The sequence below is a fragment of the Barnesiella sp. An22 genome (genome assembly GCF_002159975.1).
GTDB lineage: Bacteria > Bacteroidota > Bacteroidia > Bacteroidales > Barnesiellaceae > Barnesiella > Barnesiella merdigallinarum.
In genome coordinates, this window is sequence record NZ_NFJR01000004.1 from 114,427 (window position 1) to 171,953 (window position 57,527).

Here is a 57,527-nt window from a genome sequence, read left to right on the forward strand (position 1 = left end):
CCCTCGTGCAGTTTCCCCTCGAAGGCGATGCTGGGGTAGCCGTGGAAGGCCTGCAGGATATTCTCGGGCGGGGTGCCGAACTTGCCGGGTATCAGTTTCTGCGAGATAGTGATTTCGCTGCCGACAGCCACACCGGGCAGGGCATCGCGTTTCGTGTTGCGCAGGAAGAGCACGAAATCGCTCTCGGAGGTTTGCAGCGGCGAGTCCGATACCTCGAGCACCTCGCACGCGGTAGGCTCACCGTTGATAATCCAGTCGCCGAGCGGGCGCAGCTTGATATACCGCCCCTCGGCATCGAGCGTGAGGGCGTTGAGGTTGGTAAAGAGCACGCAGTCGCCGTTGGTGTAGCCGATACCCCAGTTGAACTGGTCGATGGCTACCGACTCGCCGGTAGGCAGCGAGGCCGAGCACTGAGGCACGGGGAAGAATACCGAGGCCGTTTTGTCTTGTGTGATAGCAAAGGTAGAGCGACCGCTGCCCGACGACCAGGAGATGAGGCCGTTGCTGGCGTTGAGCCCGATGCAGATGCCGGCATCATAGCTGAAGAAGTCGTGGTTGAAGGCGGCACACACCTTATGTCCCGGCCGGGTGAGCCGTTTCGACATGTCTTGCACCAGTTCGCGCGAGAGGTCGGGCACGGCGTTGTTCGACTGCACCTGCTCGATGGCATTGTAGGGGTTGGTCATGTCGATGGTGGTAGCCCACAGCGTGAGGGGTACCGATTCGTACCGTATCTTGATGTATTGGATGCCGGGGCCTATTTCGTAGTGTTCCAAGGTATCGGCCACTCCCCAGTCGGGAGCGGCAGCCTGTCCGGCCAGAATACCCATGGCTATCGAGGCAAGGAGAGTAAATCTTTTTCTCATGTGTTTTTATATATTAGTAAGACTTCTGTCGTTGGTCAAGTGTCCGCACAAGGCATGTTATGGGATTGTGCGGCCTGGTACGTCAGCGACTACTGCCTTGTGAGGCAGAACTCTGCACGTATTGACACTAACAAAGATAAAGTGCTTTTTTGGAAATCACTAAATAAATTACCCTAAAATATTGTATCTAAATATTATTTATTGTGATTCATGGGGTAGCTGTATTTGATATGAGAATATAAGTGGAGATGGAGTCGGCTCGGGATAGACAAATTTTTGTTTCGTCGTATGGGTATTTCTGGATACCGCATCGGGGTGTGGTATGACGGGGTGTCACCCCGCGCTGCGACGCGGGGTCGAGGAGGAGGGGTGTAGAATAGGAGTCGGTTCGGCATAGCCAAATATCGAAAACTGCGTTTCCGTTTGTCCCTGCCCTCACCTTTCACATTATCTTTGTTACACGAAGATAGGATGCGTCTCAGTATAAAAATCAAGCAAGTTTGTTTTTCTACCTTCGACTTTCACTATTTTTGTCATTGGATTGAGGATTACGATAGTAATGATAAACAATAATACAACAGATTATGAAGAAACTCATTCTTACATTAGGGATATGTTTAGGTTCATTTTCATTTGGATACAGTCAAAGTTCAGATGAAAAAATAGCTGATGCAATGAATAATTCAGACTGGTTTGCATTGGACTCTTTATATCAAACAGAGCCCAGAGATTCAATCAGCGATTTTTTTGAAATATTTTCTCGTTGCCTTATTGGAAATAGGTTGAATCGTCCAGATGTTTCTATTCCTGCCTTTACGGAATTATTCAACACTCAGTCAGACAATCTTGATTTGGGTAATATGCTCAGTTCGTCCATGATGTTTGCCATGGACTTAAGCAGGACTGGAGATAATGAGGCTGCTGCAAACATGTTATCTTCAACTCTTGGTTCAATACGCTCGTATCTTGATAGTACAACCATTGCAGGGATTCAGCAATTTATCGATCAATACGAAGCCCTATCTAAATACAATCCATATAAAATCACATTTGAAAATTCGGCAGGGACTATTCCGTTTGAGATTGTACCGGTTGGTCCGGAAAAGAACAATTCGGTATTGATGCATCTAAGAGACAGTTATATAAATGGCGTTGAAGCCGATATTACTTTTGACACAGGCGCAGGAGTAAATATTATTACCGAATCATTGGCCCTTAAATATAATTTAATTCCACTCGAAGCATCAAGTACTGTTGGGGGAGTAGGCATACAAAATGGGAACTACGCAATAGCCAAGGAATTGAAAATTGGAGATATGATTGTTACGGATGTTCCTTTTTATGTCATAAACATAACAACTCATAACGAAGAGGCAGACCAATATATTGACTGTTTCGATATTGTGGTCGGTAGCGAACTGATGTTACAACTCAAAGACCTAACCCTTGATTTTGTCAATCATAAAATTACAGTTCCATCAGCCGCTCCCAAACGAAGCCAAGTGTCTCCAAACATGTGTTTTTCATCCAGTATGAATTTATTGGGCAAGGGTATCGTACACGGTAATAAAATGTTGATGAATATTGATACCGGTGATGCTTCATATGGTTCGTTAGACGAAAGATTCTTTGCGAATAACAAAGAATACATCACTACTCATTGTAAATTGGATACTGTCAGAGGTGCAGGAATTGGAGGTGTGCACATATCGGAGTGTTATCGAATGCAAAACATAGCACTCGAATTGGGAAATAGTCAAGTGTCTGTACCTGAAATGGTTGTTTTGTTGGAAAAGAATACAGACGGTGTATTGTATTCTTATCAATGTAATTTAGGGCTCAGATCGTTGATGCTTTTTGACAAAGTACGATTCAATATGGTCGATTTTGTATTGACGACATTTGAATAGAAACGATAATAATCTATTATGCAGACGAAAGAAAATTATTGTTATCTTCTTTTCGTCTGCATTTCTTTTTGTACTTTTGTATAAACAAGATAGTGATATGAGCGTAATAATTTCTCCGTCGTTGCTGTCGGCCGATTTCGGAAATCTGAACAGCGAGATAGACATGATTAACGAGAGTGCGGCCGATTGGCTGCATATCGACGTGATGGATGGCGTATTTGTGCCGAACATCTCGTTCGGGTTTCCTGTACTGGAGTTTGTGAACCGTCGGTGCAAAAAGCCGCTCGACGTGCATTTGATGATTGTCGAGCCGCAGAAGTTTATCGCCGAGGTCAAGCAGATAGGGGGCGCCATCATGACGGTGCACTACGAGGCTTGCACGCATCTGCACCGGGTGGTGCAACAGATTCATGCGGCGGGCATGAAGGCGGGGGTTTCGCTGAACCCGCACACGCCGGTGTCGCTGCTCGAGGATATTATCGAGGATGTCGACGTGGTGCTGCTCATGTCGGTCAATCCCGGTTTCGGCGGGCAGAAGTTTATCCCCCGCATTCTCGACAAGGTGCGCGACCTGAAGGCGATGATTGCCCGGCGCAATTCGCACGCCCTCATCGAAATAGACGGCGGCGTGAACCTCGAGACGGGGCGGCAGTTGGCCGAGGCCGGTGCCGATGCGTTGGTGGCCGGCAGCTTCGTGTTCCACTCCGAGGCTCCGCTCGATACCATAGCCCGGCTGAAACAGTTGTAACGAAAAAGAGAACTTGAAAGAGGATAAAGCAGAAGCCCTCGCTTGCACATCGGTTGGCAGGCGAGGGCTTCTCTTTATGCGGATGGTATCGTTATTCCATATAGGCTGTGACGGTCACGGGGTCGGCTCCGACGGTTGCCTCGACGGTAGCGCGTTCGCCCCGGGCGTTTTCATAGACAAAGGTGTAGGTCTGGTCCTTCTTCAACAGGAACTTGAGGGCATCGTTCATGTCCTGCAAGGGACCGGCGGTGCGGCCGCCACCCAGTTGCACGCCGTTGCAGAAGACATCGACGTTGGCCTCGACCCGGTCTTCCGATTGGGTGCTATGCTGTTTGTCCTTGTACATGACGAAGGTCACCACGGTGTGGGTATTCTCCCGGGCAATGGTTTGGGTCTGCTGGCCGTAGAGGTCGATATAGCGTTGCGACACGTCGACAGCATGCACGTCGCGCGACTCCTGATTCCAGACCATCGGGAACCAGTCGCCCGTGGGGCGGAACGATACGGCATAGATGGCATGGATGCGGTCGCCCGGAGTCGACTGTCCGGCATCGGCCATGAACCAGGCGCCGTCGAGGGCAGGGGGGTAGTAGTATTCGGTCGAGTACCAGGCCCCGTCGAGCCATACCTCGGTCCAGCTGTGGTTGCCCCGGTTGTCGTGCCAGGCAGCCGTGCCCACGAAGCGGGCCGGGATACCTACCGAGCGCAAGGCATCGACCAGCAGGATGGAGAGCCCCGTACACGAGGCCATGCCCTGGCGCATCGATTCCGACGGGCTCTGGTTGGTCTTTTCGCGCAGGGTATTATATTCAACTCCCACTACTTGCGGAATGATGCGGTTGATGGTGTCGAAGGCCGCACGCATATCTTTACAGTCTTTCACCCGAGGGGCAAAGCGCTCGTAGAAATCTTTCCGCCAGGCATCGCGCACCTCGTCGACCGAGGCGTAGGGCAACACTTCGTTGAGGAAAATCGAGTCGGGCAGCGCCTTGGTCCAGGGAAATTCGGCACGGGCGCGGCAGGCGTAGGTCACGTTTTCGCGCAGCAGTGCCAGGTCCATGGTGTCGCGGTCGCCTTGAGGCATCCAGGCCAGCAGATAGGCCATGGCTTCCTGTTCGTCGCGGGGTGTCTCCTTGAGTAGAGTGCGCAGGCTGTCGGCTCGGGGCGAATCGTCGAGCACGGTTTCGAGTTGTCGCTGACTGTCGGCCGAGATTCCCGACGAGGTACAGCCTGCAACCGTGCAGGCCAACCCGGCGCACAGCAGCAGGAGGGCATGAGTTTTTTTCATATCGGATGGTTTTTATTGAGTTAATTGATTGAGAATTTCGCGTATCTTGCGTTCGTCGGCGCCCACCGAAGCATATTCGGGGATACCCTCCACACCCCCCATCGAGACGGTGGGGTTGCGGTAGGTCATGCGGCTCTCGATGAGGCAGCGGGCACTGAAGTGCACGGCGTCGACTCCCGCTTGAGCCAGAGTCCGCACGTTCGACGGACTCACGCCGCTGCCGGCCATGATGGCTATGCGGCCGTCGGCCTGACGTACCAGCGAGCGCAGGGTGTCGATACCCTCGCTGACGGTGTTGCGTCCGCCCGAGGTGAGTACCCGGTAGCAGCCGGCGCGCACGAGAGCTTCGAGGGCCTCGGAGGTGTCTCGCACCATGTCGAAGGCCCGGTGGAAGGTAAACTGCATCGAGCCGCAACGCTCTACGAGTCGGGCGGTGCGGGCTTCGTCCACACGGCCGTCGGGGGTGAGGATACCCGCCACGGCACAGTCGGCGCCGCATTCGCGCACGAAATCTATCTCGTCGAGCATCAGGTCGAACTCGTCGTCGGTATAGAAGAAGTCGCCCCCGCGGGGACGAATCATCACACTCAGTTGCAGGTGGGGTATCTGGCGGGCCCTTCGTATGAGGGCCGCCGAGGGGGTGGTGCCCCCTTCGTAGGGCGAGGCGCACAGTTCTACCCGTGTCACGCCGGCGCGGGCTGCCGCCCGGCAGGCTTCGAGGGAGAAGGCGCAAAGTTCGGTTTCGATCATGGCGATGGTTTTTGTGTGTTTGCTACAAAGATAGCGAAAGGTGAGCGACAAGCAAAGATGCTTGCATTATTTGCTTGGCCGAACCGCCTCTTTTCTTCTGAAAAGATAGTGAAAGGCGAAGGCAGTGACAAACCGAAAACGCAGTTTTCAGTATTTGGCTATGCCGGGCCGACTCCTGTCTTCTAAATTTTGTTGCCGTGTCGGAGAGGTACGACAAAAGCCGCAGCTACGGGTGTTGTCCCGCCAGTCTACGGCTTTTGTACCGGATGGCAAAAGTATCTTTTTTATTTGGTCTTTTTCGTGCCTTTGTAGATGAGGAAGCCCACGATGAATACACAGATGGCGATGAGTATGTAGAGTATCTCGTGGCTGTAGGTCTGTACCTTCAGGATGAGCTCATCCTCGGGAATGACGGCGTGGAATCCGTATCCGATGGCGGCCAGCACGATGTTCCAGCACATGGCACCCAGCGTGGTGAAGAGGATAAACTTCGAGAACTTCATGCGGGCCAGACCGGCGGGTATGGAGATGAGCTGACGCACGGCCGGGATGAGTCGGCCGATAAGGGTCGATATGCTGCCGTGCTTGTCGAAGTAGCGTTCGGCCGTCTCTACCTTGCCTTGGTCGAGCAGGCACATGTGGCCCACGCGGCTGTTGGCAAACTTGTAGACGAGCGGACGGCCTATCCAGAGGGCCAGGTAGTAGTTTATGATGGCACCTATATCGGCACCGAGGGTACCGAAGAGGATAACCAGATACATATTCAGTTCGCCATAGGCAGCTTTGTAGGCGGCGGGTATAATCACGACTTCGGAGGGGAAGGGGATAAACGAACTCTCGATCACCATAAGGAAAGTGATGGTCCAATAATTGATATTATCGAGACACCACTGTATGAAAGATAACGATTCCATATAAAAAGAGTGTATAGAATTAAAATTTTTGAGACTGCAAAAGTAATATAATTCTGCTTAGAAATGAAAATGTTTGTAAAAATGTAACATAAATGTAATATGGTAATATTACTCTATTGCCGGGGCTTGAAAGATGGTGCGATAGATGGCCGCCTTCTCGGGCAAGGGTTTGGGATAGGCTCGCGAGGAGGAGGGCATGCGGTAGATTCTGAGTGTTCGGTCGTGGTAGACGATTTGGTTGTAGCTACCTATCGGGGGCGGAGTGGCTCCGGTGATGGCACAGAGGGTATCGGTGGCCTTCTGTCCGGTGGTGACGATGGTGTGGCAGCGGGGTATCTGGTCGAGCAGACGGGCCAGGTCAAGCGGCTCGACCACCTCGAGCGTGAGGTCCGAGGCGTTGCCGTTCAGTCTGCGGGCCACGGCCACGGTGTCGCTGATGGCGATGCCCTGTTCGCGCAGAAACGATTCGATGGCCTCGCGGCGGAAGCACTTGTGGGCCGTGTCGACAAAGTGGTCCTTGTCGTCGAAGAAGATAAGGCCGAAGATGCGCCACATGTCGTTGGTATAGTTGGGGTAGAAAAACTCCATCGACCAGCGTTTGCGGGGTGGCGGGAAACTGCCCAGCATCAGGATGCGAGCCTGCGGCGGCAGAAACGGGGCGAGTGGGTGGATTTCGACAGATGCGGTGTCCATAACGGTAAGTTGGGTTTATAGAAACGAGTCGTCCGAATCCATGTCGGTTTTCCAGAAGGCATCTTCGGCTGCATCGTATCGGTAGTTGCCGCTCGGCAGTGAGTCGGCGATGAAATTCTCCTTCTCGAGCAGGTCTGCTTCGTCTTCGAGCAGATAGAATTCGTTGTCGGGGTCGTCGCCCTCGAGGGTGGCTCGATAACCCTCGGGAACCTCGAAGGTCTCGCCGTCGGCTACCTCGATGAGCTGGCGGTCGTATCCCTGTTGAAACATGATGTCATAGGCATCGAAATCTTCATACTCGTCGTATCCCAATTCATCTCTCAACATCTCGAATTCGGGAGTGAGTGCTAACAAGATTGTATCCATGGGTATAGTCTCTTTTCGTCGGGGGCAAAGTTACTTATTTTTACGATTGCTTCAACAATTTGACCCGCCTGTTGTTTTAATTGAAAATAAAACTTATAAATCCTGAGTGTATATGAAAAAATTGTTCTTTTCTTGTGCCTGCGCCCTGTGCCTCGTGGGGGCTCCGGTATATGCTGCCGATGCTGCCGACACGCAGGCGACCGAGGCGGTCGAGCAGAGAGGTCGTCAAGTGCCCTCCGAAGTTTCGGATCGTATCGTCTTCCTGTGGGGTGGAAATGCAGCCAACAGTGAGCTGATAGGCATGTTTTACGACACGCGCCAACTCCACTTCCAAGACCCGCGTGCCCCCCGGTTCCTCTTTGTCGACCGCAAGGGCAAGGTGGCTTTCGGTGTGGGTGGTTATGTGAAGGTGACCGCGTCATATGACTTCGACGGAGCCGTGCCCAATCGCGACTTCCTCACCTACGATATTCCCGTGCCCGGCAATCCGGCCGAACGCAACCAGTTCCAGATGGATGCCACCACGTCGCACCTCTTCTTCAAGTTGGTGGGCGACAACTCGGTGTTGGGCAAGTATACGGTCTTTATCGACGGTGACTTCCGGGCGGGACAAAACTACGGCTTCCGGCTCGACCAGGCCTATGTGCAGGCTCGTGGTTTCCTGATAGGTCAGACATGGAGCACCTTTGTCGATGCTGCTGCGGCGCCTCCTACCATCGACTATGAGGGGCCTACCGGCATGACCAGCGTGCGCAACGTGATGATGCGTTACACGTTCAATATGGGCAAACACTGGCAGATGGCCCTGGCGGCCGAGGCTCCGTCGGTCACCTGCACGCTCGACGGCGACTACAACGCCGCCATCAACCAGCGCATGCCCGATATACCCTTCTATATCCAGTATGGCTGGAACGGCGGTCACGACCACATACGGGCCTCGGGTCTGTTGCGCGGCCTCTCTTACCGCGACCTGGTGGCCCAGCGCAACCGCTCGGTGCTGGGGTGGGCGGTACAGCTCTCGGGCGTCACCCACATTACCCGCAAACTCTCGCTCTACTACCAGGGAGTCTATGGCTATGGCTACGGTGAGTATCTGAACGGATTGAACGATGAGGGCTTCGACCTGATTCCCGACCCCGATACGCAGGGCAAACTCTATGCCCCCGAAACCCTGGGCTATGTGGCCGGTTTGCAATATGCCTTCTCGCCCAAGTTCTTCATCTCGGCCTCGTACAGCCAGAGCCGGGTGTACAGCAAGCAGGGGGCACTCTCGCCCGACTCGTATCGCTATGCCCAGTATATCGTGGGCAATGCCTTCTACAACCTCACGAGTGATTGCAGCATAGGCATCGAGTATCTCTATGGCCGACGTTCCAACCTCAATCGCGAGGATGGTCAGGCCAACCGCATCAACACCATGATACGTTATAATTTCTAAGCCAGTACGATAGCTTTTTTTAGCGAAGCCCGTTCTCTCGTTGTTTGCGATAGTTGCGAGAGGGCGGGCTTTTGCTGTCTCCTTTTGAGGCCGATTGGAAATAGGTTTTTCTTGTAAAAAATGTTGCAGGCCGTATAAAAAGTGCTATTTTTGCAAATTGGTTATAATAGACCTTTACTTAAATTAAAAGGAGAAGATGAAGTTTTTGTATCGGGTGTTTATTGCACTTCTTGTTTGGGGAATCACGTCGTGCTCTTCCTCGAAGAATGTACCCTATATGATTGATGTGGAAAATATTCCGTCCGAGGTACTGAATGCCGCTACGCCGCAACCGTCGCCTATTTTGGCGCCGGGCGATATTCTCGACATTTCGGTGATGGCCAAGAACCACGAGGTGGTAATCCCGTTCAACAAGCGGTTGAACCAGGGCGAGGCTTATGTACGAGGCAATACGTCGAAGGCTGTGGAGTATTATCTGGTCGACCAGAACGGCGATATTGAGTTCCCGGTAATCGGTCGCATCCACGTAGCCGGCAAGACCAAGAGCGAGCTGGAACTGATGATTCAAGAGATGCTCTATCCCAAGTATCTGAGCGAGTTGCCCCAGGTGTCGGTGTGGATACAAAACTTCAACATCTCGGTGTTGGGCGATGTAAACCGTCCGGGCATGTTTACCATCGAAAACGAGCGGGTGAGCATTCTCGATGCGATAGCTCTGGCCGGCGACCTGGCCATTACCGGCCGGCGCGACAATGTGCTGCTGGTGAGAGTCAATGCCGACGGAACCAAGTCTATTGCCCGTATCAATCTGAATGACAAAAATCTGATCTCTTCGCCCTATTTCTATTTGCAACAAAACGATGTGCTGTATGTGGAGCCCAACAAGTCGAAAGCCAATTCGGCCGTAGTGGTACCGCCTACGACTACGCTCATATTCAGTGCCACATCTATTTTGCTGACGATTGCTAACTTGATTATTACGGCCTGGAGTATTTCGAAATAACAACTATGGAAGAAGATAAGCAAAAGAATACAGAGGAGAAAAACTCGGAGGAGTCGTTCGACGTCACGGGTTTTCTGCTGGAGTGCCTTGCGCACTGGAAATGGTTTGTCGCCTGTGTGGTGGTGCTGGCTGCGGTAGCGCTCTTCTACTGCTTCAGGCAGACCCCGCTCTACGAGGTGACCTCGGCCGTCTATATTCAAGACAACAAGAGCGACAACGGCAACGTGCTGTTGGAGAGTCTGGGTTTGTCGCCCTACAAAAACAATATCGACAACGAAATCGAGGTATTCCGCTCGAAAAATCAGATAACGGCCGTAGTCGAAGCGCTGGGGTTGTACAAGTCGTATGCGTGGAAATCGTTCATGCGCACCACGCCGCTTTATGGCAATTCGCCGGTCGAGTTTGCGCTCGATTCGATTGACCTGCGAGCAATACAGTCGCCGCTTCAGGTCGAGCTCAAACCGTTGCATGGGGGTAAGTTTCACCTCGAAGCCAAGACTCACACCCTCGATGGTGATAAGGTGATGCTTTGCGACCAGGTTATCGACGGGTTGCCCTATGAGCTGCCGTTTGCCGGCGGTACGGTGCAGTTGCGCTACACGGGCGATACGATTCCCGTGCTGGAGAAGACGCTGTCGATGACCCTCTCCAACCCGCGAAGCGTGAGCAAGGCGATTACCTTGAACCTGACGGTAGCCTTTGCCTCGAAAGATGCAACCATCCTCACCGTGATTTACCGCACCCCGGTCGTTCAGGAGGGTAAGGACTTTGTCAGTACGCTGGTCGACTTCTACAACATCGACGCAGCCAACCTGAAAAATATGGGAAATGAGAAGACTCAGGAGTTTATCGATTCGCGCCTTTCGTCCATCTCGGAAGAGCTGGCCGTTGTCGAGGCGCAAGTCGAGGCTTATCGCAGCCACAACAACCTGATAGACATTTCGACCGAGGCCCAGCTCTACCTCGAGCAGACCGGCTATGCCGATGGTCAACTGGCCGAGTTGGAGTTGCAAAAGAGTCTGGTCGACTATGTCGAAGAGTTCCTGGCCGTCCCCGAAAACGAGTATATGCCTATCCCCGTGCTGGGTATCGACAACGAAGATTTTGCCGCATTGATAAACGAATACAACAAGAGCCTGCAGCAGCGCGAACGGCTGTTGCTCTCCTCGTCGGAGTCGAACCCCGTAGTGGCCGAACTGACTCGCAGTGTCAAAACCCAGCGGGCTCTGTTGCTCAAGGGCATCGAGAGTATCCGCAAGGGGGTCGAAATCAAGAAACGGGATATTTCGAAACAGGACAGACGCCTCGAAGACAAGATTAAGAATGTGCCGGTTTACGAGCGGGAGCTCTCCGACATCATTCGTCAGCAACGTATCAAGGAGAACCTCTATATCTTCCTGCTGGAGAAACGTGAGGAGAACTCCCTGGCCAAGAGCATGGTGGTGCCGGTAGCCCGCATCATCGACGACCCCGACTCGACCAACGAGCCGGTATCGCCCAAGAAGGTGCTGATTCTGTGCGCGGCCGTCCTGTTGGGCTTGCTGATACCGGGCTTTGTCATCTACCTGCGCATGGTCTTCTACCCCGTATTGAAAGACAAGAAGACTCTCGAGCGCCTTACCTCCATACCCATTCTGGCCGAGATTTCGCGCAAGCCCGAGGGCAAGTTCTTCGTGGTCGAGAAGAAGAGTGTGGAGCCCATTGCCGAGCTCTTCCGCTTGGTGCGCAACAACTTGCAGTTTGTACTCACCAGTTCCGACAAGAAGGTGCTGGCCGTCACCTCGTCGGTTATGCACGAAGGTAAGACCTTTATCGCTTCGAACATGGCCCTGAGCTTTGCCCTCACCGGCAAACGGGTGCTGCTCATGGGGGTGGATATTCGCCGGCCCCGCCTCTCCGAGAAATTCCACATTCCCAATCGCGAGGGGGTTACCACCTATCTGTCGGGCGTTAATACCGACCTGGCTTCGCTCATTCACCCCTCGGGTGTCGACCCCAATCTCGACGTGCTCATGGCCGGTCCCATACCGCCCAACCCCAACGAGCTGTTGATGAGCAAGCGTTTCGACCAGATGATTGACTATGCCCGTGCCCACTACGATTATGTGATACTCGACACGGCACCGCTGGGCATGGTTTCCGATACCTTCCTGCTGACGCGTGCCGTCGATATCGTGGTGTATGTGGCTCGTGCCAACTATACCAACAAGGCGGCTATCGAAATGCTGAACGGCTGGATTCGCTCCAAACGCATCGCCGTGCCTACCTATCTCATCTTGAACGATGTGAACATGAAGTCGAAAGCCTACTCTTACCGGCAGTATGGCGGTGGCCGATATGGTTACGGATATGGTTACGCCAACCAGTCGCGCGAGATGTTGCCGTGGTACAAGCGGTTGTTCAAGAAGAAAGATTAAAGGCCGGTAAGGCTGTAAGATAAAGCGGCGGGGGCGGCTCTTGGCAAAGGGACCGCCCTCGTTGTTGTTGGTCGGGGAGGAGAAGAATCACACATTTTCTCCGACAATCACACACTTCTTTTTTCTCCCCCCCCCCTTTTGATAAAACGAGAAACCCTCGAGAGTACCGCAATAACGGTTCTCGAGGGTTTCTTGTTAGGGGTATGTCGGCCCGATGCCGGAGCGTCGAGCAGTAGTGTGTCAGGCTTTGTTGATGCGAGCGGCCATTTCGCGCCCCAGAGCCCGGCAGAGCTCTTTGATTTCGGGGGTGAGACCCTGTTTCATCTCCACGCAGCAAGGCAGAGTCTCCCACTTCATCGACTCGCCGAAGGCGGCCAGATGCTTCACGGCGGCACCGGCCCACGAGAAGGAGCCGAAGTAGCCGAATACCCGGTTTTTGATGTCGCGGGTGGCAATCATGCTGGTGAGCATCTCGACCTCGGGGTAGAGACGATTGGAGTAGGTAGGGCTGCCGATGATGAGACCCTGGTAGCGGAATATGCTTTGGAGAATGAACGAGGGGTCGTCGTGCGATACGTGGTGCATCACGATGTTCTTGACGCCGTTTTCGGCCAGTTCGCGGGCAATCACCTCGGCCATCTGTTCGGTGTGGCCATACATGCTGCCATAGGCAATCACTACACCCGGCTCGGCCTCGTAGCGGCTCAGACGGTCGTAGATGTCGATAACCCTATTCACCTCGTTTTCCCACACGGGACCGTGAGTCGAGCAGATGGTTTTGATTTGGAGGCAGGCCAACTTCTTCAAGGCTGTTTGTACGGCCGAGCCGTATTTGCCCACGATGTTGGAGTAGTAGCGCACCATCTCGTCCCAATATTTGGCGGTATTCAGTTGGGTGTCCTTGATGCCGCCGTCGAGAGTCCCGAAGCAGCCGAAGGCGTCGCCCGAGAAGAGCGTTTGGGTTTCGTTGCAATAGGTCATCATGGTCTCAGGCCAGTGTACCATGGGCGTGAGGTAGAAGGTGAGCGAGTGTTTGCCCACGGTGAGGGTATCGCCGTTCTTCACACACAGCGTGTTGTCGTCGATGCCGTAGTAACCCTTCACCATTTCGAGGGTTTTGGCGTTGCCCACGATAGTCATGTGGGGATATTTCTGGCGGATAAACTGGATCGAGGCCGAGTGGTCGGGCTCCATGTGGTTGATGACCAGATAGTCGATTGTGCGGTCTCCGATAATTTCGGCGATGTGGTCCAGCAGACGGTCGGTATAGGCGGCATCGGCCGTATCGACCAGAACATTCTTTTCGTCGGTAATCAGATAGGCGTTGTAGGAAACTCCGTAAGGGAGCGGCCAAAGGTTCTCGAACTTGTGTTTACTGCGGTCGTTGACTCCTACATAGTGTATTCCTTCTGCGATTTCTGTTATCTTCATAATCCAATTAAATTAACCCGATATGATATAAATTCAAACCTAAAAATCAATCCTTTTGTTTAAAAAAGGGCCTCAAAAGTAAGAAAAAAAGTGCGAATCTATATGCAAATTAGAATTTATTTTTTTTCTTTGTATAGAGAATCTTAATCGCTGAATCAACTAATTACTAACCAAGGTGCAAAATTGTACCGGAAAAACATTGAAATTATGAAAAAGTATTTGGCAGAAATGTTGGGTACCATGGTACTCGTATTGATGGGTTGCGGAAGCGCCGTCTTTGCCGGTAACATAGCCGGTGTTTGCGGTGCAGGTGTAGGAACATTGGGCGTGGCTATGGCCTTCGGCCTTTCGGTAGTAGCCATGGCCTATACCATCGGCGGTATTTCGGGCTGCCACATCAATCCGGCCATCACGTTGGGCGTGTGGCTGTCGAAACGCATGAGCGGGAAGGATGCCGCCATGTATATGATTTTCCAGGTTATCGGAGCCATTATCGGTTCGGCCATCATCTATGCACTGGTGTCGACGGGCGGCTCGTCGGGAGTAACCATGACGGGAGCCAACAGCTTTGGCGAGGGTGAAATGTTGCAAGCCTTCATTGCCGAGACGGTCTTTACCTTTATCTTCGTGCTGGTCGTGCTGGGTGCGACCGACGAGAAACGGGGTGCCGGCAATTTTGCCGGTCTGGCCATTGGTCTGGCACTGGTACTCATTCACATCGTTTGTATTCCCATCACGGGAACTTCGGTCAATCCGGCCCGCAGTATCGCCCCGGCTCTCTTCGAGGGTGGCGTGGCTCTCTCGCAACTGTGGCTCTTCATCGTGGCACCCTTCTTCGGGGCAGCCATTTCGGCCATCGTTTGGCGTGCACTGACCAACGATTGATAAACAGAATCGTATAGATACAGGAAGAGCGGGGCTCCAGTCAAGGGGCTCTGCTCTTTTTTTTGTGATTGTATAGGGCGACCGATTGTCGTTGGAGGGGTGTTGCGCGGGTCGTGCTTGTGAGGCCTGTCTCTCTTAATCGGGTATTGCGACAAAAGCAAGAGCCCCTCCCGCGTGTGGCGGGAGGGGCTCTCTATTCGATACGGTAACTCGTGGGAGAGTTTATTTGTTGACTCTGAATTTGTCGATACCCTCTTTGAGGAATCCTACCGATTGACGGGCGGCGGCGATACCGGCGTTGATGTTGGCCTCGGCCGTCTGGGCACCCATCTTCTTGGGGGTGAAGAATACCCGGTCGCCGAATTTCTCGGTCAGTGCGGCGGCTGTCGACGGAGCCACGTCGGCTACATAGCGGAAGTCGGGACGCTCCTCGAGCACGCGGGCCAAATCCTCTTCGTGAATCACCTCCTTGCGGGCGGTGTTGATGAGCACGGCACCTTTGGGCATGAGCGACATCAGGGCGTGGTTGATTGACTGTTTGGTCTCGGCTGTAGCCGGGATGTGCAGCGATACGAACTGGCAGGTGCGGTAGAGCTCCTCGACCGAAGCCACGGGTTTCACGCCGTCTTTCTCCATCACCTCGTTGGGGCAGTAGGGGTCGAAGGCGTAGAGCTCCATGCCGAATCCTTTGGCGATGCGGGCTACATTGCGGCCCACTTGGCCATAGGCGTGGATACCCAGCTTTTTGCCTTTGAGTTCGGTACCCGAGGTTCCGTTGAAGTGGTTACGAATCATCAGGATGGTCATGCCGAATACCAGCTCGGCCACGGCGTTGGAGTTCTGGCCCGGGGTGTTCATTACACACACGCCCTTGGCGGTGGCGGCGTTCAGGTCGATGTTGTCGTATCCGGCACCGGCGCGAACGACGATTTTCAGATTCTTGGCGGCGTCGAGTACTTCGGCGTCGACGATGTCGCTGCGTACAATCAAGCCGTCGGCATCGGCGACAGCTTTCAACAGATCGGCTTTGGCGGTGTATTTCTCCAAGAGAGCCATTTCGATACCGGCGGCATCGAGCACCTCTTTAATACCGTTCACGGCTACGGCGGCAAACGGTTTTTCTGTGGCAACCAATACTTTCATGTCGATATACTCCTATGGATTAGTGGTTCTTTTCAAATTCCTTCATGGCCTCGATGAGCACTTCGACGCTCGACTTGGGCATGGCGTTGTAGATCGAAGCTCTGAAGCCGCCTACCGAGCGGTGACCCTTAATGCCTACGATGCCTTTGGTGCCGGCAAATTCGATGAAGGCGCTTTCGAGTTCCTTGTACTCCTCTTTCATTACGAAGCATACGTTCATGATCGAGCGGTCTTCGTGAGCGGCGGTGCCTACGAACATCTTGCTCGAGTCAATGGCATCGTAGAGGATAGCGGCTTTTTCGAGGTCGCGGCGCTCCATCTCTTTGATACCGCCCAACTCCTTGTAGTATTTCAGGGTTTGCAGGGCAGCGTAGATGGGCAGACACGGCGGGGTGTTGAACATCGAACCCTTCTTCACGTGGGTGCGGTAGTCGAGCATGGTGGGGATGGCACGCTCTACATGACCCAGGGCCGACTCTTTGACGATGACGATGGTCACACCGGCAGGAGCCAGGTTCTTCTGGGCACCGGCGTAGATGACGTCGTATTTCGATACGTCGATGGGACGCGAGAAGATGTCGGACGACATGTCGGCTACCAGAGGTACTTTCACATCGGGGTCGAAACGCATTTCGGTACCGTAGATGGTGTTGTTCGAGGTGAAGTGGAAGTAGTCCACGTCGTCGGGTACGGTGTAGCCTTTGGGGATGTATGAGAAGTTGGCGTCTTTCGAAGAAGCTACTACGTCTACTTCGCCGAAGAGTCGGGCTTCTTTGATGGCGTTGACGGCCCAGGTACCGGTCTCGAGGTAGGCCGCTTTTTTGTTCAGCAGGTTATAGGGAACCATGCAGAATTGCAGGCTCGCGCCGCCGCCCAGAAACAGTACGGAGTATCCGTCGGGGACCTCGAGCAACTCTTTAACCAGCGCTTGAGCCTCTTCGATAACGGCTGTAAACTCCTTGCTGCGGTGCGAAATCTCCATCAGCGACAGGCCTGTACCGGCAAAGTTGAGGACGGCGTCGGCCGTGTTTTTGATGGTGTACTCGCTCAGGATAGAGGGTCCTGCATAGAAATTGTGCTTCTTCATAACGATATTTGTTTAGTGGTTGGTATAAATTTGGTATTGATAGATTGCAAAGGTACTTCTTTTTCTCTATGTTTTTGTTTAATTTATATCTTTTTTGTCGTTATAAAAGGCGATTTTGTGTCTATTTGCTAACTTGAGTTGGCATTCCTGACATCTTATTTATATCGACCTTTCCATAGTTCGTTCAGGTGCTCTTTCAGCTTGTTCTCGGCCGGATTGTTCTGCGGTTTCCACCACCCGTGGTTTTTGAGGGCGTCGGGCAGGTATTGCTGGTCGACGAAGTGGCCGGGATAGTCGTGGGCATATTTGTAGTTCTTGCCATAGTCGAGCTCCTTCATCAGCTGGGTGGGAGCGTTGCGCAGGTGCAGAGGTACCGGCAGGTTACCCGTTTCGCGCACGGTCTCCAGAGCCTGGTTGATGGCCATGTAGGCCGAGTTGCTTTTGGGCGAACTGGCCAGGTAGATGGTGGTCTCGGCCATGATGATGCGGCTCTCGGGCCACCCGATGTTCTGCACGGCATCGAAGCAGGCGTTGGCCAGCAGCAGGGCGTTGGGGTTGGCCAGACCGATGTCTTCCGACGCTGAGATGACGAGCCGTCGGGCAATGAATGCCGGGTCTTCACCTCCCTCGACCATGCGGGCCAGCCAGTAGATGGCGCCGTCGGGGTCGCTGCCCCGTATCGATTTGATAAAGGCCGATATGATGTCGTAGTGCATCTCGCCGTTTTTGTCGTAGGCGGCCGGGTTTTGTTGCAGCCGCTCGGTGACGATGGCATCGTCGATGACAATCTTTTCGTCTTCGCCTACGGCCTGCGAGATGAGGTCGATGATGTTCAGCAGCTTGCGGGCATCGCCTCCCGAGTAGCGGAAGAGGGCGTCGGTCTCGCGCACCTCAAACTCGCGAGTCTTTAAATAGGTATCGCAGTGGATGGCGCGGTCGAGCAGCTGTTGCAGGTGTTTCACCTCGAGCGGCTTGAGCACATAGACCTGGCAGCGCGAGAGCAGCGGGCGGATGACTTCGAACGAAGGGTTTTCGGTGGTGGCTCCGATGAGGGTCACCGTGCCGTACTCGACGGCTCCCAGCAGCGAGTCCTGCTGCGATTTGCTGAACCGGTGTATCTCGTCGATGAAGAGGATGGGGCGCACTTTCGAGAAGATGTTGGCCTTGCAGCGGTCGAGCACCTCGCGCACCTCCTTTACGCCCGACTGTACGGCGCTGAGGGTGAAAAACGGGGCCTGTAACTGTTGCGAGATGATGTGGGCCAGGGTGGTTTTGCCTACACCCGGGGGACCCCACAGGATGAACGACGAGATCTTGCCCGAGTCGATCATGCGGCGCAAGACGGCACCGGGGCCTACCAGGTGTTCCTGCCCGATGTATTCGTCCAAGGTCTTGGGCCTGAGTCGTTCTGCCAAAGGTTGTAACATATTCGCTTCGTTCCGTTGATACAAATATACTCCTTTCGGCCCGTATTTCCAAAGGAAAGTGGCCGAAAGATACACCCGTCACCCCGTTTTGTCGGAGGCGTAAAAGCGGGGGTAAAAATTGAATGTTTCTTGGAGCGATTCGTAAAAAACTGTTATCTTTACCCCCGACAATTTAATGAAATGTATCATGCGTAAATTTATTCTTCTTTTGTGTCTGGCGGGGTTGGCTTCGATAGCCCCGGCAGCCGACACGGTCTTTGTCAAGGAGGCCCAGGTGCCTGTGCTGCTCGAGCGGCAGGACAATGTGATGTTCTATCTGCGTATTCCCGCCCGGGAGAGCCGCGTGCTCGACCAGGTGGTACTCGATTTTTCACGCTGTGCCGACCGGGCTTCGGTGGCTGCGGTGAAGCTCTACTACGGCGGTGTCGAGGCTCGGCAGGACGAGGGGAAGAATCGGTTTGCGCCGGTAGGCTACATATCGAGTTTCAGTGCCGGGAAGACCCTCTCGGCCTATCCCTCCTATTCGGTCAAGTGTGCCGAGGTGACCCGTCCCGACAAACGGGTGGTGCTCCAGGCCGACTACGAATTGTACCCGGGTGTCAACTTCTTTTGGGTGAGCCTGCAGATGAAGCCGGGCACCTCGCTCTCGGCGAAGGTCGGTGCCGAGCTGGCCTCGGTATCGCTCGACGGTAAGAAAGCCTTGTGCCATAGGGTTTCGCCCGACGGTATCGTGCATCGCATGGGTATCGGGGTGCGTCATGCCGGTAACGACGGGGCTGCGGCTTTCCGCATTCCCGGGCTGGTGACGACCAACGAGGGTACGCTGCTCGGTGTCTACGACGTGCGCTACAACAGCAGTGTCGACTTGCAGGAGCATATCGACGTGGGGTTGAGCCGCAGCACCGACGGCGGTAAGACGTGGGAACCCATGCGCCTGCCGCTCTCGTTTGGCGAGTATGGCGGATTGCCTGCCGCACAGAACGGGGTGGGCGACCCCTCGATTCTGGTCGATACAAAGAACAACACGGTGTGGATTGCCGCCGCCTGGACACACGGCATGGGCAACCAGCGGGCCTGGTGGAGTTCGCAGCGGGGCATGGACTTGGACCACACGGCACAACTCGTGCTCACCAAGAGTACCGACGACGGCAAAACCTGGTCGGAACCCATCAATATCACCTCGCAGGTGAAAGACCCCTCGTGGCGATTCCTGCTGCAAGGGCCTGGGCGGGGCATCACCATGCACGACGGCACGCTGGTATTCCCCATCCAGTTTATCGACTCGACCGACGTACCCAATGCCGGCATCATGTACAGCCGGGATGCGGGCAAGAGCTGGCATATCCACAACCTGGCCCGCACCAACACCACCGAGGCGCAGGTAGTCGAGATTGAGGAGGGGGTGCTCATGCTCAACATGCGCGACAACCGGGGCGGCAGTCGGGCCGTGGCTATCACCCGCGACCTGGGGCGTACCTGGACCGAACATGAATCGTCGCGCAAGGCGTTGCCCGAGCCGGTGTGCATGGCCAGCCTCATTCGGGTCGAGGCCCAGGACAATGTGCTGGGGCGCGATATTCTGCTCTTCTCCAACCCCAACACGACGAAGGGGCGCAACCATATCACTGTCAAGGCCAGCCTCGACGGTGGGGTGACCTGGCTCCCCGAGAACCAGATTATGCTCGACGAGGAGGATAGCTGGGGCTATACCTGCCTGACGATGATCGACCCCGAGACGGTGGGGATTCTCTACGAAAGCAGTGTGGCTCACATGACTTTCCAGACGTTGAAACTCACCGAACTAATCCGTAAGAAATAGTATAAATTATTGATTATAAACCTATAAATGGAGGTAGACCCACCGAAGGGTTTGCCTCCTTTTTTGTTAAAAGTCTTAAATTTAAGAATAAACATCCGGGACGGATTAAACTTTTGGGGCAAACCGTAGTCATATAAGCAGAAACGCAATTCGAATTAGCAGACCAATAGATGAATTACTTAACCATTTAACGAAAGGAAAACGATTATGAAAAGAACAGTTGTATCGGTAGCGTTGGTATTGGCTTTGACCATGAGTGCTTTTGCCGGAAATCAAAATAAAAAACAGCCCCGGGAAAAATGTGAGTTTCCCTGCGAACAGATGGTGAAAAACTTGAACCTGAGCGACAAGCAGGTGAAACAGTTGAAAGAGGCCGATGAGACCTTCGATGCCGAGGTGAAAGCGCTTCGCGAGAAAAGCAAGGAGTTCCAAAAGAACAATCGCGAGTCGATGAAGGCTGCCAAGGCTCGCCGCGACTCTACGTTGAAATCGGTATTGACCAAAGACCAGTATATCCAGTATCTGGAGCAGAAAATAAAACGTCTCGAACGTCGTCCCGATGTCCGTTTCGACCGGAACGCTCGTCCCATGAACAAACGCTTCGACGGCAAGCAGATGCGTCAGGGGCGTTGCCCGATGAGTCCGGCCTCCGATGCTCCGGCCATCAATCCCCCGGCTCCTGATGCCGCAGCAAAGTAAACAACCACTTCATACATGATTTATAGGTTTTTTAGGTAGGCTGAAAAAAAAATGAGAGGCTATGCTTCCTCACGGGAACGTAGCCTCTCTGTTTTTGCCCGGTTCACTCCCTGGCGGGAGCTCGGGCTTCGAGGGAGGGAAAGAATATAAAAAAAGGAGCCGTGTCGCCTCAGGCAGCACGGCTCCGTATGGTTTATTTCACACCCGCATCAGTTGCGGAATACGATTTGATCGTTTTCGGCATCGACCACAATAGGTTTCGACCGATCCACTTTCTGAGCCAGCAGGTCTTTCGACAGCTGGTTGAGGATGAGCCGGTGGATAACCCGTTTTACAGGACGTGCACCGAACTCGGGGTCGTAGCCCTCGGTAGCGATGAGGCTCAAGGCCTTGGGCGTGATTTCGAGCGTAACACCGTTCTTCTCGAGCATTTTCTTGATGTTGTCGATTTGCAGCGATACAATCTGTTCGATTTCGTTCTTCGTAAGCGGCGTGAACATGATGGTCTCGTCGATACGGTTGAGGAACTCGGGACGTATGGTCTGTTTCAACATCTCCAGAACCTGCTCCTTGGTCTTTTCGATTACATCGGCCCGGTTGGCATCGGTCATCTTCTCGAAGTTCTCACGAATCAGCGACGAACCCATGTTGGAGGTCATGATGATAATCGTGTTCTTGAAGTTGACCAACCGCCCCTTGTTATCGGTCAGACGGCCATCGTCGAGTACCTGCAACAGGATGTTGAAGATGTCGGGGTGAGCCTTCTCGATTTCATCGAACAGCACTACAGAATAGGGCTTCCGGCGGATAGCCTCGGTCAACTGACCGCCCTCTTCGTAGCCCACGTATCCGGGAGGCGAACCGATGAGTCGCGTAGCGCTGAACTTCTCTTGATATTCACTCATATCGATACGCGTCATCATGTTCTCGTCGTCGAACAGATACTCGGCCAAGGCCTTGGCCAGCTCGGTTTTACCTACACCCGTCGTGCCCAGGAAGATGAACGAACCGATAGGTTTGCGGGGATCGTTCAGGCCGGCACGGCTCCGACGCACGGCGTCGGCAATGGCGGTGATGGCTTCGTCCTGACCCACTACCCGTTTGTGCAACTCCTCTTCGAGGTGGAGCAGTTTGTCTTTTTCGCTCTGCATCATCTTGTTCACGGGGATACCGGTCCACCGCGATACGACGTCGGCAATATCTTCGGCATCGACCTCCTCCTTGATCATGGCCTTGTCGCCCTGCAACTCGTGCAAGCGTTGCTGGGTAGCGTGTATGTCGTCCTCTTTGGCTTTGATTTTGGCATACCGTATTTCGGCCACCTTGCCGTAATCGCCTTCGCGTTCGGCCTTATCGGCTTCGAAACGCAGGTTCTCGATGTCGATCTTGTTCTGCTGTATGCGGTTGACAAGCTCTTTCTCCGATTGCCATTTGGCGCGGAACTTGGTCTCCTCCTCTTTCAGGTCGGCAATCTCCTTGGCCAGCTGTTGCAGCTTCTCGGTATCGTTTTCACGCTTGATGGCCTCGCGCTCGATTTCGAGCTGTTTGATACGCCGCGTGATTTCATCGAGGGCCTCGGGCACCGAGTCGACCTCGATACGCAGTTTGGCGGCAGCCTCATCCATCAGGTCGATGGCCTTATCGGGCAAGAACCGGTCGGTGATGTACCGCTCCGACAACTGTACGGCAGCGATGATGGCATCATCTTTAATCCGCACCTTGTGGTGGTTTTCATACCGTTCCTTCAAACCACGCAGAATCGATATACTGCTCATCTCGTCGGGCTCGTCGACCATAACGATCTGGAACCGACGCTCCAGAGCCTTATCCTTCTCGAAGTATTTCTGATACTCGTCGAGGGTAGTGGCACCGATGGCCCTCAGTTCGCCACGGGCCAGGGCAGGTTTCAAGATGTTGGCGGCATCCATGGCACCGTCGCTCTTGCCGGCACCTACCAGGGTGTGAATCTCATCGATGAAGAGGATGATTTCGCCCTCGCTCTGGATTACCTCGTTGACTACCGATTTGAGTCGTTCCTCAAACTCACCTTTGTATTTGGCGCCGGCGATAAGGGCACCCATGTCGAGCGAGAAGATCTGTTTGCTCTTCAGGTTCTCGGGCACATCGCCACGTACGATACGGTGAGCCAACCCCTCGGCGATAGCCGTTTTACCGGTACCCGGTTCACCTATCAGGATAGGGTTGTTTTTGGTACGCCGGCTCAAGATCTGCAGCACCCGACGTATCTCGTCGTCACGCCCGATAACCGGGTCGAGTTTGCCGCTGCGGGCACGCTCGGTCAAGTTGATGGCATATTTGCTCAGCGCATTATAGGTGTCCTCGGCCGAAGCCTCGGTTACTTTCTTCCCTTTCCGCAGCTCATCGATAGCAGCTCCCAACTCCTTCTCGGTAACGCCGGCATCCTTCAGGAACGACGAAGCCGAACTTTTGGTCAGGAACAGACCCATCAGCATGGCTTCCAGAGCCACAAACTGGTCGCCCAGTTTCTGAGAGTAGTCGATGGCTTTTTGAAGAGCGTCGTTAGCCTCGCGGCTCAAGTAGGGTTCGCCCCCGCTTACCTTTGGCAACGATTCTATCTCACGATCGAGCTGGCTGTTCAGCAAACCGGCGTTGACACCCAGCTTCTGGAAGAGGTACGAAGTAAGGCTCTCGCCCACTTGCAAAATCCCTTTCAGCAGGTGCACCGGCTCGATCGACTGCTCGTTGTGGTCGCGGGCAATCTGCACGGCCTTTTGCACGGCCTCTTGCGATTTGATTGTAAAATTGTCAAAGTTCATATGATGTTCTCCTTTCTAATTTCTTGGTTGTGTTTACGCCCTTGTATAGTCAAAAGAAGTGCCAAACCCAAAAGGATGAAATGTTGTCTGAAAATCAGTCGGTTAATATGACAAAATGTCCTCGTTTATCCGTCCGTCCGTGGGGGCGTAGGGTAACGGGGTCATTTGTAGCATGTTCTGTTTCTGACAAAATGTCGTCACTTCACACGTACAACACGCACGGCCCTCGAAAGTTCGAAGGCAGGCGGGTGATTATGGGGTGGAAACGGGTAAAGGCGGAGTTATTTCCGAGGTTGGACCGAAAGGGAATCGGGGCGGTCGGTAGACGTCGAGTCGGGCAGGGCGAGGGTATCGGTTGCGATGGCGGGAAGCTCCGGCCGCCGGGCGCTCGAATCGTTGGTCGTGGCGGGCAATTCGAGTTTGAATTGGGGGCGCTCCTTGCCCCAGAGCGGAGCCGTAAATTTCGGTTTCGACGGGGCCACGATGGTATCGTTGGCCAGCAGGGTAGAGATGAGCACCGGGTTGGCGATGCGGCTCACCGGGGCATTCCGTTTCTTCTCGAGGTTCTGTTTGATAGAGTCGGTCTCCTGCTTGGTGAGCAGCCGGTTGTCGTCGCCGAAGAGGGTCATCAGCACCATCTTGGTGCGCAGGGCCCGCTTCTTGCGTTTCCATTCGCGATAGAGCTCCACGGGGTCGATAATCCCCACATAAGCTATACTTGCACCGAATGGCATGGTGTTGGGTGCCCCCATTGTGAAGTTGTTGACCGGGCCGGGCCGGTCGTCCGAGAGGGGACGCAGCAGGTTGCGCACCAGAAAATGGTCGACCATGCGGGCAATCGTTTCGTCGTGCAGACTGGCGATGCTGTCCTTCACGGCGTGCAGCAGGATGACGTTGAGCATGAACTCCGAGGGGTTTTCGGGGAAGAGGGTCGAGGGTCTCATCATCTGAATCGAAGCCTTCTCGAGATGGTCGTCCAGCCGACGTTGGATAAAGTGGTCGTTGGGGGTAGAGGTAGGCATCTGCTCGGTGCGGGGCCACGACTGTTCGCCCCCTTTGATTTCCAGCTCCGAGCCGTTGCCCGGTCGCATGGGGGGCGGGGTGGATTGTGCGCACACGGTACCGACGGCCGTCAGAAACAGGCCGCACAACCATAGTCGCATATCTCTTGTCGTTCGTGGTTTCACCATACCATTTGCAAAGATACCCGCAATTTGGTAACCTTTTGGCGATTCTCCCGAAAATTAACCGTTAATAATATTATAAAAATATTTAGAAAAAGTCGGGCCATGACCCCGAAACAGCAGAGCCCCTGATCTCTTCCACATCTATATAAATGCTTGATGCTTCTGGCAAAACACAAATAAATTTGATTTTACCCGCGGCTTGCACTATCTTTGCCCAGGAAAAATCTGAGCCCGGGGCTTCCGGCGGCTGCACCGAGGTGCGGGTCGGGGCAGTGCGGTGTCTCCCCTTATTTTCAAACTTGAACGACAGACGATGGATTTTGAGCTGATACATACCGATGAGCGTAGCAGCGCGCGGGCGGGCGTCATCACGACCGACCACGGTACGATACTGACGCCTATCTTCATGCCCGTGGGCACGGTGGCGTCGGTCAAGGCCGTGCATCAGCGCGAGTTGCGCGACGACATCAAGGCCCAGATTATCCTGGGCAATACCTACCACCTGTACTTGCGGCCGGGCCTCGACATCTTGCACAAGGCCGGCGGACTGCACAAGTTCAACGGGTGGGAGCGCCCGATTCTTACCGACAGCGGGGGCTTTCAGGTATTCTCGCTCTCGGACCGCCGCAAGCTCACCGAAGAGGGGGCTCACTTCCGCTCGCACATCGACGGGTCGAAACACCTCTTCACGCCCGAGAATGTGGTGGACACGCAGCGCATCATCGGGTCGGACATCATGATGGCGCTCGACGAGTGTACGCCGGGCGATGCCGACTACGACTACGCCAAGAAGTCGCTGGCCCTTACCCGCCGCTGGCTCGACCGGGGGTGGAAACACTTCTGCGAGACCGAGGGGCTCTATGGCTATCGGCAGACATTCTTCCCCATTGTGCAGGGGTGCGTCTACCGCGACCTGCGTACCGAGGCGGCCAAGCATGTGGCCGACCTGGGGGCCGACGGCAACGCTATCGGCGGTCTGGCCGTGGGCGAACCTACCGAAAAGATGTACGAGATGATCGAGGTGGTGAACGATATTCTGCCCCAAGACAAGCCCCGCTATCTGATGGGGGTGGGCACGCCGGCCAATATTCTGGAGGGTATCGAGCGCGGGGTCGACATGTTCGACTGCGTGATGCCCACGCGCAACGGCCGCAACGGCATGCTCTTCACCCGCAACGGCATTATGAACATGCGCAACAAGAAGTGGGCCGACGACTTTTCGCCCATCGACCCCGAGGGTACCTCGTTTGTCGATACCTGTTACAGCAAGGCCTATCTGCGCCACCTCTTCATCAGCGAAGAGATTCTGGCCATGCAGATTGCCTCGATACATAACCTGGCATTTTATGTATGGCTCACCCAGGAGGCCCGTCGCCAGATTCTGGCCGGCACATTCAAGCCGTGGAAGGACGAGATGGTGCGCCGGGTGACTACACGGTTGTAAAACGTCGCATGATGAAGGTACTGAAGAAAATAGACATCTATATCATCAAGAAGTTTCTGGGAACGTACTTCTTTGCGATAGCCCTTATTCTGGCTATCACCATCATGTTCGACATCAACGAGAAGCTCGATTCGTTTCTCAAGGCGCCGTTGTCGGCTACGATATTCGACTATTTCTTCAACTTTCTGCCCTATTTTGCCAACCTCTTCAGCCCGCTCTTTACCTTCATTGCCGTCATCTTCTTTACCTCGAAGCTGGCCGACAACTCCGAGATTATCGCCATGCTCTCGAGCGGCATCAGTTTCAAGCGGCTCTTTGTGCCCTATATGATTTCGGCGGCCATCATTGCGGCGCTGAACCTCTATTTGAGCTGTTATGTGATACCGCCGGCCAACGTGACCCGCATCGAGTACATGAATACCTATGTGAAGAACAAACGGGTCGACTATGCCAGCAACATCCAGTTGCAGGTCGAGCCCGGTGTCATCGCCTATATCGCCCGCTACGACAACAGCAACAAGACCGGCTACCGATTTTCGCTCGAGAAGTTCGACGACAAGGTGCTCAAGTCGCGCCTCACGGCCCAGACGGTCAACTACGATTCGGCCTACCACTGGCGGGTCAACAACTACCTGATTCGCAACTTCAACGGCATGCGCGAGGAGCTGGTGCGCGGTACTTCGCTCGATACGATTGTGCCCATCGAGCCCTCCGACTTCCTTATCTCGCAGAACGACAGCGAGATGATGACCACCCCCGAGCTGCGCCGCTACATTATCCGCCAGAAGGAGCGGGGGGTTGCCAACATCAAGAATTTCGAAATCGAATATGAACGGCGCTTCGCCATGGCGGCTGCCGCCTTTATCCTCACGGCCATAGGCATGTCGCTCTCGTCGCGCAAGGTGAAGGGGGGGATGGGTATCAACATCGGTATCGGGCTGCTGTTGAGCTTCTCCTACATTCTCTTCTCGACCGTGACCTCGACCTTTGCCGTATCGGGAGCCACTTCGCCCATGCTGGCCATGTGGATTCCCAACATCATCTATACGGTAATCGCGGTCGTGCTGTATAAAAAGGCTCCTAAATAGGAATAATTTCTTATTGTCTGAAAATAAATGCCTTTTTATTTTTTGCTGTGGAAATAATAGCCTACCTTTACCACCCTATTCTTTTATTTAATTTCAAGTACAAATAATGATTCAAGAAGATTTTGAGCAGCATGTGGTAAAACTGCAAGGTGCTCTGTTGGGCTTTGCCAAGAGTCTGACCCACAACGACGACGAGGCAAAAGACCTGTGGCAGGAGACCGCTCTGAAAGCCTTGGTGAATAAAGAAATGTACCGGGATTCGGGGAATATCAAGAGCTGGCTGTGCACCATCATGTTCAATCTCTTCCTGAATTGCCGCCGTCTTTCTTCCCGCCAGCAGGCCATGATAGCCGATTTCCAACTGGACGCTGCCGACGACATGGAGGAGGCAATCAATGCCGAATGTGCCGTATCGGATACCGATATTCAGCAGATTATGAATTTGTTGCCGGCCAAGAGCCGCGAACTCTTCTCCCTCTATCTGCAAGGATACCATTACGACGAGATTGCCCGGCGCCTGAATATGCCGGTGGGTACGGTGAAGGTCCAGATATTCCGCATCAAGAACAAGTTGAGAGCCTGCAAAAAGCAGATTTTGTGACAGGCAGGTCCCGCGCTTTCGCCCGTAAGGCCCGACGGTATTTCCTCTCCTCTCGCCCATACGCACCGGTAAAAAAGATAGACCCGCACCTCTTCGCAGAGATACGGGCCTTTTTCGTTTATTTAAATCAGGAAGTTAATACGTCGCATGTCGTTCGTTACATGCCCGTGCCGCTACCCGAGCCTCCCATGCCGCCGGCTGCGCCGCTACCGGCACCGCTGCTGCTCTTGAGGTCGTCGTTGTTGATACTGCGGCGGGCCTTCTTCACCGAGTTTTTCATCTGGCCGAACGAGTAGGTTATACCCAGCCGCACATACTGGCAGGGGTTGTAGTTGTAGTTGTCGATGCGGTAATCGTCGTTCTTGATGTGCATGACAAACTTGCGCTCTTTCGAGAAGGGGTCGCTGGCCGAGAGGTTTATCTGCAACCGCTTGTTGAAGAACGACTGGCTCACACTGAAGCCGCAGAAGGCAAAGGGTGCCGTGGTTCCCACCAGCATGCGGAATCCCGAGTAGTAACCCACGTTGGCACTGATGGCACCGTCTTTCCAGGCATTCCAGCGGGCACCCAGAAAACCGTTGTAGTCCCACCCCTTGTTGGAGTAACCGGCCCGGGTCGAGCTGTAGTCGCCATATCCGCCCGAGAGGTTGGTATAGAGGTTGAGCGTGGGCAGTACGTTGCCCGAGAAGAAGACGTTCAGTTTGCACTCGCGGGCCCGGCCTATGTTGTCGTAGGTAATGTTGGCTATACCGTTTTCGTCCATGAAGATGGTCTGCTCGATACCGTTGTTCTGTATGCGGCCGTTCAGCTCGGTGGCCAGGCTCATGCCCGTGGCGGTAAAGAGGGTATATCCCAGCGAGAAGGTGTGCGAAATCTCGGAGTCGAGGTTGGGGTTACCATAGCTCACCTGCATGGGCGAGGAGGTATCCTTGAAGGGGTTGAGTTGCCAGATGCCCGGGCGGCTGAGCCGCTGCGTGTAGGAGAGCTTGAAGGTCTGCATCTCGCGCGGTTGCCACGAGAGGGTCACATAGGGCACCACGTTGAAGAAGTCGTTGTCGAATCGAGTCTCTTGTGTACCTCCCTCGGTGTTGTGGTTGGTGGTGCGGCCGTCGTTCCAGGTCGATTCGAGCCGGGCACCTACCTTGCCGCTCCACTTCTTTATCTTCAGCACATAGCCGGCATAGAGGCCCAGGATATGCTGCGTGTAGTCGAGGTCGTTGACCGGCAGCAGCACGTCGTTCCAGGTATCGGTAGGCTCGTCCCACAGGCTTTGGGTGCGGTTGCCGTCGCTCACGTTGCAGCGCATGATGTATTTGGCACCGGCTTCGATCTGGTGCATCTCGGTGAGGGGGTCGAAGTAGTCGATCTGCACGGTCTGTTCGGTACCGTGAGCCTTGTTCTTGCTGCGTTCGATGTAGCTGTTCCAGTTGATGAGACCGTTGCTCTCGGTCGTGTAGTCCGAGTTGTTGGGGTTGTATTCAAACTGGTACGAAGCCGTGAGTGTGCGGTCTTTCTTGGCAAACGAGCGCTGGTAGTCGAGCGTTCCCGATATCGAGCCATAGTCGCTGCTCGAGTGGGTGAGCGACTGGTATTGGCTGCTGATGTCGTTGGCTCGGTTGTAGGAGGTGTAGTCGAGATTGGAGTTGGACTTGTTGTTGCCCAGCCAGCCGAAGGCTGAGAAGCTGATGAGGTTGAGGGTGTCGATTTCGTAGCTGGCCTCGATCGAGAGGTTGTGGCCGAGCCCTTCGAATCGCGACTTGCCGTAAACGGCCGAGTGGTTGAACTCGTCGCTGCCGTAGGTCTCGGAGAAGGTCTTCGAGTGACCTCCGTGGCCGTTGGTGTAGCGGCTGCCCGAGTAGCGGCCCGAGAAGGCGAACTTGCCAATCTGCGAGGAGAGGTAGATGTTGCCGCCGAATCCGCCTCGGTTGTCGGCGTTGGCCCCCACGCTGCCCACTACACCGTTGGTGTCGCGACGGGTCACGGTGACGATATTGATGATACCGCCCACGCCCTCGGCCTCGTATTTCGACGAGGGGTTGGTGATGACTTCGATATTCTTGATCGAGCTGGCCGGCATGCTCTTGAGCACCTCCTTGAGGTTGTCGCCCGACATGATGGCCGAGCTCTTGCCGTTGAGCAGCACCTTGTAGTTGCTCTGTCCGTTGAGGCGGATGTTCTCCTCGGCATCGACGGTAATCATGGGCACCTTGCGCAGCATGTCGAGAGCATTGTTGCTCGTGGCCTCGGGATCGGCCTCCATGTCATAGGTTATCTTGTCGATGTCGCTCTTGATGAGGGGGCGTTGGGCCACGACGGTCACCTCCGAGAGTTCTGTTCCCTCGGTGAGGGTGAGGTTGCCCAGATTTTTGGTGCGCTCGCCCGGTTCTATCGACACCTCTACGCGGTTGGTCGCATAGCCTACCGACGAGATGACCAGCGTATAGCGGTTGCCGGCGGCAGCCGTAGCGGTGAAGTTTCCGTCCACGTCAGAGGCCACGCGGGTCAATACCTTGCCGTCGCTGTTTTCCACCCCCACGGTTACGAAGGGGATGGCTTCGCCACTGATCGAGTCGGTCACGGTGCCGCTTATCTTGCAATCGGCCGCAGCGGCGTGGGCCATAGTGAATACCGAGAATAACATTCCCAGCAGAATACCCAATTTGAAAACTCGTTTCATCTGTTATTAGTCAATTAAAGTGCGTGATGAATTGGTTGGTCTGTTCTTATTTTTTCTCTTTTTTGTCGGCTTTGTCGTCGGAGGAGTATTTCACGCCGATGCCGAAACTCACGGTGTCGATACTGTCGTTACCAATCGACTTCGACAGGTTGAACTCTATGAGATCGGTAGATCCGGTCACCCCGATGTTGTTGCCCTCGAGCGCCAGGGTATTGAGCGCCTTGGGGAGGAAGGCGGTGCCTATGTTGTTGTTCGAGAGGCTCAACGAACATGTATTGTTGAGGTATGCAAATAGTGTGCCGATATTGCATTGCTGGCAGGTGGTTCCACTGTGGCCTATGCTGTCCTGCATGACGAGCATACCCACGTTCGATTCCCGCACGACCACGTCGCCTTGCGATTGGACGATGAGTTTATCGAAGTTGCCCTCCGAGAAATAGAGCGTGACGTTGGGGTTGTGGTTCTCGACGATGAGTCGGGTGTTGTGGTCGTAGTCGAGAGTCTGTTTGCCAAACCACGACTGAGGTATCGAGTCGTTGGAGTCATCGGCCGCCGGCTGTTCCAGCCACTGGTCGGTGATATGCAGGGTGTCGCCCGTGTAGTTTTCGCCGTTGGCGAAGACGATACCCTGCCGGGAATCTTTCTTGTCGCGGGTCGAGATGAAGATGCAGGAATATACCGAGTCGTTGTCGGTATCGTCGATAACGAGGTAACGCACGGGGGCGTTGTAATTTTCATTATAATCCAGCAACTCTTTCAGACTCTTCAATTTCGTTTCGGGCGAGAGGTTGCTGATGACTTTGATGGCGATGATGGGGGCGAATATCATCACGGCCAGAACAATTAACAGGACTATGGTCGAGCGTTTCATGATGCTTGGTTTGAGGGGTTTGACGTGAGGTTTTCGATAAATTCCCGGTACATGGAGTCAATCTCGTCCATGGGGATGTGCAGGGTATAGAGCTGCATGAAGAAGCGTGGCAGTTCGGTCTTGAGGAATTCGTTTCGCCGGTATTCCGTGATTTTGTGTTTGGCGTCGGGCGAGACGAAGAAGCCGATTCCCCGCTTGTTGAAGATGATACCCTGGGTCTGCAAAAATTCATAGGAACGCATCACCGTGTTGGCGTTTACCTCCACGAGGGCCGCGTATTCGCGCACCGAGGGTATGCGGGCCCCAATGGCATAGTGGCCCAGCAGTATCTCGTCGCTGATGCGTTCGGCGATTTGCAGGTAGATGGTTTGGTTCTCTTTGAATTGCATACTTATCGTTTGGTTTCGTTTATTTCGAGTTCTTTCATGCGCATGTATCCGATGTATCCGAACAGCAGATATTCTACGGCGCTGATGCCGTTGAGTATCCACACGAAGTCGTTGTTGTTGAAGCTGTCGAAGTAGTTGCCTACGACCAGGTAGGTGAACATCGACTCCAGCTCTTCCTTACCCAGCAGGGTGGTGTAGAAGATGATGACGATGATGCCCAGCAGGAAGCAGGCGGCAATGGTCTTGAGAAAACTGTTTTTCTGCCACAGCGTAGCTCCCAGCGTGAAGGTAACGATAATATTGATCGTGTAGTTCACCAGGAACGAGGTGCTGTACATGTTGTTGTTCCAGAAGGTGAGCAAGCCTTGCAGCGGTGTGCCCGGGTTGAAGGCTTCGCCGCGTATCATCGACGAGGCTGTCTCCGAGACATACTGGGCCACCAGGATGGCTGCGAAGAAGAGAATGGGGTAGAGCACGATGGTCCACAGCAGGTGGGCGATATACTTCTCGGCGGTCGAGGCGGGAACCACCAGGTAGAGCACCCGTTTGGAGCGGCGGCCTATCTGATCGGCCAGGCTCGAAGCACTCTTGGCGATATAGACAAAGAAGCCGAGCCAGATAATTATCTGTATGCCTGTCGAAGCGATGGAGGGAATCAGTCCCTCTTCGTCGGTCGAGTGGAAGAGGAACATCAAGAGGGTGTAGATGCCTGCCAGCGAAAAGAACTGGAGCAACAGTCCCCGTTTCCACTCGTGTATCTGCTTGGAGCAGTAGCGTCCGAAGCGTTTCAGACTGAAGAAGTTGGAGGCCGTCGGGCGTGTGGCTACCGAGGCGGCTGCCTCTTGGGCGTTGGGGGTTATGTCATATTCGTTCATGGTCGTCTTATTTTACAGGGTTGGCAAATATACGTTCGATTTCCGCCGGTTTTTCGATGGCGTAGTTGAAGAGCATCTCGATGTCGAGCGGCGTCTCCTCGCCCGTGGGGTTGGGCAGGATGGCGCTGTATCCGGCAATGGTCGAGACCGAGTAAAGGGCCCCTTCGATGTCGGCCTCGCCGGCTCCCTTGATAAATCGCAGGTGCGAGGTGATGTCGGCCGTGTCGCTGTCGAGCAGCAGGCGGCCGCCCTCGAGAATGTCGATGCGGTCGATCATGTTTTCGAGGTCGCGCACCTGGTGGGTCGAGATGACGATGCTCTTCTGCTCGTTCATGCCCGAAGCGATGACCTTGCGGAACTGGCTCTTCGAGGGGATGTCCATGCCGTTGGTAGGCTCGTCCATGAGCAGCAGCGGGGTGTTGGTGGCCAGGGCAAAGCTCACCAGGTATTTCTTTTTCTGTCCCATCGAGGTCTTGGACAGGTTCTTGACATTCTCCAGTTCGAAGTCGGCCAGATACCGGTCGAACTGCTCGCGGTCGAAGCGGGGATAGAAGACGCTGTTGCGGCGCACGTAGGCATCGACCGAGATAGGGGGAAGGTCGAACTCCTCGGGTACGAGGAAAATCTTCTCGAGCGTTTCGGGGCGGCGGTGGCGCACCTCCACACCGTCGAGCGTGATGCGTCCCTTGTGGGGAAACATCAGGCCGCACATCATATAGAGCAGGGTCGATTTACCGATTCCGTTTTTACCCAGCAGCCCGTAAACCGAACCCGGTTGTATCGTCAGGCTTATGCCGTTGAAGATGGGGGCCTTCTTTTTGTGATAACTAAATTCAAGATTTTCAATCTGTAACATAGTATTTTGGGATAAAATTGTTTTACTGTTTTGGTGTATTAGTTTAATAGTACACTGCAAATGTAGATAAACTTTTTGAATCTGCAACAAAAAAACTTATTTTTTTTCTGTCTATTTGCAAAAGCCGTTAATGATTTGTACTTTTACCCAATCAAATAACCCCAAAAAACATAGAAAAAATGAGCCAAAACGAAGATATATTTGCCTACGACGAAGACAAGGCTGTAGAGTATATAAAGAATGTATTGCCCCAGGAATTGAAAGAGAAGTATAGCTACGACGACATTGTCTACGTTACCGATGTCGTGTACGACTATTACGAGCAGAAGGGGCTCTTCAACGAGGATGCCGGCGACGAGGTGGAGCTCGACGAAGACGACATCATCGACTTTGCCCGCAAGTGTGCCCACAAGGACGGCGTGAAAATCGACGACGAGGATATGCCGTTCCTGGTACGGGGTGAGTTGGATTACGAAGAGTCGCTGGGTGTTTTCTGAGGAGGCGAGTGATGAACAGGAAAACAGGATTTATCATATTGCTGGGTGTAGCCGCGTTGCTCCCCGTCGAGGCGGCCTCGCAGAATGTCTTTCAGAAGGCGGCCAACACGGTGTCGTCGTGGTTCTCGTCGGACAAGTCGAAAGGCGAAGTGGCCCCGACCGAGCATATCGACCTCACGCAGTTGACCCTCGACGAGAATATCTCGATACCCGAGCTCGACAAGGAGGCCCGCAAGATACGCACCGCCCAGTCGCGTGAGATGCGCCGCTTGCAGAAGGCCCGTCTCACCGACCTGAAGCTGGTGCGCAACTACGAGGTAATCAAGGCTACCATAGCCGCTTCGAACCTCTTCCTGCCCAACGATACGGTGCTGAGCGAGAAGGCCGACATCTTTCTGCGTCCCTTCCTGGCCGACCTGCGCATACCCGATTACTACCATGTGATGCTGGTCATGCACAGCGACGATACCGGCTCGGAGGCTTACAGCCTCGACCTGACCCGCTCCCGGGTACAGGCCGTGCGCGACTGGTTTGCCCGCAACGGGGGCAATACCGACTTTGTGGTGACGTATGAGGCCGGTGCCTTTTCGCCTATCGCTTCGAATCGTACCATGGAGGGGCGGGCCAAGAACCGGCGGCTCGAAATCTATCTGATACCGGGCGAGAAGATGATCGATATGGCTCGCCGCGGTCAGCTCGACAAGCGGTAACCTTTCGGTTGTAAAACAAGTTCTCGGTCGGGGCAATTCCATTTGGAACTCTGGGTTTCATTTGTTTTTGCTCTCATCTTTCTTGTATCTTCGGATAAGACAGGATACGGTTCGGGATAGTCAAAAACTGAAAAACTCCGTTTTTCTTTTGACTCTTCGCTCACCTTTCTGCCATCTTCGGATAAGATAGGATACGGTTCGGGATAGTCAAAACTGAAAAACTCCGTTTTTCTTTTGACTCTCCGCTCACCTTTCACTATCTTTGCACACTGCAAAATAGAATGTGGCCGGGCATGGTCAAACGCAGAAAACGGTTGTTTCTGTTTGATTTTGTACCCGCCTTTCTCTATTGGGGCAAATCCTTTGCTTGGGGCAGGGGAGAGTTTTTTCGTGTCAATAAACAAACAGCATAAAATAATGGCAAAAGAGTTGAAAGAATTGACCAAGCGTGCCGATAACTATTCGCAATGGTACAACGACTTGGTGGTAAAGGCCGACTTGGCAGAACAGTCGGCCGTGCGGGGCTGTATGGTAATCAAGCCCTATGGATATGCAATTTGGGAGAAGATGCAACGCCAGCTCGACGACATGTTCAAGGCGACGGGCCACGTGAATGCCTACTTCCCGTTGTTGATTCCGAAATCGTTCCTGAGCCGCGAGGCCGAGCACGTAGAGGGCTTTGCCAAAGAGTGCGCCGTAGTGACTCACTACCGCTTGAAAACCAACCCCGACGGCACGGGCGTAGTGGTAGACCCCGCCGCCAAACTCGAGGAGGAGCTCATCATCCGTCCTACCTCCGAGACCATTATCTGGAACACCTATAAAAACTGGATTCACTCCTATCGCGACCTGCCCATCCTGTGCAACCAGTGGGCCAACGTGTTTCGCTGGGAGATGCGTACCCGCCTCTTCCTGCGTACGGCCGAGTTTTTGTGGCAAGAGGGGCACACCGCCCACGCTACCCGCGAGGAGGCCGAGGCCGAGGCTCGTCGCATGCTCGAGGTTTATGCCGACTTTGCCGAGAACTTCATGGCCGTGCCGGTAATCAAGGGTGTGAAATCGGCCAACGAGCGTTTTGCCGGTGCCCTCGATACCTATACCATCGAGGCCATGATGCAGGACGGCAAGGCCCTGCAGTCGGGTACGTCGCACTTCCTGGGGCAGAACTTCGCCAAGGCATTCGACGTGCAGTTCATCAACAAGAACAACGAGCTCGAATATGTGTGGGCTACCTCGTGGGGCGTATCTACCCGTCTGATGGGTGCCCTTATCATGACCCACAGCGACGACAACGGTCTGGTGTTGCCGCCGAAACTGGCTCCCATCCAGGTGGTGATTATCCCCATCTACAAGAATGCCGAGCAACTGCACGCCATCGACGTGAAGGCCGACGAAATCGCCGGCAAGTTGCGCGCCATGGGTATCTCGGTCAAATACGACAACGCCGACAATAAACGCCCGGGCTTCAAGTTTGCCGACTATGAGCTGAAGGGTGTGCCCGTGCGTCTGGTCATGGGAGCCCGCGACCTCGAGAACGACACCGTAGAGGTGATGCGCCGCGATACGCTCGAAAAAGAGACGTTGCCCGTCGACAACATCGAGCAGGTTGTAAAAGGTCTGCTCGACGAGATACAGGCCAATATCTTCCAGAAGGCTCTCAAGTTCCGTCAGGAGCACACCATTACGGTCGACAGCTACGACGAGTTCAAAGAGAAGATCGAGGAGGGCGGCTTTATCCTGGCTCACTGGGACGGCACGACCGAGACCGAGGAGCGCATCAAGGAGGAGACCAAGGCGACGATTCGCTGTATCCCGTTCGATGGCGATACCACGCCGGGCGTCTGCATGGTTACCGGCAAGCCGTCGGCTCGCCGCGTGCTCTTTGCCCGCTCGTACTAATCGAGACGAATACAAGTTCAACCATACTGCACAGGGCGGTTCCGACAGCGGGGCCGCCCTTGTTGTTTGCGTTTGCAGGGAAACAGGGGGGGAGGATGTGACCGCAGACTCTCTCTCTGCGCGGCCGATACGGGAGACTCCGTTGCGTGAGGGGCAGGGATTAGGGAATGACAGACGAGCCGGGGGTGGGGTAGTTCCCGTCGGATTGCCGGGCGTCCCGAGCCTGCTCTTTGGGACCGAAGGCCCGGTTACATTCGATGATTACTCCCTCGCGGCTGAAGTGGAGGGTAAGTACCCCGTTGTCGCCTATCATGGCCTTTACCCCCTCTTTGAGCGGTTTGTGTTCGGCATCGAACCAGGTGACGTCGAAGAGGTTGGCGAGTCCCGTCGGTCGCAGTACCGCCTTCACCATGCCCGTTTGCCATTGGTCGTTGAAACGCTGGGCTCCGCTCTCGTAGACGAGCAGGTAGTTGGCCCCGTTGGCCACCAGGGCCAACCGGTAGTTGCCGCCCAGTCGGGTGTTGAGGCTTGACGAGGAGGCTTGCAGGAATTCATAGACCCCTTCGGTGGGGTCGGTGCTGTGGCGCAGGTACTCGTTCAGGGCTTCGGGTTCCCAGACAACCTGTCGTTCGGGATATTCGCACGGTGTGACCGTCCACGACTTCAGCTCAACACAGGCTCCGCGCCCCACGTAGATACCCGCCCGGTCGCCAAAGAGGCGGTCGTCGCGGCAAAAGCCGATGCGGCATTCGCGCTCGTCGCCCAGCAAGATTTCGTATCCTCCCTGGGTAGGGACAATGTGCAGCCGGTTGTAGTCGGTCTCGGGGCGGATGGCCGATGAGGCGATTCGCTGCCAATGGGAGTGAACCAAGGTGTCGCCATCGGCTACGGTCAGGATGGTAAATTGCAGTTCGGGCAGCTGGTAGCCGTAGAAGTCGTCGTTTCCGGCCCGCATCAGTACGGCGTGGTAGTTTTGGTTATTGCGGTATCCCCATACCACGCCCCACACCGGTCTCTTCACCGAACCAGCCCGCCGGCTCTTCCCGGAGTCGTCGACCCGATAGACTGCATACTTTCTGCCCGTTCGGTTGTGGCGATTGGCCAGCTCGACCGTGATGGACGGACGCATTCCTTCGCCCGGAACAATGCCGGTAGATACTACGTTCACCACATCGCCGTCGGCATTGCGGTTACAATCCGATAAAACATCTTTTTGAATTACAGCCCGGCGCAGCGGCTCCTCACCCGTGTACCACGATTGGGCCACGCACGAACCGGCACAAAGCACGATAACCAGAATAGTAAGGAGGAGATGTACATTCATGGTTTTGCTGTTTGGGGCAGTCTGTTTTGCTTGTCAGGGTCACCACTTCAAAGATAAATCAAACCGGGCGAAGAACAAAGGAAAAAGAAGGTTTTTTGTTATCGGTTTGTGTCGTAGCACTCTGCAATCGCTGCATGGAGAAAAAGGTTGCTTATACCTGAGGCTTGGAGAATTGTATCCGATGAGTATATTTCGAGGAGAAAGATAGCCCGATTGTCAGGTATATTTTTTATATTTGCATATAAAACGAAATGAAAACGAAAAGTAACGAAAGACACACATTATTTATTTTAATTAAAGCGCTAGAGAAATGTTGAAAAAAATGCTGGGAAAAGTCGTCGACTTTTATCGGGCCTTGCCCCCGGCCGAGCGGCCGGCATCGCTTACCGATGAAGAGGCAGCCAGGTTGACGAAGAAATTGAGATTGCAAAGTTTTTTTGCGGGGACCCTGGGGTACAGTCTGTATTACGTATGCCGCACCGGGCTGAATGTGGTGAAGACCCCCATAGTCGAGAGCGGTATGCTCAACGACCAACAGCTGGGCATCGTGGGCTCGGCGTTGCTGTTTGCCTATGCCATCGGTAAGTTTGTGAATAGTTTCATGGCCGACCACTCCAATATCAAGCGGTTTATGGCTACGGGGCTCATCGTCTCGTCCATTGCCAACCTCATCGTGGGAGTGTTGGGTATGGCCAAAGGTCTCATCGGGTTGTCGTCGATGGCCTTCTTTGTCTGCTTTTTCATCATGTGGGCCCTCAACGGCTGGTCGCAGTCGATGGGTGCGGGCCCTGCCATCATAGCCCTGTCGCGCTGGTTTTCGCCCAAGGAGCGGGGAACCTACTACGGTTTCTTCAGTGCAAGCCACAATCTGGGTGAGTTCTTCTCCTTCATCTTTGTCGGGTCGGTAGTCGGCTGGCTGGGCTGGCAGGCTGGTTTCATGGGCTCGTTCATAGCGGGGGCGATAGGAGTGCTTATCATCATCTTCTTCCTGCACGACAGCCCCGAGAGCAAGGGGTTGCCCCATGTGGGCAATCCGCCCAAGGAGTCGACCGACAAGGCGCAGAAAGGCGTTTTGCGCAATCCCTACGTGTGGATTCTGGCCCTGGCCAGTGCCTTCATGTATGTGAGCCGCTATGCGGTGAACAGTTGGGGCGTGCGTTTCCTCGAGATGGAGAAGGGCTATTCGCTCGAACTGGCCACGACGGTTATCGGCATCAATGCCCTGTTGGGTATCTTCGGCACGGTGCTTTCGGGGTGGTTCTCCGACAAGTTTTTCAAGGGCAAGCGCAACATGCCGGCCTTTATCTTCGGGGTGCTCAACACCATAGCGCTCTCCCTCTTCCTGCTGGGCGGCGACAGTCTGGTGCTGAATGTCATCAGCATGGTGCTCTTCGGGGTGGCTATCGGGGTGCTCATCTGCTTCCTGGGCGGACTGATGGCGGTCGACATCGTTCCTCGCAACGCTACGGGGGCAGCCTTGGGTGTAGTGGGCATGGCCAGCTACATAGCCGCCGGTCTGCAGGATGTCATTTCGGGTACGCTCATCGAGAACTTCAAAACGGTATCGGGCGATGTGGTCACTTACGATTTCCTGCCCGTATCGATTTTCTGGATAGGAGCTTCCATCCTCTCGTTCGTGCTGGCTCTCTTTGTGTGGAATGTCAAGCCGGCCGAGTGATGGCATAAAGATAATTGAACACGTGAAAAGCCGACGTCTTCGAAAAGAGGGCGCCGGCTTTTTCGTATGAGGTGGTAGCGAGACCGTTTACGGTTGAGGCGGAGTAGAGCCTTTCGTCCCGGTATTCGGGTCGGTTGTCGGTGCGGTCGGTTTCGAATGAGGTTGTGATGCCGGAGTCGGTTGGGCTGAAGCGGTAGCCCCTCGACCGGATGCCGACGGAGTAGCCCCTGTGGGTTGCGAGTTTTGGGGGTGAGTTGTGGTCGGGGCAGCGGTCTCCTCCCAGTGGAAGGGTTCGAACTGGCTCTCCTTGTTGGTCCAGCTGGGTTTACGCGACGCGTAGATGATGAAGGGGGCAATCACCACGACGAGGGTACCGATAATGAGCACCGAGAACCACACGGCGTTGCTGCCTACCGAAATCTGGCTGGGGGGTATGAAGCTGAGCACGAAGGCCAGCAGGGAGCCCAGGAATCCCAGGCCGCCGATGAACCACATCATGCCGTTGCCTTTGCTGCCGATGCGGAACGGGCGGTTGCTCTTCTTCATGTTGTACCGCAGGTAGATGGCAGCCGAGAAAATGAGCATGTACATGATGAGGTAGAGCACCACCGTGAGTTGCGACATGATTTGGTAGAAACTCTGCACCGAAGGCATCACGACGAAGAGCAGACTCAGCAGCGTGACGGCGGCACCTTGCAGGTAGAGGATATTTTTCTGCACGCCTATCTTGTTGGTCTTCTGGAAGAAGGGGGGCAGATACCCGGCACGACCCACGGCGAAGATACCTTTCGAGGGGCCGGCCACCCAGGTGAGCACACCGGCCAGCACCCCGAAGGCGAGTGCTATGGCAATGACCGGCGAGAGCCACGAGGCCTTGATGAAGTTGAAATAGTTGTCGAATCCGACCAGCAGACTCTGGGTGAGGTTGATGTCTTTTTGCGGGATGATGATACCCAGTGCAAAGGTGCCCAGCACGAAGATGAGCACCGTGATGGCTGAGCCGATGAATACCGCCTTGGGGTAGTTTTTCGAGGGGTTGTTGATGTCTTTCACGTGGATACCGCCCATCTCCATACCGGCGTAGAAGAGGAAGATGCTGGCGGCCAGCACCAGGTTGTCGAAGTTGGAGAAGTCGGGCAGGAAGCTACCTGAGAAGTCCATCTGCGACTTGCCGCCCATGACCAGATAGACGATGGCTAGAACCACCAGCAGTGCGGCCGGGATGATGGTACCCACCAGACCGCCCACCTTGGCCACCTTGCCTACCCAGTCGAGACCCTTCAGCGAGATGAAGGTGGCCAGCCAGTAGATGAACAGCACCACCGCCAGGGTGTAGAAACGGTTCGAGGCCAGCAGCATGTCGCCCGTGTGGTCCATGCCGATGAAGGCGATGGCCACGGCGCCGAAGGTCAGTACCGTAGGATACCAGATAGTACTCTCGATCCATTGCAGCCAGATGGCCAGGAAGCCGGCCTTCTTGCCGAAGGCTTCGCCCACCCAGCGGAACACACCGCCCTGCTTGTCCTGGAACATGGCGGCCAGTTCGGCGGCTACCAGAGCCGTGGGAATGAGGAATACCAGTGCGGCAAATAGATAATAGAAGGCCGAGCTTACGCCATATTCGGCCTCGGCCGGCAGTCCGCGCAGCGAGACGACCGCCGTTACATTCATGATAGCGAGCGTAAATACGCCCAGTTTGACAGATTTACCGATGTTTGCCATATACGTTTTGAATTAAGTTTGTCGTGGTGGAGCAGCCACATTCATGCAGATAAACAAACATCGGGCGGTTGTTGTTTTACCGGCATGAAATTATAAAGAAAGAAAAAATGGAAAAACAAACTTCTCCGTCGGGGTGGCGACGGTATGAATCGAAAGTCTATGGCGCCCTGCACATCGCTATTCTGGTGCTGTCGGTGTTTCTCATCATTACCATTTCGGTCGATACGTTTCGCAACCTCTCGTTTCTCAACCAAGGCAACTACATGACCGTGCAGTTGTGGGTGTGCACCTTCTTCATGTTCGACTTCCTGCTCGAGCTGGTGCTCTCGCCCCACAAGTGGCGGTATCTGAAGAGCCATTTCATCTTCTTCCTCGTGTCGATACCCTATCTCAACATCATCACCTACATGCACGTCGACTTCTCGCCCCAGGCCGGCTACTTCCTGCGGTTCATCCCGCTGGTGCGTAGCGGCTACGCACTGGCCATCGTGGTGGGGTGGTTCACCCGCAACCGGGCGTCGAGTCTGTTGGTGTCGTACCTCACCATGCTGTTGGCTACGGTCTACTTCTCGAGTCTGCTCTTCTTTGTCATCGAGCATGATGTCAATCCGCTGGTCGTACACTATACCGATGCCCTTTGGTGGGCCTTTATGGATGTGACTACCGTAGGGTCGAATATCTATGCGGTCACGGCTACCGGCAAGATTCTGTCGGTCGTGCTGGCGGCTCTGGGCATGATGATGTTTCCCATCTTCACCGTCTATGTGACCAACTGGGCCCAGCAGGCGACCCGGCGCAAGGGCGATGCGTAATCCTTTGGCCGGATACAGCAAGAGAGCCGGGTGCCATCGCACCCGGCTCTCTTGTCTTGTAGGAAGGCGATTGCCGGTCAGGCCGAGACAATCACCGAGTCGCCGCTGAATACCGAAAGGCCCAGCTTGTTCATGATGTAGCGAATGGCCAGTTGGGCCTTGACCGAGTTGCCGGCGTCGTCGATAGGCGGGGCAAAGGCCGAGATGCCCATCACGCCCGGCAGTACGCCCAGGATGCCGCCGCCCACGCCCGACTTGGCCGGCAGCCCCGACGTGTAGAGCCAGTCGCCCGTGTGCTCGTAGAAACCTACGGTCGAGATGAGCGAGGTAATCTTGGAGGCCAGTGAAGCCTCGAACACCTGTTGGCTCGTCTTGGGGTTGACCCCCTTGTTGGCGATGGTGGCTCCGCAGATGGCCAGCTGTTGGGCGGTGATGCCCAGCGAGCATTGGCGGGTGTAGAGGTCGAGCGACAGGTCGGGGTCGTCGTAGATGCGACTGTAGTTTTTCAACAGCCAGGCGATGGAGCGGTTGTTGAAGTTGGTGTCCGACTCCGACTTGTAGAGCTCGTCGATCAGGACGGGAGCACTGCCCGAGAGTTGAGTGATGTTCTCGACGATGGCCTCCCACTTGGCCTGGGCGTTGCCGGTCGGCTGCACCATGCTGCACGCCGATATGGCACCGGCGTTGACCAGCGGGGTAGAGGGGTGGTCGTTCTCGAGCAGGATGGCCACAATCGAGTTGAAGGGCAACCCCGTGGCATCGGCCCCGATCATCGAGAGCAGTTTGTCGGCTCCGTACTGGCGCAGCACCAGAATGGCGGTGTGTACCTTCGAGACCGATTCGATGCCGAACCGGTACTGGGTGTCGCCCACCTCGATGAGGTGCCCGTTGGTGAGGCACACGCTTATGCCGAACAGCTGGCTGTCGATGCCGGCCAGATAGGGAATGTAGTCGGCATTCTTGCCGTCGTGGTTGTTGCGGTAGAGGTTGTGGGCCTCGTGCAGGGTTTGCTCGATTTGAGCAATCGAAATAACCTTTTTCATAACCGTTACTTTTTGGATTTGCGGCGATAGCCCGTGTGGGTGAACATGGTGCTTTCGACCTCGATATTTTTCTCCTGGGCGATGCGGGTGGGGGTAGGATACTCGAGTTTCTCGAGGTCGGCCACGGCGTCGCAGATGTCTTTGAGCAACATGTCGGCCATGTCGCGGCTGAAGCCCTGGCGCACGACGATACGCATGACCACGTAGCTCTCTACGCTCTTGGGCAGCGAGTAGGCGGGTACCATCCAGCCGCTTTGGCGCAGACGGTCTTGCAGGTCATACAGGGTCCACTTGGCATTCTTGGCATAGTCGGGGTGCATGTACCAGATGAAGAGCGGGTTCTCTACCCGGTCGCTGTAATTGACAAAGGGTTTCATCTTGCCAATCTCGTCGTGCAGGTATTGGGTAATCTGCATGCTGTTGTACTGGATGGCCTTGTAGCCCTGGAATCCCAACCGGATGAACTGGTAGTACTGGCCCAGAATCTGTGCGGCGGGACGCGAGAAGTTGAGCCCTACTTGCGTGATGTCGGCACCCAGGTAGTTGACGCTGAACGACATGTCGTCGGGTAGATACTTCTTGTCGCGCCATACGACCCACCCCAGACCGGGATAGACCAGGCCGAACTTGTGGCCCGAGGTACTGATGGAGAGTACCCACTTCAGGCGGAAGTCCCACTTCTTGTGCGGTTCGAGGAAGGGCAGGATGAATCCGCCCGAGGCGGCGTCGACGTGTATGGGAATGTCGTAGCCGGTCTTTTTGTTATAGGCGTCGAGCAGGTGGTCGAGCCGCTCCACGTCGTCGTTCAGCCCCGTCCAGGTAACCCCCTCGATGGGCACGATGCAGATGGTATTCTCGTCGCACATCTTGAGGGCCTCTTCCGGGTCGAGGGTAGGCTTGTCGAGCGTGAGCGGAACCTCGCGCATCTCGATTTGCCACAGTTGGGCAAACTTCTCCCACACAATCTGGTAGGCCGATGAGATGACAAAGTTGGGCTTGTCGGTGGGTTTGCCCTGGGCCTGACGTTTCTTGCGCCAGCGCAACCAGGCGGCCACACCGCCCAGCATACAAGCCTCGGACGAACCTATGGCCACGGCGCCGCTTTTCCATTTGGCCTCCTCGGGCGAGTTCCACAGGTTGGCCATGATGTTGATGCACTTGGCGTTCATCACGGCAATGCGGGGATACTCCGTCTCGTCGATGTAGTTGATGTTGATGGCCTCGTTCATCAGCTTGGTGGCATACTTGTCCATGTAGGTGGTGACGAAGGTGGCCAGGTTGAGGCGGGGTTGAGTCTGGGCAAAGGTCTCGTCCTTGACCATCTGGTAGGCGATTTCGGGGGTGGTAGGTGCATCGGGTATGCGCTCTACGGGTGAAGGTTTCAACATTTCGTCGGACCCGAAGATGCTCGTTTTGGCATCTCCTTCTCTTAAACTAAAATCTCTCATTGTATAAAGTTTTTAATGAATGAAATCTGCGAATCCGGCACTCCCGGGGGAGGACGGCTTCTGCATGAGACAACAGTCCCGACCGGGTGAATGTTTAGTGCGCGGGGGCAATTCCTGCACAATTTGGCACTTGTTAAAAAAGGGGGCGATAAACTTTCGGGGGTGTAGATTGTTCTCACCCTGTAAACGGGTCGGCAGGGATGCCGGCCGAAAACTGCAAGACTATGAAAATTGAAACCGGGCGGGGTACGATTCCGCTCATTACACTGTTGGGGATATGGTCCATATCGGCCTTGAGCGCTTTGCCGGGGCTGGCGGTTTCGCCCATTCTGGGGCAGTTGTCCACCATCTTTCCCCACGCGTCCGAGTTTGACATACAGTTGCTCACCTCGTTGCCTTCGTTGCTGACGATACCCTTCATCCTGCTCTCGGGCAAACTCACCGAGCGGGTGAACAACGTGCTGCTGTTGCAGGTGGGGCTGGTGGTCTTTGCCTTGAGCGGGGTGCTCTACCTCTTCTCGGGGCAGATGTGGCAGTTGATTGCCGTGAGTGCCCTGCTGGGTATCGGGGCGGGCATCATCGTGCCGCTCTCGACAGGCCTCATCTCGCGCCATTTCACGGGGCGATACCGCACGCAGCAGTTCGGGTTGAGCTCGGCCATCACCAACGTCACGCTGGTATTGGCCACGATGCTCACCGGCTATCTGGCCGAGGTGAACTGGCACTTGCCCTTTGTCGTCTATCTGGCTCCCGTGCTTTCGCTGCTGCTCTCCTTCTCGCTCAAGGGCGATTCGACTTCGGCCCGGCCGGTGGCCCAGAGCTCGACCGGACGCATCGACACGGGGCGGCTCGTGGGGCTGATGGCCTTCTATGGACTCATCACCTATCTGGTGATTATCGTCAGCTTCAACCTGCCCTTCCTGATGAAAGAGTACCATTTCGATACGGGGGCGTCGGGCTTTATCATCTCGCTCTTCTTTCTGGCCATCATGTTGCCCGGCTTCTTCCTCAATCCCGTGTTGTCGTTTCTGGGGTCGCTCACCAAGTTTACGAGTCTGGTCAGCATTGCCATAGGGCTGTTGCTTGTTCTGCTGTCGTCCAGCGAGTGGGTATTGGCCGTCGGGGCGGTATTCATCGGGTTGGGCTATGGGGTAATGCAACCCGTCATTTACGACCAGACTACCCGGGTGGCCGATGCCTCGCGGGCAACCTTTGCCCTGGCGCTGGTCATGGCCATGAACTACCTGGCCATACTGCTTTGCCCGGTGATTATCGATGCCCTCCAGTCGCTCTTCCACATTCGCACCCAGCGGTTTGCCTTTGAACTCAACCTGGGTATCACGCTGCTGGCGGTGGTGTGGGCCTATTGGAAACGGCACTCGTTCCTGTTCGACGATGCTCCCGTTAATCCCATACAGCCATGAAGATGATGCGTAGTAAAGTAGCGATGGCCAACTGGGCCATGGTGGTGTCGAAGGTCTTCGGCGGCTTGAACGTGAACGCCCTGCACTACCTGTTGCCCCTGTGGCTTGCCCCGCTTACCGGGGCTACCTTCCGGTGCGTGTTTGCCGCCGTGGCTTTCTGGATTCTCGGCTTTTTTGCCCGGCCCGAAAAGGCCTCGACCCGCGACAAGTGGATACTCTTCCTGCTGGGAGCCGTGGGCATCTATGGCTACATGTTTTCCTATCTGATGGGGCTGAGCAAGACTACCCCGGTCTCGGCCGCCATCTTTACCTCGATGCAGCCCATCTGGGTCTTCGTCATATCGGTGCTCTTCATGCACGAGCGCATCACGCTGCTCAAGGTGGTGGGTATTCTGGTGGGGTTGGGGGGCGCCATGCTCTGCATCCTCACCCAGAAGAGCGACGACCTCGCCTCCGATGCGTTGACCGGCAATCTCTTCTGCCTGATGAGCTCGGTCATCTATGCCATCTATCTGGTGTTGAGCAACCAGTTTCTGAAGCGCACGGGTACCTATACCCTCATGCGCTACACCTTTTCGGGGGCGGCTGTGTCGAGCTTGATTGTGATGGCCTTTACCGGCTGTGATGCCCCGTTGTTCGAGTCGCCGCTCCACCTGTGGCCACTGGCGGCGTTGCTGTTTGTGCTGATATTCCCCACGGTGCTGAGCTATCTGCTGGTGCCCGTCGGGCTGCGGTATCTGAAGACGACGGTGGTCGCCATCTACGGCTATCTCATTCTCATGGTGGCTTCGATTGTCTCGTTTCTCACGGGACAGGACCGTTTCAGTTGGACCCAGATTCTGGCCATGGTGCTCATCTGTGTCGGGGTTTACGCGGTAGAGATTGCCGAGAGTCGCGGCAGCCGTGCCCCCACGTCGCATTTGCATTCATCGCCTCATGCGTGACGACCCTTTGCGGAACCATCGCGGGGCCCGTTGCCACACCTTTTTCAGCTCTTCGGGATTGCGGGCCACGATAACCGTGGTGACGGCCACGAGTATGATGCCGATACCCCAGGCCTGCACACGGCTGCAACTCTCGCCCAGGAAGAGGATGCCCATGACCACGGCGGTGAGCGGCTCCATGCAGCCCAGCACGGCGGTGGTAGTAGAGCCTATATGTTTGACGGCCAGGATGAGGGTGAGGTTGGAGATGAGTGTGGGCACCAACGCCAGCATGAAGAGGTCGATGCCGCTCTTCCACGACGGGATGGGAGCCAGCCCTTCGCCTCGCACCAGCAGGTTGACGAGGAAAAAGAGACTCCCGGTCGAGAGGATGTAGAAGGTGAGCTTCAGGCTGTCGATACGGCCGATGCTCGAGCGGTTGAGCCCCACGATATACGAGGCGTAGGTGAGTACGGTAGTCAGCGCCAGGGCCATGCCCGTAGGGTTCACCTCACTGCCGTTGCTCCCGCTCAGCAGGTAGATGCCGCCCAGGGCCAGCAGCGTGGCCACGGCAACGGGCACCGAGAGCCGCTCCTTGAAAAGGACGACCATCAATATCGTCACTAGTACCGGGTAGAGAAAGTGCAGTGTGGTGGCCAGTCCGCTGGGTATGTAGAGGTACGACTGTGTGAGCAGGAACGAGGTGGCGGCGTAGAGCAGGGCAAAGCCGGCAATGACCGGCAGTTGCCGCTTCGCGATACGGAAGCTCTCGCGTCGGGCCAGCAGCACGAGCCCTACCAGCAGGGCCGATATGGCAAACCGGTAGAATACTACCGAGTTGACCGACACCCCGGCCTTCAAGGCTGGTATGGCAAAGAGGGGTACAAGCCCGAATGTGGCCGACGATACTACGGCATAGATCAGCCCTTTGATTGATTTTCTCTTCTCTTCCGTCATCACGGTATCTTTAAACATCTGAAATAATCTTTTTGTCGGGTGGATGAGAATGCGGGGCCGCATGGAAAACCGATGTTCCCGATACGACCCCGTATGTTTAGAAACTCATAATCCGCTACAACGGTTCACGACCGCAGGACGGCGGTGGGGAATCACCTCCCCAGGCACTCGTCGATATAGGCTTTCATGGCCGGCACGGCAGCCTCGGCGCTTTGCAGCAGCTTGAACTGCGCGCGGGTGCGCACCAGGTTGTGGTCGGGATACTTGATTTTGTAGTAGGTATCGCCGTTGATGTAGTCGGCGAGGAACCGCACGGCCTGCATGTAGGGGAAGAGGGTGGCGGCGTAGGGCAGGTTGTCGATTTCGACGTCGGTCAGGAATACGCGTGCCGTCTCCAGATAACCCTTGGTGAAGGCCTTGAAAATCTCCATGTTGAAGTTGACGTGGTCCAGATTCTTGTCGTCCTCCTCGCCGGTGTTGGCGGCGGTGCGCATGAAGTCGCCGAAGTCGGAGAAGATGTAGCTGGGCATCACCGTGTCGAGGTCGATCACGCACAGCACCCGGCCGTTCTCGTCGAACATCATGTTGTTTACCTTCGTGTCGCAGTGGCAGATGCGCTTGGGTAGCTTACCCTCGCGGTGCAGCCGTTCGGCCAGACACATGGCGTCGGCCCGTTTCTCGATTTCGTCGAGCAGCGGTTGCACCTCGGCCACTCGTCCCACGGGGTCGGCGGCCACGGCTTCGCGCAACTGTTTCAGGCGGAACTCCATGTTGTGGAAGTCGGGAATCGTCTCGCCCAACTCTACCGGGATGTCGGAGAGCATGGCTTGGAAATCGCCGAAGGCCTGCCCCGCATAGTAGGAGTATTCGGGCGTGACAGCCTCGTAGCTCTTGGCGTTGTGGATAAAGATGAGCACCCGCCAGTAGCTCTCGCCGTCGAAGTAGTAGAGCTTATGGTCTTTCGTGGGGATGAGGGTGAGCACCTTGCGGTCGATGTCGGTTTCGCCCCGGGCCTCGAGTTTGTGCCGGATGTGGGTCGTCACCTGGTAGAAGTTGTTCTGGAGCATATCCACGTTGGTGAAAATCGTGTGATTGATGCGTTGCAGCACATAGTCGGGTGCCTCGGGCGGTGTGGTGGTCACCTTGTACGAGTCGTTGATGAGACCCGCTCCCAGTGGTTTTATCTCGACCACTTTGCCCGTCAAGGCAAAATGCGACAAGATTTCGTTCAAGTCTTTCATACGTGTGTGTTTATTGTTTTTGTGGAATAGATTCGATAAAAGTACGGTAGAGATTCTGATAACATTCGTAGAGTTCCCGCGGTTCGCTATACTCTTTGGAGTTGACCTCATACATGAAGGGGCCTGTGTAATCGGCGTTGTACAGCTCTTGCTGTATCTGGTTCCAGTCGTTGTCGCCTTTGCCGCTGCACGGGTTGGGCATGTAGTGGCACTCGGCACGGCCGTTTCCGTCAGAGACATGTAGAGTCTTCACCCGGTTGCCCATGGCTTCGATGAGCCGTTCGGGGTTGTCGATGTGGTTCATGTCGATAGCCGAATAGACGTCGCTGGGCATCTGTTTCATAATCAGCTCTACCTCTTCGACCGTACGGCACAACGGACGTTCGTATTTCTCGTTGCGAAGCAATTCGTGACCGAGCATATTCTCGATGACCATGATGGCGCCGGCTTCTTTGACCAAGGGGTTAAGTTCGTTGACCGAGCGCAAGAGTTGGGCGATGCGTTTGGGGCGTTCGTTGAGTCCCAAATACCAGCTGGGGTGAAAGAGGATAACCCGGGGTTGCAGTATCTTGCAGAACCGCAGAATACGCCGTTGCAGGGCTACGGTACTCTGTCTGATTGTTTCGTCGCTTTGCGAGAGGTCAATCTCTTTGCCGAAGGGCATGTGTATCGACCAGATTTCGATACCGGCCGAGTCGGCAGCCTGTCGGGCGCTCTTCATGCGGGCCGTAATCTCTTCGTCGCTTTTCTCCTTATTGGTAAAAATTCCGGCACCCAACGATATCTCTATACAGTCGATGCCGGCCTCTTTCATGGTTTTGAGACGGTTGTAGTCGACTGCGTTGAAACCGATGGAACAGCCCACCCGCAAAGGAGGGTATTTCTCTTTTCCACTTGCCGAGATGGCAATGATTGCTAAAAGCACAAATAAGCATTTGATTTTTGTGAACATGATGAATTTTATTTAAGAATGATAATTGAATAGTCGTTAGCGTGTTGCCGGCTGGGGTACTGCCGTTTTTTCGGGTTCGACAAAGCGGCTGAAGAATTGCCAGATGTGTTCGCCCGTGACCAGGTCTTTCTCGCCCCACGAGTGGGTGCCGCCCATGATTTCATAGAGCCACACCTCGTGGTTGTCGGTTCCGCCGACATATCGGTGGCGGATAATCGAGTGGCCCGACTCGGGATTGAGTGAGGCTATCGTGTCGGTCTCCTCGTGGGTGCATCGATTTTGGGTAGCCCAGTAGCTCACGGCCAGAGGTACGGCAATGTATTCGCCCCAACCTCCTCGGTTCTCGGGGTCGCCGTTCCACATCGAGGTCTTGTCTTTCGTCCCGTGAATTTCGAGCAGGGGGACAGGAGTGTCGGCAGCCAGCTCGCGGTACATCCATTCGAGTGTGAGTCCCGCAATGGGAGCCACTGCCTTGAATACCTGAGGGGCCTTGTAGGCCAGCAGATAGCACATTTCGCCACCGTTGGAATAGCCTGTACAGAAGGTGTTGCGGGCACTCAGTCGATAGGTTTGTTGCAGGTGTTGTGCCAGTTCGCAGACGAATGCCACATCGTCGATGGTCATGTCGTCCTGAAAGGGGTACCCTACGTTCCAGCACGTTTTTCCCCGCTTGTCGCGAGCCCCTTGCGGGTAGCACACGGCAAACCCGTACTTGTCGGCGATAGAGTCCATGCCGAACCGTTCGGGGTCGGCACTGCCGCCGTAGCCGTGAAGCACGAAGACCAGCGGAGCTCCGGGAGCCAGATGGGCCGGAAGATAGAGTTTGTAACTGCGGTCGACGCCTCCCGACATGAAGGTGTGGTCGGTCAGGTTCCCGGTGGAGCCTGCGGCAAAGAGGAGATGCCCACACAACAGGGTAACGAGACAGAGTAAGATGCGTTTCATATTGATGGTATTAACTTCTATTTCAAAGGTAAGCAAAAAGCCTCGATCGAACGACTATTTATCGAAAATTTAAGAAAAAAATAGAATAGGACTTTGTCGAGCCAATGCGTCTGCCGAAGGGTAATGCGCTCTGTGTCCGTAAAAATTCCGAGACAATCATACTTTTCTTGTTTGCTTTGTTTATATTTGTACAAGTAGAATAGGAGAGTCGGCTCGGCATAGTCAAAAGTTGAAAACTATGTTTTCTATTTGCCACTGCTCTCGCCTTTCACTATATTTGCAATCTTGGTTATTTATTAAAATAGTTACTGCGATGATTGAAAAGATTAAAGAAACAGCTGCCTACATTGCCTCGAAGGTGCAGGTACTGCCTAAGACCGCTATCATATTGGGTACCGGGTTGGGCGAGTTGGTAAACCACATTACCGATAAAACCGAGATACCCTATACCGAAATCCCCAACTTCCCGGTGTCGACCGTCGAGGGGCATCAGGGAAAACTTATCTTCGGGAAGCTCGGTAAAAAAGATGTGATGGCTATGCAAGGCCGTTTCCATTTCTATGAGGGATATGACATGAAGCAGGTGACTTTCCCCGTGCGGGTGATGAAAGAGTTGGGCATCGAACACCTCTTTGTCTCCAACGCGGCCGGAGGCATGAACCCCGACTTTGCCATCGGCGACATCATGATTATCCGCGACCACATCAACCTCTTCCCCGAGCATCCGCTGCACGGCCGTAACTACAACGAGCTGGGCGTGCGTTTCCCCGACATGAGCGAGGCCTATTCGCATCGGCTTATTGCCAAGGCCCTCGAAATTGCCGAGAAGAACGACATCAAGGTACAGCAGGGTGTCTATGTGGGCACGCAAGGACCTACGTTCGAGACGCCGGCCGAGTATCGCTACTTCCGCATCATCGGTGGCGATGCCGTGGGCATGAGCACCGTGCCCGAGGTAATCGTGGCCCGTCATGCCGGTATCGAGGTATTTGCCGTGTCGGTCATCACCGACCTGGGCGTCGAGGGCATTGTGGAGAAGTGCTCGCACGAGGAGGTGCAGAAGGCCGCCGCTGCCGCTCAGCCCAAAATGACCTTCATCATGAAGGAACTGGTAGAACAATTTTAAGTATCAACCGATAAAAACAGAGCAAAGCCCATGAGCGTCGTGGGCTTTGCCGGCTATACCTATGGAAGAAAAACGAACCGAAATAGCTACGTTGGGCGAGTTTGGACTGATTGACCACCTGACGAAGCAGATACAACTCAAAAACGCCTCGTCGCTGAAAGGGGTGGGCGACGATGCCGCCGTGCTCGACTATGCGGGAAAGCGCGTGCTGGTCACCACCGACCTGCTGCTCGAGGGGGTTCACTTCGACCTCACCTACGTGCCCCTGAAACACCTGGGGTACAAATCGGCCGTAGTCAACTTCTCCGACATCTACGCCATGAACGGGACCCCGCGGCAGATAACCGTCTCGCTGGGCGTGTCGAAACGCTTCTCGGTCGAGAATCTCGAGGAGCTCTACGCCGGCATACAACTCGCCTGCGACATCTACGGAGTCGATCTGGTGGGCGGCGACACCTCGGCCTCGATGACCGGACTCACCATCAGCATCACCTGCATCGGCGAGGGCGACCCCGATAAGATTGTCTATCGCAACGGCGCCCGCGAGAACGACCTTATCTGTGTGAGCGGCGACCTGGGTGCCGCCTACATGGGGCTGCAACTGCTCGAGCGCGAGAAGCGCGTCTTTGCCGGCGAGACCGATTTCAAACCCGCATTCGAAGGTCACGAATACCTGCTCGAACGCCAGTTGAAACCCGAGGCCCGCAAAGACATTATCGAAGAGCTCGACAAGGCCGGAATCGTGCCCACCGCCATGATGGACGTCTCCGACGGCCTCTCCTCCGAGCTGCTCCACATCTGTTCGCAGAGCCATGTCGGGTGCCGCATCTACGAAGACCGCATCCCCATCGACTACCAGACGGCCACCATGGCCACCGAGTTCAACATGAACCTCGTCACCGCCGCCCTCAACGGAGGCGAAGACTACGAATTGCTCTTCACCGTACCCCTCGAGAAGCACGACACCGTCGCCGCCATCCCCGGCATTCGGGTGATAGGCCACATCACCAAACCCGACTTGGGCTGTTGCATGATTACCCGCGACGATGTCGAGATAACCCTGCGGGCTCAAGGTTGGAATTCGCTCGCCGAAGAGGAAGAGTAAGCCATACCGGCCGCTGTAAAATATACCCGGGAGAAGAGGCGAGATTAAAAACTTGCACTCTTCTCCCGATATATTTATGAGTCTGATAAACAAGGAGTCGGCTCGTTTGTGACTCCCTGTCACCACTTCATGGCTATGCTTTTCGATAGAAAAGTAAACGATAAATTTGGTAGATTCAAACAAATCCATTACCTTTGCACACGCAAAAATAAAGGTGCCATAGCTCAGATGGTAGAGCAAAGGACTGAAAATCCTTGTGTCCCCGGTTCGATTCCTGGTGGCACCACTTTGAAGAAAAGCAAAAGACAGTAAAATCCTGATTTCCAAGCGAAATCGGGATTTTTTGTTTTCCCCAGGCACGCAAAAAAACGGCAGAATGGCAAGACCAGTTCGAAAAGAGAATGATACATATTCTTTTGGAACTGGTCGAGTAAAGTATTGTGGTGACCGGTTTGTCTATAGCATTCAAGGACGGACTGCCTTGACCTCTCCCGGGGGTACCCCGAACTGACGCTTGAATGCACTGAAGAAGTGCGAGCGGTTCTTGAAACCTACCGCTACGTATACATCGGAGGGTTTGGTGTCGCCTTGGGCTAACAGCTCGTAGGCTTTTTCGAGGCGTTTGCGGATGAGCCATTTCTCGGGCGAGAGGTCGCTCACTTTGGCGAAGTCGCGCTTGAAGGTGGCGAGGCTACGCCCGGTGTAGGTGGCGAACTCGTCGAGTGTCATGTCTTGTGTGAAATTCACCTCCATGAAAGAGAGCAGGTCGATCTTCCACGATTCGTTGAAGTCGAACAACGTGGGGTAGAAGCGATCGTCCGTATCGAGCAGGCAATAGAGGGCCTCTTGCATCTTCAAGCGGATGATTTCGTCCTTTGGTTTGAGGTTGGCATCGGTGTAGGGGAGGAGCGACAGGAACAGGCTTTGCAGGGCTGGAGTCTGGGGCAGCAGGAGGGCCGATTCGCGGAATCGTTTCACCTCTTTAGATAGGGTCGTCTTGTCTAACGTGCTGAAGAAGTTGCGCAGGAAATTGCGCTCGAAACGGATGCTGATGGCTTTGTAGGGTGTGCCGCCGGCGGTGTGTTTCAGCAGTTTTACCTGGTGGTTCCGCTTGATGAAGACGTAGTTTCCTTTGCCTACCTTCAGGGTGTGTCCGTTGTCGTCGACCATCATCTCGCCCGAGTAGACGTAGATGAGGACGTGGACGGGCATGCGGTATTCCGACAGCATTTCGTGCGGCACGAAGCAGCTGTATACGATGTTCCAGTAGTTATAAACTTGCGACTCTTTTAGCATGACGGTGTAAATTTAAGTGTTTATCGTCGGGTGAACAAACTTTTCTCCTGGTCGTGTAGTTGGAAACGGCACAGACGTCTCTCGCCCGATGCCGGAACCTGCGCCGGTTACGGGGGTGTCTTGTTGTCAAGATGCAGTCTCGTTGTTTTGCAAATCAAGTCAACACTAAAAATGTGGTTATCGGGTTTGTTCTTATATTCTTATGATGGCCACGCCTGCTATCATGAGTGCCACGCCGGCAAGCTGGAGGTACGAAATCTGTTTCTGTACCGATCCCATCCAACCGTATTTTTCCATCAGAAGGCTAAGTAGCATCTGCCCGAGCAGCAGGGCCATGAAAAATGCGCCTGCTCCAATCTGTGGTATCAGCCATGAATTGCCAAACACGGCGATGGCACCGCATATACCGCCCAGCCACATCCACCACGGATTCTCTTTTTTGAAGGCCATGCGCATACGGCCCAGTTTGCCGCTCCCGATGCAGAAGACCGCAATCACAGTGGTTGCGATGAAAAACGACAGGGTGGATGCCTGTACTGCCGATTTTTGCGGCTCATTTGAGTCTCCTCTTTGGTGCCCTCCCAAGAGGGCATATAGGCCCGTCGAGGGAGTAGCAAAAGGGGAATCGGCTGATGGCTATCTTGTTTTATTCCCGTACCGATAAAGCGGGGGTGCGACCCCGTGTGGAGTGCGCACCCCGCTGTTGACTCGAACGAGGGCCCCCGGTAGAATGGGGGGCGTAAACAGGTAGGATAAGTGTAACATCCTCGAGTTCGAGTCGAGGTCCCCTCTGGACTCTTTTTTATGAATAGACGTAGCGTGAGTTGTCGCTCGGTCCCCTCTTTTGTTTAGCCTGTGTGCCGTGCCGGTTGTGACCGGGGTGGGCAGGTCGGGCCTGTTTTCTCAGTCGTTTGTTGATATAGAGGCGTGAGGTGGGTGTTTTCTATCTACCCCCGGCCGATTTTTATTTACCGGAATAGCGAAGGGGGGCAAAAGCGCAAACGGGGTGGCGCTTTATGCCGGGCCGAATCCTGTCGTCGTGACACAAAGATGATAAAAAGATGACCGATGGAAAAGTCGGTGAAAGGGGAGTGTATGAAATGGCGGCGGGGGTGTATGAAATGGACCTTCGCCTGGCATTTGATACAAGGGGTGCGGGGTGGTGCGGATTAGCGTTTGCGCCAGAGGATGTAGCTGGTGTTGGCGGGCATGCGGTACGACTTGCGGCCGAAGGTGTGGCGCTGCCCTTGGGCATCGGTGCTCCAGCCGTAGGAGAGGCTGCCTACCAGGTAGATGGCGTGGGTGACGCCGAGGTCCTCGAGGGCTTGGGCGAAGTCGTGGAACGACTCGTTCGAGAGGGTCTCGACGACCATGATTTCGCCGTTGCGGTCGCACAGCGAGCGGCGTATCGATTTGTTTTTGGGTTCGTTGTCGACCAGTTTGCCGTTGTCGACGAGCGGATATTGGCGGAAGAAGTAGCCGCCGGTCTCGGTGGCTCGCTCGAAGAGCGGGGAGTTTTCGGCCACGCCTACGGTGATGGTGTCGTGTATGATGGCACAGTAGCCGATTTTGGCTTTGCCCCAGGCCAAGGGTTCGCCCTTGAGCACGAAGGCGCCCACGATTTTACGGTTGTCGCGACGGATGTCGGCAGCCTGGGCTACGAAGATAATCGACGAATCCCGTTCGTTCAGTGCTCCTACCTGCAGCGAGGGGATGGCCCCGTGGGGGATATGGATGCGCAGCGGGATGTCGTTGATGGTGGTGTCGATTGTCTGGGTGTAGGGCGTGGCAAGGGTGTCGGGGCAGGAGCCCAGCCGGTCGACCACCCGGGGCTCGGGCACCGTGGTCGTGGAGGGTTGCTGCTCGAAGTAGGAGATGTTCTCTTCGTCGGTCTCGGGTGCCTCATTCCCGGGCGAGAGCAGCAGAAGCAGCGCAATGACCACCCCGATGAGGATAACGATGGCAATCACCCAGCGCAACCATCGGCTGTCGTTTTGGGGACCGTTGGGGGCCGTGGCTCCCGAGTCACCGATAATCCGTATTTCGTCGTCTCTGATATTGTCTTTGAAGTCTGTCATCTTTTATTCCCTTTCCGATTCAACGAGTTCTTTCAACTGTTTGAGCGCCTCGCGCGAGGGCGTCACCGTATATTTGTTCGAGCTGTTGTCCGACAAGATTAACTGCTGTTTGGGCAGGTTGATGTAGTAGATATATCTGCGGTTGATAATCAATTGTTTACCTATTCTGATGAAGGCTTTACCCGACGAACTGCCCAGTTGTTCGGCGATGAGTTTCTCGATTTGCCCCAACTGGTAGGTCACTAATCGGGCCTCCCCGTCGGCCAGAATCAAGGTAGAGTAGTTCCCGTCCGACGAGATATAGATGATGCGGTCTTGTGCGATGCGCACCAGATCGGTCGAAGTCGATATGATGAGGTAGTCAGACATCTCTCTTTCGTCGGGAACAAATGTAAAGAAGAAATCTTTTCGAGACAAACGAATCGGCCGCGAATGTATCAACCGCGGTGTGGAGTGTATGAAATGGCCCCTTAAGCGGACGAAATGGCCCGGAGCGGCCGCACTCCTCGATGCCGGGCTACTCGGCGGGGAGTAGCTCTACATCGACATAGAGGGGCAGGTGGTCCGATGCCTGGGTGACGTCGCCCGAGTGGAATCGGGTGGCGATTTGCGAGTCGGTCACCCGGCAGGGCACGCCGTTGTTCAGTTGCAATACGTAGTCGATGCACATCTTCGGC

General features: G+C 54.8%; 50 protein-coding genes and 1 tRNA gene (2 of these 51 only partly in view). 21 read left to right on the top strand and 30 right to left on the bottom strand.

Features of this window, described 5'->3' with window-relative positions; translation table 11 throughout:
* Positions 1-866: the 5' end (the start) of a phosphodiester glycosidase family protein gene (locus tag B5F38_RS05850; RefSeq protein ID WP_087408370.1), read on the bottom strand. Its footprint begins 1,585 nt before the window's first position; the window shows 866 of its 2,451 coding nt (coding positions 1-866); it begins with the start codon at positions 864-866; its stop codon lies beyond the left edge, outside the window.
* A gap of 584 nt (positions 867-1,450) precedes the next feature.
* Here B5F38_RS05850 and B5F38_RS05855 point away from each other — a divergent pair.
* The gene (locus B5F38_RS05855) at positions 1,451-2,776 is read left to right on the top strand and encodes a retropepsin-like aspartic protease (RefSeq protein ID WP_087408371.1); all 1,326 of its coding nucleotides are present in this window, start codon (positions 1,451-1,453) and stop codon (positions 2,774-2,776) included.
* Between the two features lie 97 nt (positions 2,777-2,873).
* Positions 2,874-3,524 carry a ribulose-phosphate 3-epimerase gene (gene rpe / locus B5F38_RS05860; RefSeq protein ID WP_087408372.1) on the top strand — a complete coding sequence of 217 codons (651 nt, stop codon included), beginning with the start codon at positions 2,874-2,876 and terminating at the stop codon, positions 3,522-3,524.
* Between the two features lie 91 nt (positions 3,525-3,615).
* On the opposite strand, the gene B5F38_RS05865 is transcribed toward rpe, so the two are convergent.
* From B5F38_RS05865 to B5F38_RS05885, 5 genes are all read right to left on the bottom strand, one after another.
* Positions 3,616-4,812 carry a transglutaminase domain-containing protein gene (locus tag B5F38_RS05865; RefSeq protein ID WP_087408373.1) on the bottom strand — a complete coding sequence of 399 codons (1,197 nt, stop codon included), beginning with the start codon at positions 4,810-4,812 and terminating at the stop codon, positions 3,616-3,618.
* Positions 4,813-4,824: 12 nt separating this feature from the next.
* Positions 4,825-5,559, bottom strand: coding sequence for a copper homeostasis protein CutC (locus B5F38_RS05870; RefSeq protein WP_087408486.1), 735 nt, complete (start codon positions 5,557-5,559; stop codon positions 4,825-4,827).
* Positions 5,560-5,846: 287 nt separating this feature from the next.
* Positions 5,847-6,476 (bottom strand): DedA family protein, encoded by a 630-nt coding sequence (locus B5F38_RS05875; RefSeq protein WP_087408374.1) that lies wholly within the window; start codon positions 6,474-6,476, stop codon positions 5,847-5,849.
* 108 nt (positions 6,477-6,584) lie between these two features.
* Complete coding sequence (locus B5F38_RS05880) at positions 6,585-7,169, bottom strand: uracil-DNA glycosylase family protein (protein ID WP_087408375.1); 585 nt, start codon at positions 7,167-7,169, stop codon at positions 6,585-6,587.
* 15 nt (positions 7,170-7,184) lie between these two features.
* Entirely contained in the window at positions 7,185-7,535 is a 351-nt protein-coding gene (locus B5F38_RS05885; protein ID WP_087408376.1) for a hypothetical protein, read from the bottom strand.
* Positions 7,536-7,647: 112 nt separating this feature from the next.
* On the opposite strand from B5F38_RS05885, the gene B5F38_RS05890 reads away from it, so the two are divergent.
* The 3 genes from B5F38_RS05890 to B5F38_RS05900 all read left to right on the top strand — a co-directional run bounded on the left by B5F38_RS05890 (position 7,648) and on the right by B5F38_RS05900 (position 12,393).
* Positions 7,648-8,973 carry a DcaP family trimeric outer membrane transporter gene (locus tag B5F38_RS05890; protein WP_087408377.1) on the top strand — a complete coding sequence of 442 codons (1,326 nt, stop codon included), beginning with the start codon at positions 7,648-7,650 and terminating at the stop codon, positions 8,971-8,973.
* Between the two features lie 277 nt (positions 8,974-9,250).
* Positions 9,251-9,976 carry a polysaccharide biosynthesis/export family protein gene (locus tag B5F38_RS05895; protein ID WP_158096847.1) on the top strand — a complete coding sequence of 242 codons (726 nt, stop codon included), beginning with the start codon at positions 9,251-9,253 and terminating at the stop codon, positions 9,974-9,976.
* 5 nt (positions 9,977-9,981) lie between these two features.
* A complete protein-coding gene (locus B5F38_RS05900; RefSeq protein ID WP_087408379.1) occupies positions 9,982-12,393 on the top strand; it encodes a tyrosine-protein kinase family protein in 2,412 nt (803 codons plus the stop codon).
* A gap of 240 nt (positions 12,394-12,633) precedes the next feature.
* On the opposite strand, the gene B5F38_RS05905 is transcribed toward B5F38_RS05900, so the two are convergent.
* Positions 12,634-13,824: an FprA family A-type flavoprotein gene (locus tag B5F38_RS05905; protein WP_087408380.1), complete on the bottom strand. Its 1,191-nt coding sequence runs from the start codon at positions 13,822-13,824 to the stop codon at positions 12,634-12,636.
* 207 nt (positions 13,825-14,031) lie between these two features.
* On the opposite strand from B5F38_RS05905, the gene B5F38_RS05910 reads away from it, so the two are divergent.
* Positions 14,032-14,709: an MIP family channel protein gene (locus B5F38_RS05910; RefSeq protein WP_087408381.1), complete on the top strand. Its 678-nt coding sequence runs from the start codon at positions 14,032-14,034 to the stop codon at positions 14,707-14,709.
* Between the two features lie 222 nt (positions 14,710-14,931).
* Here B5F38_RS05910 and B5F38_RS05915 read toward each other — a convergent pair whose 3' ends face one another.
* The 3 genes from B5F38_RS05915 to B5F38_RS05925 form a co-directional block, all read right to left on the bottom strand.
* Positions 14,932-15,852 (bottom strand): NAD(P)-dependent oxidoreductase, encoded by a 921-nt coding sequence (locus tag B5F38_RS05915; protein WP_087408382.1) that lies wholly within the window; start codon positions 15,850-15,852, stop codon positions 14,932-14,934.
* 19 nt (positions 15,853-15,871) lie between these two features.
* Positions 15,872-16,939: a 3-phosphoserine/phosphohydroxythreonine transaminase gene (gene serC / locus B5F38_RS05920; RefSeq protein WP_087408383.1), complete on the bottom strand. Its 1,068-nt coding sequence runs from the start codon at positions 16,937-16,939 to the stop codon at positions 15,872-15,874.
* 155 nt (positions 16,940-17,094) lie between these two features.
* A complete protein-coding gene (locus tag B5F38_RS05925; RefSeq protein WP_087408384.1) occupies positions 17,095-18,366 on the bottom strand; it encodes a replication-associated recombination protein A in 1,272 nt (423 codons plus the stop codon).
* 187 nt (positions 18,367-18,553) lie between these two features.
* Here B5F38_RS05925 and B5F38_RS05930 point away from each other — a divergent pair, with 187 nt between their 5' ends.
* Both B5F38_RS05930 and B5F38_RS05935 read left to right on the top strand, forming a co-directional pair.
* Positions 18,554-20,185: a sialidase family protein gene (locus B5F38_RS05930; RefSeq protein WP_087408487.1), complete on the top strand. Its 1,632-nt coding sequence runs from the start codon at positions 18,554-18,556 to the stop codon at positions 20,183-20,185.
* A 207-nt stretch (positions 20,186-20,392) separates the two neighbouring features.
* Complete coding sequence (locus B5F38_RS05935; protein WP_143240921.1) at positions 20,393-20,884, top strand: hypothetical protein; 492 nt, start codon at positions 20,393-20,395, stop codon at positions 20,882-20,884.
* Between the two features lie 209 nt (positions 20,885-21,093).
* Here B5F38_RS05935 and clpB read toward each other — a convergent pair whose 3' ends face one another.
* Positions 21,094-23,682: an ATP-dependent chaperone ClpB gene (gene clpB, locus B5F38_RS05940; RefSeq protein WP_087408386.1), complete on the bottom strand. Its 2,589-nt coding sequence runs from the start codon at positions 23,680-23,682 to the stop codon at positions 21,094-21,096.
* A 281-nt stretch (positions 23,683-23,963) separates the two neighbouring features.
* Complete coding sequence (locus B5F38_RS05945; RefSeq protein WP_143240922.1) at positions 23,964-24,845, bottom strand: hypothetical protein; 882 nt, start codon at positions 24,843-24,845, stop codon at positions 23,964-23,966.
* Positions 24,846-25,182: 337 nt separating this feature from the next.
* On the opposite strand from B5F38_RS05945, the gene tgt reads away from it, so the two are divergent.
* The 3 genes from tgt to B5F38_RS05960 all read left to right on the top strand — a co-directional run bounded on the left by tgt (position 25,183) and on the right by B5F38_RS05960 (position 28,002).
* On the top strand, positions 25,183-26,313 hold the full coding sequence (gene tgt / locus B5F38_RS05950) for a tRNA guanosine(34) transglycosylase Tgt (RefSeq protein ID WP_087408388.1): 1,131 nt from the start codon (positions 25,183-25,185) through the stop codon (positions 26,311-26,313).
* A gap of 8 nt (positions 26,314-26,321) precedes the next feature.
* Entirely contained in the window at positions 26,322-27,401 is a 1,080-nt protein-coding gene (locus B5F38_RS05955; RefSeq protein WP_087408389.1) for an LptF/LptG family permease, read from the top strand.
* A gap of 106 nt (positions 27,402-27,507) precedes the next feature.
* Positions 27,508-28,002 (top strand): RNA polymerase sigma factor, encoded by a 495-nt coding sequence (locus B5F38_RS05960; RefSeq protein WP_087408390.1) that lies wholly within the window; start codon positions 27,508-27,510, stop codon positions 28,000-28,002.
* A 157-nt stretch (positions 28,003-28,159) separates the two neighbouring features.
* Here B5F38_RS05960 and B5F38_RS05965 read toward each other — a convergent pair whose 3' ends face one another.
* Genes B5F38_RS05965 through B5F38_RS05985 form a run of 5 tightly spaced genes read right to left on the bottom strand, consistent with a single transcriptional unit; the run spans position 28,160 to position 33,670 of the window.
* The gene (locus B5F38_RS05965) at positions 28,160-30,679 is read right to left on the bottom strand and encodes an outer membrane beta-barrel family protein (protein WP_087408391.1); all 2,520 of its coding nucleotides are present in this window, start codon (positions 30,677-30,679) and stop codon (positions 28,160-28,162) included.
* 46 nt (positions 30,680-30,725) lie between these two features.
* Complete coding sequence (locus B5F38_RS05970) at positions 30,726-31,550, bottom strand: hypothetical protein (protein ID WP_087408392.1); 825 nt, start codon at positions 31,548-31,550, stop codon at positions 30,726-30,728.
* Positions 31,547-31,939, bottom strand: a complete 393-nt coding sequence (locus B5F38_RS05975; RefSeq protein WP_087408393.1) for a GntR family transcriptional regulator — start codon at positions 31,937-31,939, stop codon at positions 31,547-31,549. The genes B5F38_RS05970 and B5F38_RS05975 overlap by 4 nt, the downstream gene beginning before the upstream one ends.
* A 2-nt stretch (positions 31,940-31,941) precedes the next feature.
* Entirely contained in the window at positions 31,942-32,814 is an 873-nt protein-coding gene (locus tag B5F38_RS05980) for a hypothetical protein (protein WP_087408394.1), read from the bottom strand.
* Between the two features lie 7 nt (positions 32,815-32,821).
* Positions 32,822-33,670: an ABC transporter ATP-binding protein gene (locus tag B5F38_RS05985; RefSeq protein ID WP_087408395.1), complete on the bottom strand. Its 849-nt coding sequence runs from the start codon at positions 33,668-33,670 to the stop codon at positions 32,822-32,824.
* A 179-nt stretch (positions 33,671-33,849) separates the two neighbouring features.
* Here B5F38_RS05985 and B5F38_RS05990 point away from each other — a divergent pair, with 179 nt between their 5' ends.
* The 3 genes from B5F38_RS05990 (at position 33,850) to proS (ending at position 36,776) form a co-directional block, all read left to right on the top strand.
* Positions 33,850-34,167, top strand: a complete 318-nt coding sequence (locus tag B5F38_RS05990; protein WP_087408396.1) for a hypothetical protein — start codon at positions 33,850-33,852, stop codon at positions 34,165-34,167.
* 11 nt (positions 34,168-34,178) lie between these two features.
* Positions 34,179-34,877: an OmpA family protein gene (locus B5F38_RS05995; RefSeq protein WP_087408397.1), complete on the top strand. Its 699-nt coding sequence runs from the start codon at positions 34,179-34,181 to the stop codon at positions 34,875-34,877.
* Between the two features lie 417 nt (positions 34,878-35,294).
* Positions 35,295-36,776 (top strand): proline--tRNA ligase, encoded by a 1,482-nt coding sequence (gene proS / locus B5F38_RS06000; RefSeq protein WP_087408398.1) that lies wholly within the window; start codon positions 35,295-35,297, stop codon positions 36,774-36,776.
* Between the two features lie 160 nt (positions 36,777-36,936).
* Here the strand turns inward: proS and B5F38_RS06005 are convergent, their stop codons facing one another.
* Positions 36,937-38,100: a hypothetical protein gene (locus B5F38_RS06005; protein ID WP_087408399.1), complete on the bottom strand. Its 1,164-nt coding sequence runs from the start codon at positions 38,098-38,100 to the stop codon at positions 36,937-36,939.
* Between the two features lie 310 nt (positions 38,101-38,410).
* Between B5F38_RS06005 and B5F38_RS06010 the strand changes: the two genes are divergently transcribed.
* Positions 38,411-39,778 (top strand): MFS transporter, encoded by a 1,368-nt coding sequence (locus B5F38_RS06010; protein ID WP_241147815.1) that lies wholly within the window; start codon positions 38,411-38,413, stop codon positions 39,776-39,778.
* 87 nt (positions 39,779-39,865) lie between these two features.
* On the opposite strand, the gene gadC is transcribed toward B5F38_RS06010, so the two are convergent.
* The gene (gadC, locus tag B5F38_RS06015; protein WP_087408400.1) at positions 39,866-41,500 is read right to left on the bottom strand and encodes a putative glutamine/gamma-aminobutyrate antiporter GadC; all 1,635 of its coding nucleotides are present in this window, start codon (positions 41,498-41,500) and stop codon (positions 39,866-39,868) included.
* Positions 41,501-41,607: 107 nt separating this feature from the next.
* On the opposite strand from gadC, the gene B5F38_RS06020 reads away from it, so the two are divergent.
* The gene (locus B5F38_RS06020) at positions 41,608-42,312 is read left to right on the top strand and encodes a potassium channel family protein (RefSeq protein ID WP_087408401.1); all 705 of its coding nucleotides are present in this window, start codon (positions 41,608-41,610) and stop codon (positions 42,310-42,312) included.
* Between the two features lie 77 nt (positions 42,313-42,389).
* On the opposite strand, the gene glsA is transcribed toward B5F38_RS06020, so the two are convergent.
* Positions 42,390-43,355 carry a glutaminase A gene (gene glsA / locus B5F38_RS06025; RefSeq protein WP_087408402.1) on the bottom strand — a complete coding sequence of 322 codons (966 nt, stop codon included), beginning with the start codon at positions 43,353-43,355 and terminating at the stop codon, positions 42,390-42,392.
* A gap of 5 nt (positions 43,356-43,360) precedes the next feature.
* Complete coding sequence (locus B5F38_RS06030; protein ID WP_087408403.1) at positions 43,361-44,803, bottom strand: glutamate decarboxylase; 1,443 nt, start codon at positions 44,801-44,803, stop codon at positions 43,361-43,363.
* Positions 44,804-45,027: 224 nt separating this feature from the next.
* Between B5F38_RS06030 and B5F38_RS06035 the strand changes: the two genes are divergently transcribed.
* Both B5F38_RS06035 and B5F38_RS06040 read left to right on the top strand, forming a co-directional pair.
* Positions 45,028-46,227: an MFS transporter gene (locus B5F38_RS06035; RefSeq protein WP_087408404.1), complete on the top strand. Its 1,200-nt coding sequence runs from the start codon at positions 45,028-45,030 to the stop codon at positions 46,225-46,227.
* Positions 46,228-46,232: 5 nt separating this feature from the next.
* A complete protein-coding gene (locus B5F38_RS06040) occupies positions 46,233-47,171 on the top strand; it encodes a DMT family transporter (protein ID WP_087408489.1) in 939 nt (312 codons plus the stop codon).
* Here B5F38_RS06040 and B5F38_RS06045 read toward each other — a convergent pair.
* The 4 genes from B5F38_RS06045 to B5F38_RS06060 form a co-directional block, all read right to left on the bottom strand.
* Positions 47,154-48,125 (bottom strand): DMT family transporter, encoded by a 972-nt coding sequence (locus B5F38_RS06045; protein WP_241147816.1) that lies wholly within the window; start codon positions 48,123-48,125, stop codon positions 47,154-47,156. The two genes, B5F38_RS06040 and B5F38_RS06045, sit on opposite strands and share 18 nt — an antisense overlap.
* A 134-nt stretch (positions 48,126-48,259) precedes the next feature.
* Positions 48,260-49,348 carry an aminoglycoside phosphotransferase family protein gene (locus B5F38_RS06050; RefSeq protein WP_087408405.1) on the bottom strand — a complete coding sequence of 363 codons (1,089 nt, stop codon included), beginning with the start codon at positions 49,346-49,348 and terminating at the stop codon, positions 48,260-48,262.
* Positions 49,349-49,358: 10 nt separating this feature from the next.
* Positions 49,359-50,300: a sugar phosphate isomerase/epimerase family protein gene (locus B5F38_RS06055; RefSeq protein ID WP_087408406.1), complete on the bottom strand. Its 942-nt coding sequence runs from the start codon at positions 50,298-50,300 to the stop codon at positions 49,359-49,361.
* Between the two features lie 36 nt (positions 50,301-50,336).
* The gene (locus B5F38_RS06060) at positions 50,337-51,245 is read right to left on the bottom strand and encodes a PHB depolymerase family esterase (RefSeq protein WP_087408407.1); all 909 of its coding nucleotides are present in this window, start codon (positions 51,243-51,245) and stop codon (positions 50,337-50,339) included.
* 313 nt (positions 51,246-51,558) lie between these two features.
* Here B5F38_RS06060 and B5F38_RS06065 point away from each other — a divergent pair, with 313 nt between their 5' ends.
* The 3 genes from B5F38_RS06065 to B5F38_RS06075 all read left to right on the top strand — a co-directional run bounded on the left by B5F38_RS06065 (position 51,559) and on the right by B5F38_RS06075 (position 53,762).
* Entirely contained in the window at positions 51,559-52,371 is an 813-nt protein-coding gene (locus tag B5F38_RS06065; RefSeq protein WP_087408408.1) for a purine-nucleoside phosphorylase, read from the top strand.
* A gap of 61 nt (positions 52,372-52,432) precedes the next feature.
* A complete protein-coding gene (thiL, locus tag B5F38_RS06070) occupies positions 52,433-53,476 on the top strand; it encodes a thiamine-phosphate kinase (protein ID WP_087408409.1) in 1,044 nt (347 codons plus the stop codon).
* A gap of 213 nt (positions 53,477-53,689) precedes the next feature.
* A tRNA-Phe gene (locus B5F38_RS06075) sits at positions 53,690-53,762 on the top strand.
* 179 nt (positions 53,763-53,941) lie between these two features.
* Here the strand turns inward: B5F38_RS06075 and B5F38_RS06080 are convergent.
* The 5 genes from B5F38_RS06080 to B5F38_RS06100 all read right to left on the bottom strand — a co-directional run.
* Complete coding sequence (locus B5F38_RS06080) at positions 53,942-54,772, bottom strand: AraC family transcriptional regulator (protein ID WP_087408410.1); 831 nt, start codon at positions 54,770-54,772, stop codon at positions 53,942-53,944.
* A 192-nt stretch (positions 54,773-54,964) separates the two neighbouring features.
* Positions 54,965-55,357, bottom strand: a complete 393-nt coding sequence (locus B5F38_RS06085; protein ID WP_087408411.1) for a DMT family transporter — start codon at positions 55,355-55,357, stop codon at positions 54,965-54,967.
* 584 nt (positions 55,358-55,941) lie between these two features.
* Positions 55,942-56,850: a hypothetical protein gene (locus tag B5F38_RS06090; RefSeq protein WP_087408412.1), complete on the bottom strand. Its 909-nt coding sequence runs from the start codon at positions 56,848-56,850 to the stop codon at positions 55,942-55,944.
* A 3-nt stretch (positions 56,851-56,853) separates the two neighbouring features.
* Positions 56,854-57,219: a LytTR family DNA-binding domain-containing protein gene (locus B5F38_RS06095; protein WP_087408413.1), complete on the bottom strand. Its 366-nt coding sequence runs from the start codon at positions 57,217-57,219 to the stop codon at positions 56,854-56,856.
* 148 nt (positions 57,220-57,367) lie between these two features.
* Positions 57,368-57,527, bottom strand: the end of a protein-coding gene (locus B5F38_RS06100; protein WP_087408414.1) for an endonuclease/exonuclease/phosphatase family protein. The gene runs 689 nt beyond the window's last position; 160 of the gene's 849 nt are visible here — the last part of the coding sequence; its start codon lies beyond the right edge, outside the window — the gene reads right to left on this strand; the stop codon is at positions 57,368-57,370.

Excerpts from the sequence above, each read along its gene's own strand:
- B5F38_RS05855 (WP_087408371.1), top strand. The coding sequence starts at position 1,451 with ATGAAGAAACTCATTCTTACATTAGGGATATGTTTAGGTTCATTTTCA.
- rpe (WP_087408372.1), top strand. The coding sequence starts at position 2,874 with ATGAGCGTAATAATTTCTCCGTCGTTGCTGTCGGCCGATTTCGGAAAT.
- B5F38_RS05865 (WP_087408373.1), bottom strand. The coding sequence starts at position 4,812 with ATGAAAAAAACTCATGCCCTCCTGCTGCTGTGCGCCGGGTTGGCCTGC.
- B5F38_RS05875 (WP_087408374.1), bottom strand. The coding sequence starts at position 6,476 with ATGGAATCGTTATCTTTCATACAGTGGTGTCTCGATAATATCAATTAT.
- B5F38_RS05880 (WP_087408375.1), bottom strand. The coding sequence starts at position 7,169 with ATGGACACCGCATCTGTCGAAATCCACCCACTCGCCCCGTTTCTGCCG.
- B5F38_RS05885 (WP_087408376.1), bottom strand. The coding sequence starts at position 7,535 with ATGGATACAATCTTGTTAGCACTCACTCCCGAATTCGAGATGTTGAGA.
- B5F38_RS05890 (WP_087408377.1), top strand. The coding sequence starts at position 7,648 with ATGAAAAAATTGTTCTTTTCTTGTGCCTGCGCCCTGTGCCTCGTGGGG.
- B5F38_RS05895 (WP_158096847.1), top strand. The coding sequence starts at position 9,251 with ATGATTGATGTGGAAAATATTCCGTCCGAGGTACTGAATGCCGCTACG.
- B5F38_RS05900 (WP_087408379.1), top strand. The coding sequence starts at position 9,982 with ATGGAAGAAGATAAGCAAAAGAATACAGAGGAGAAAAACTCGGAGGAG.
- B5F38_RS05905 (WP_087408380.1), bottom strand. The coding sequence starts at position 13,824 with ATGAAGATAACAGAAATCGCAGAAGGAATACACTATGTAGGAGTCAAC.
- B5F38_RS05910 (WP_087408381.1), top strand. The coding sequence starts at position 14,032 with ATGAAAAAGTATTTGGCAGAAATGTTGGGTACCATGGTACTCGTATTG.
- B5F38_RS05915 (WP_087408382.1), bottom strand. The coding sequence starts at position 15,852 with ATGAAAGTATTGGTTGCCACAGAAAAACCGTTTGCCGCCGTAGCCGTG.
- serC (WP_087408383.1), bottom strand. The coding sequence starts at position 16,939 with ATGAAGAAGCACAATTTCTATGCAGGACCCTCTATCCTGAGCGAGTAC.
- B5F38_RS05925 (WP_087408384.1), bottom strand. The coding sequence starts at position 18,366 with ATGTTACAACCTTTGGCAGAACGACTCAGGCCCAAGACCTTGGACGAA.
- B5F38_RS05930 (WP_087408487.1), top strand. The coding sequence starts at position 18,554 with ATGCGTAAATTTATTCTTCTTTTGTGTCTGGCGGGGTTGGCTTCGATA.
- B5F38_RS05935 (WP_143240921.1), top strand. The coding sequence starts at position 20,393 with ATGAAAAGAACAGTTGTATCGGTAGCGTTGGTATTGGCTTTGACCATG.
- clpB (WP_087408386.1), bottom strand. The coding sequence starts at position 23,682 with ATGAACTTTGACAATTTTACAATCAAATCGCAAGAGGCCGTGCAAAAG.
- B5F38_RS05945 (WP_143240922.1), bottom strand. The coding sequence starts at position 24,845 with ATGCGACTATGGTTGTGCGGCCTGTTTCTGACGGCCGTCGGTACCGTG.
- tgt (WP_087408388.1), top strand. The coding sequence starts at position 25,183 with ATGGATTTTGAGCTGATACATACCGATGAGCGTAGCAGCGCGCGGGCG.
- B5F38_RS05955 (WP_087408389.1), top strand. The coding sequence starts at position 26,322 with ATGATGAAGGTACTGAAGAAAATAGACATCTATATCATCAAGAAGTTT.
- B5F38_RS05960 (WP_087408390.1), top strand. The coding sequence starts at position 27,508 with ATGATTCAAGAAGATTTTGAGCAGCATGTGGTAAAACTGCAAGGTGCT.
- B5F38_RS05965 (WP_087408391.1), bottom strand. The coding sequence starts at position 30,679 with ATGAAACGAGTTTTCAAATTGGGTATTCTGCTGGGAATGTTATTCTCG.
- B5F38_RS05970 (WP_087408392.1), bottom strand. The coding sequence starts at position 31,550 with ATGAAACGCTCGACCATAGTCCTGTTAATTGTTCTGGCCGTGATGATA.
- B5F38_RS05975 (WP_087408393.1), bottom strand. The coding sequence starts at position 31,939 with ATGCAATTCAAAGAGAACCAAACCATCTACCTGCAAATCGCCGAACGC.
- B5F38_RS05980 (WP_087408394.1), bottom strand. The coding sequence starts at position 32,814 with ATGAACGAATATGACATAACCCCCAACGCCCAAGAGGCAGCCGCCTCG.
- B5F38_RS05985 (WP_087408395.1), bottom strand. The coding sequence starts at position 33,670 with ATGTTACAGATTGAAAATCTTGAATTTAGTTATCACAAAAAGAAGGCC.
- B5F38_RS05990 (WP_087408396.1), top strand. The coding sequence starts at position 33,850 with ATGAGCCAAAACGAAGATATATTTGCCTACGACGAAGACAAGGCTGTA.
- B5F38_RS05995 (WP_087408397.1), top strand. The coding sequence starts at position 34,179 with ATGAACAGGAAAACAGGATTTATCATATTGCTGGGTGTAGCCGCGTTG.
- proS (WP_087408398.1), top strand. The coding sequence starts at position 35,295 with ATGGCAAAAGAGTTGAAAGAATTGACCAAGCGTGCCGATAACTATTCG.
- B5F38_RS06005 (WP_087408399.1), bottom strand. The coding sequence starts at position 38,100 with ATGAATGTACATCTCCTCCTTACTATTCTGGTTATCGTGCTTTGTGCC.
- B5F38_RS06010 (WP_241147815.1), top strand. The coding sequence starts at position 38,411 with ATGTTGAAAAAAATGCTGGGAAAAGTCGTCGACTTTTATCGGGCCTTG.
- gadC (WP_087408400.1), bottom strand. The coding sequence starts at position 41,500 with ATGGCAAACATCGGTAAATCTGTCAAACTGGGCGTATTTACGCTCGCT.
- B5F38_RS06020 (WP_087408401.1), top strand. The coding sequence starts at position 41,608 with ATGGAAAAACAAACTTCTCCGTCGGGGTGGCGACGGTATGAATCGAAA.
- glsA (WP_087408402.1), bottom strand. The coding sequence starts at position 43,355 with ATGAAAAAGGTTATTTCGATTGCTCAAATCGAGCAAACCCTGCACGAG.
- B5F38_RS06030 (WP_087408403.1), bottom strand. The coding sequence starts at position 44,803 with ATGAGAGATTTTAGTTTAAGAGAAGGAGATGCCAAAACGAGCATCTTC.
- B5F38_RS06035 (WP_087408404.1), top strand. The coding sequence starts at position 45,028 with ATGAAAATTGAAACCGGGCGGGGTACGATTCCGCTCATTACACTGTTG.
- B5F38_RS06040 (WP_087408489.1), top strand. The coding sequence starts at position 46,233 with ATGCGTAGTAAAGTAGCGATGGCCAACTGGGCCATGGTGGTGTCGAAG.
- B5F38_RS06045 (WP_241147816.1), bottom strand. The coding sequence starts at position 48,125 with ATGTTTAAAGATACCGTGATGACGGAAGAGAAGAGAAAATCAATCAAA.
- B5F38_RS06050 (WP_087408405.1), bottom strand. The coding sequence starts at position 49,348 with ATGAAAGACTTGAACGAAATCTTGTCGCATTTTGCCTTGACGGGCAAA.
- B5F38_RS06055 (WP_087408406.1), bottom strand. The coding sequence starts at position 50,300 with ATGTTCACAAAAATCAAATGCTTATTTGTGCTTTTAGCAATCATTGCC.
- B5F38_RS06060 (WP_087408407.1), bottom strand. The coding sequence starts at position 51,245 with ATGAAACGCATCTTACTCTGTCTCGTTACCCTGTTGTGTGGGCATCTC.
- B5F38_RS06065 (WP_087408408.1), top strand. The coding sequence starts at position 51,559 with ATGATTGAAAAGATTAAAGAAACAGCTGCCTACATTGCCTCGAAGGTG.
- thiL (WP_087408409.1), top strand. The coding sequence starts at position 52,433 with ATGGAAGAAAAACGAACCGAAATAGCTACGTTGGGCGAGTTTGGACTG.
- B5F38_RS06080 (WP_087408410.1), bottom strand. The coding sequence starts at position 54,772 with ATGCTAAAAGAGTCGCAAGTTTATAACTACTGGAACATCGTATACAGC.
- B5F38_RS06090 (WP_087408412.1), bottom strand. The coding sequence starts at position 56,850 with ATGACAGACTTCAAAGACAATATCAGAGACGACGAAATACGGATTATC.
- B5F38_RS06095 (WP_087408413.1), bottom strand. The coding sequence starts at position 57,219 with ATGTCTGACTACCTCATCATATCGACTTCGACCGATCTGGTGCGCATC.